Source organism: Massilia sp. KIM, assembly GCF_002007115.1.
Lineage (GTDB): Bacteria > Pseudomonadota > Gammaproteobacteria > Burkholderiales > Burkholderiaceae_D > Telluria.
Genome location: NZ_MVAD01000002.1, coordinates 455,822 through 511,820, shown reverse-complemented (window position 1 = coordinate 511,820; position 55,999 = coordinate 455,822). Strand labels below are relative to the sequence as shown.

General features: G+C 67.9%; 54 protein-coding genes (2 of these 54 cut by a window edge). 22 read left to right on the top strand and 32 right to left on the bottom strand.

The window, feature by feature from the left end:
* Positions 1-700: the 5' portion of a xanthine dehydrogenase family protein molybdopterin-binding subunit gene (locus B0920_RS17030; RefSeq protein ID WP_218669387.1), read on the bottom strand. The gene continues 1,574 nt to the left of window position 1, outside the view; only the first 700 of its 2,274 coding nucleotides appear in the window; it begins with the start codon at positions 698-700; its stop codon lies beyond the left edge, outside the window.
* A gap of 9 nt (positions 701-709) precedes the next feature.
* On the bottom strand, positions 710-1,162 hold the full coding sequence (locus B0920_RS17025) for a (2Fe-2S)-binding protein (protein WP_078033850.1): 453 nt from the start codon (positions 1,160-1,162) through the stop codon (positions 710-712).
* A gap of 152 nt (positions 1,163-1,314) precedes the next feature.
* Between B0920_RS17025 and B0920_RS17020 the strand changes: the two genes are divergently transcribed.
* The 7 genes from B0920_RS17020 (at position 1,315) to B0920_RS16990 (ending at position 9,243) form a co-directional block, all read left to right on the top strand.
* Positions 1,315-2,193, top strand: coding sequence for an HlyC/CorC family transporter (locus B0920_RS17020; RefSeq protein WP_078033849.1), 879 nt, complete (start codon positions 1,315-1,317; stop codon positions 2,191-2,193).
* Positions 2,193-3,758: an apolipoprotein N-acyltransferase gene (gene lnt / locus B0920_RS17015; protein WP_078033848.1), complete on the top strand. Its 1,566-nt coding sequence runs from the start codon at positions 2,193-2,195 to the stop codon at positions 3,756-3,758. The genes B0920_RS17020 and lnt overlap by 1 nt, the downstream gene beginning before the upstream one ends.
* Before the next feature lie 161 nt (positions 3,759-3,919).
* The gene (gene glyQ, locus B0920_RS17010; protein WP_078033847.1) at positions 3,920-4,834 is read left to right on the top strand and encodes a glycine--tRNA ligase subunit alpha; all 915 of its coding nucleotides are present in this window, start codon (positions 3,920-3,922) and stop codon (positions 4,832-4,834) included.
* 28 nt (positions 4,835-4,862) lie between these two features.
* Positions 4,863-6,950 (top strand): glycine--tRNA ligase subunit beta, encoded by a 2,088-nt coding sequence (glyS, locus tag B0920_RS17005; protein WP_078033846.1) that lies wholly within the window; start codon positions 4,863-4,865, stop codon positions 6,948-6,950.
* A 9-nt stretch (positions 6,951-6,959) separates the two neighbouring features.
* Positions 6,960-7,502: a D-glycero-beta-D-manno-heptose 1,7-bisphosphate 7-phosphatase gene (gmhB, locus tag B0920_RS17000; RefSeq protein WP_078033845.1), complete on the top strand. Its 543-nt coding sequence runs from the start codon at positions 6,960-6,962 to the stop codon at positions 7,500-7,502.
* 53 nt (positions 7,503-7,555) lie between these two features.
* Positions 7,556-8,296: a 1-acyl-sn-glycerol-3-phosphate acyltransferase gene (locus B0920_RS16995; RefSeq protein ID WP_143745815.1), complete on the top strand. Its 741-nt coding sequence runs from the start codon at positions 7,556-7,558 to the stop codon at positions 8,294-8,296.
* Between the two features lie 44 nt (positions 8,297-8,340).
* A complete protein-coding gene (locus B0920_RS16990) occupies positions 8,341-9,243 on the top strand; it encodes a M48 family metallopeptidase (protein ID WP_078033844.1) in 903 nt (300 codons plus the stop codon).
* 248 nt (positions 9,244-9,491) lie between these two features.
* Here the strand turns inward: B0920_RS16990 and B0920_RS16985 are convergent, their stop codons facing one another.
* The 10 genes from B0920_RS16985 to rfbB all read right to left on the bottom strand — a co-directional run bounded on the left by B0920_RS16985 (position 9,492) and on the right by rfbB (position 19,238).
* Positions 9,492-10,043 carry a YcxB family protein gene (locus B0920_RS16985; RefSeq protein WP_078033843.1) on the bottom strand — a complete coding sequence of 184 codons (552 nt, stop codon included), beginning with the start codon at positions 10,041-10,043 and terminating at the stop codon, positions 9,492-9,494.
* 50 nt (positions 10,044-10,093) lie between these two features.
* Positions 10,094-11,362 (bottom strand): lipid IV(A) 3-deoxy-D-manno-octulosonic acid transferase, encoded by a 1,269-nt coding sequence (waaA, locus tag B0920_RS16980; RefSeq protein WP_078033842.1) that lies wholly within the window; start codon positions 11,360-11,362, stop codon positions 10,094-10,096.
* Positions 11,363-12,340 carry a lipopolysaccharide heptosyltransferase I gene (waaC, locus tag B0920_RS16975; RefSeq protein WP_078033841.1) on the bottom strand — a complete coding sequence of 326 codons (978 nt, stop codon included), beginning with the start codon at positions 12,338-12,340 and terminating at the stop codon, positions 11,363-11,365.
* A 10-nt stretch (positions 12,341-12,350) separates the two neighbouring features.
* Positions 12,351-13,733, bottom strand: coding sequence for a phosphomannomutase/phosphoglucomutase (locus B0920_RS16970; RefSeq protein ID WP_078033840.1), 1,383 nt, complete (start codon positions 13,731-13,733; stop codon positions 12,351-12,353).
* 459 nt (positions 13,734-14,192) lie between these two features.
* The gene (locus B0920_RS16965; RefSeq protein WP_078033839.1) at positions 14,193-14,507 is read right to left on the bottom strand and encodes an H-NS family nucleoid-associated regulatory protein; all 315 of its coding nucleotides are present in this window, start codon (positions 14,505-14,507) and stop codon (positions 14,193-14,195) included.
* Between the two features lie 84 nt (positions 14,508-14,591).
* Complete coding sequence (locus B0920_RS16960; RefSeq protein ID WP_078033837.1) at positions 14,592-15,686, bottom strand: glycosyltransferase; 1,095 nt, start codon at positions 15,684-15,686, stop codon at positions 14,592-14,594.
* A gap of 186 nt (positions 15,687-15,872) precedes the next feature.
* Complete coding sequence (gene rfbD, locus B0920_RS16955; protein ID WP_078033836.1) at positions 15,873-16,730, bottom strand: dTDP-4-dehydrorhamnose reductase; 858 nt, start codon at positions 16,728-16,730, stop codon at positions 15,873-15,875.
* A complete protein-coding gene (gene rfbC, locus B0920_RS16950) occupies positions 16,727-17,272 on the bottom strand; it encodes a dTDP-4-dehydrorhamnose 3,5-epimerase (protein ID WP_078033834.1) in 546 nt (181 codons plus the stop codon). The genes rfbD and rfbC overlap by 4 nt, the downstream gene beginning before the upstream one ends.
* Positions 17,269-18,174: a glucose-1-phosphate thymidylyltransferase RfbA gene (gene rfbA, locus B0920_RS16945; RefSeq protein WP_078033833.1), complete on the bottom strand. Its 906-nt coding sequence runs from the start codon at positions 18,172-18,174 to the stop codon at positions 17,269-17,271. Before rfbA ends, rfbC begins: the two co-directional genes overlap by 4 nt.
* The gene (rfbB, locus tag B0920_RS16940) at positions 18,171-19,238 is read right to left on the bottom strand and encodes a dTDP-glucose 4,6-dehydratase (RefSeq protein ID WP_078033832.1); all 1,068 of its coding nucleotides are present in this window, start codon (positions 19,236-19,238) and stop codon (positions 18,171-18,173) included. Before rfbB ends, rfbA begins: the two co-directional genes overlap by 4 nt.
* A gap of 103 nt (positions 19,239-19,341) precedes the next feature.
* Between rfbB and B0920_RS16935 the strand changes: the two genes are divergently transcribed.
* Positions 19,342-20,187, top strand: coding sequence for a symmetrical bis(5'-nucleosyl)-tetraphosphatase (locus tag B0920_RS16935; RefSeq protein WP_078033831.1), 846 nt, complete (start codon positions 19,342-19,344; stop codon positions 20,185-20,187).
* A gap of 221 nt (positions 20,188-20,408) precedes the next feature.
* On the opposite strand, the gene B0920_RS16930 is transcribed toward B0920_RS16935, so the two are convergent.
* The 6 genes from B0920_RS16930 to B0920_RS16905 form a co-directional block, all read right to left on the bottom strand.
* Complete coding sequence (locus B0920_RS16930; protein ID WP_078033830.1) at positions 20,409-21,143, bottom strand: 1-acyl-sn-glycerol-3-phosphate acyltransferase; 735 nt, start codon at positions 21,141-21,143, stop codon at positions 20,409-20,411.
* Between the two features lie 66 nt (positions 21,144-21,209).
* Positions 21,210-22,490 (bottom strand): dihydroorotase, encoded by a 1,281-nt coding sequence (locus B0920_RS16925; RefSeq protein WP_078033829.1) that lies wholly within the window; start codon positions 22,488-22,490, stop codon positions 21,210-21,212.
* Between the two features lie 11 nt (positions 22,491-22,501).
* Positions 22,502-23,467: an aspartate carbamoyltransferase catalytic subunit gene (locus tag B0920_RS16920; protein ID WP_078033828.1), complete on the bottom strand. Its 966-nt coding sequence runs from the start codon at positions 23,465-23,467 to the stop codon at positions 22,502-22,504.
* Positions 23,460-23,987: a bifunctional pyr operon transcriptional regulator/uracil phosphoribosyltransferase PyrR gene (gene pyrR, locus B0920_RS16915; RefSeq protein WP_078033827.1), complete on the bottom strand. Its 528-nt coding sequence runs from the start codon at positions 23,985-23,987 to the stop codon at positions 23,460-23,462. The genes B0920_RS16920 and pyrR overlap by 8 nt, the downstream gene beginning before the upstream one ends.
* Complete coding sequence (gene ruvX / locus B0920_RS16910) at positions 23,974-24,366, bottom strand: Holliday junction resolvase RuvX (protein WP_078033826.1); 393 nt, start codon at positions 24,364-24,366, stop codon at positions 23,974-23,976. The genes pyrR and ruvX overlap by 14 nt, the downstream gene beginning before the upstream one ends.
* Positions 24,366-24,989, bottom strand: coding sequence for a YqgE/AlgH family protein (locus B0920_RS16905; protein WP_373887903.1), 624 nt, complete (start codon positions 24,987-24,989; stop codon positions 24,366-24,368). Before B0920_RS16905 ends, ruvX begins: the two co-directional genes overlap by 1 nt.
* Positions 24,990-25,231: 242 nt before the next feature.
* On the opposite strand from B0920_RS16905, the gene B0920_RS16900 reads away from it, so the two are divergent.
* Positions 25,232-26,686, top strand: a complete 1,455-nt coding sequence (locus tag B0920_RS16900; RefSeq protein WP_078033824.1) for a deoxyribodipyrimidine photo-lyase — start codon at positions 25,232-25,234, stop codon at positions 26,684-26,686.
* A gap of 140 nt (positions 26,687-26,826) precedes the next feature.
* Here B0920_RS16900 and B0920_RS16895 read toward each other — a convergent pair whose 3' ends face one another.
* The 6 genes from B0920_RS16895 to B0920_RS16870 form a co-directional block, all read right to left on the bottom strand.
* Positions 26,827-32,064 (bottom strand): Hpt domain-containing protein, encoded by a 5,238-nt coding sequence (locus B0920_RS16895; RefSeq protein WP_078033823.1) that lies wholly within the window; start codon positions 32,062-32,064, stop codon positions 26,827-26,829.
* A gap of 13 nt (positions 32,065-32,077) precedes the next feature.
* Entirely contained in the window at positions 32,078-34,429 is a 2,352-nt protein-coding gene (locus B0920_RS16890; RefSeq protein ID WP_078033822.1) for a methyl-accepting chemotaxis protein, read from the bottom strand.
* Between the two features lie 32 nt (positions 34,430-34,461).
* Positions 34,462-35,010 carry a chemotaxis protein CheW gene (locus B0920_RS16885; RefSeq protein ID WP_078033821.1) on the bottom strand — a complete coding sequence of 183 codons (549 nt, stop codon included), beginning with the start codon at positions 35,008-35,010 and terminating at the stop codon, positions 34,462-34,464.
* On the bottom strand, positions 35,007-35,411 hold the full coding sequence (locus B0920_RS16880) for a PleD family two-component system response regulator (protein WP_078033820.1): 405 nt from the start codon (positions 35,409-35,411) through the stop codon (positions 35,007-35,009). Before B0920_RS16880 ends, B0920_RS16885 begins: the two co-directional genes overlap by 4 nt.
* Positions 35,412-35,433: 22 nt before the next feature.
* Complete coding sequence (locus B0920_RS16875) at positions 35,434-35,817, bottom strand: PleD family two-component system response regulator (protein WP_078033819.1); 384 nt, start codon at positions 35,815-35,817, stop codon at positions 35,434-35,436.
* Positions 35,818-35,927: 110 nt separating this feature from the next.
* Positions 35,928-36,080, bottom strand: a complete 153-nt coding sequence (locus tag B0920_RS16870; protein WP_029755924.1) for a rubredoxin — start codon at positions 36,078-36,080, stop codon at positions 35,928-35,930.
* 92 nt (positions 36,081-36,172) lie between these two features.
* Here B0920_RS16870 and B0920_RS16865 point away from each other — a divergent pair, with 92 nt between their 5' ends.
* The 5 genes from B0920_RS16865 to B0920_RS16845 all read left to right on the top strand — a co-directional run bounded on the left by B0920_RS16865 (position 36,173) and on the right by B0920_RS16845 (position 40,690).
* The gene (locus B0920_RS16865) at positions 36,173-36,973 is read left to right on the top strand and encodes a hydroxymethylpyrimidine/phosphomethylpyrimidine kinase (protein ID WP_078033818.1); all 801 of its coding nucleotides are present in this window, start codon (positions 36,173-36,175) and stop codon (positions 36,971-36,973) included.
* A gap of 40 nt (positions 36,974-37,013) precedes the next feature.
* Entirely contained in the window at positions 37,014-38,312 is a 1,299-nt protein-coding gene (gene hemL, locus B0920_RS16860; protein WP_078033817.1) for a glutamate-1-semialdehyde 2,1-aminomutase, read from the top strand.
* 17 nt (positions 38,313-38,329) lie between these two features.
* A complete protein-coding gene (locus B0920_RS16855; protein ID WP_078033816.1) occupies positions 38,330-38,812 on the top strand; it encodes a hypothetical protein in 483 nt (160 codons plus the stop codon).
* Positions 38,809-40,137 carry a GAF domain-containing protein gene (locus B0920_RS16850; protein WP_078033815.1) on the top strand — a complete coding sequence of 443 codons (1,329 nt, stop codon included), beginning with the start codon at positions 38,809-38,811 and terminating at the stop codon, positions 40,135-40,137. Before B0920_RS16855 ends, B0920_RS16850 begins: the two co-directional genes overlap by 4 nt.
* A gap of 145 nt (positions 40,138-40,282) precedes the next feature.
* Entirely contained in the window at positions 40,283-40,690 is a 408-nt protein-coding gene (locus B0920_RS16845) for a cytochrome-c oxidase (protein WP_078033814.1), read from the top strand.
* A 50-nt stretch (positions 40,691-40,740) separates the two neighbouring features.
* Here the strand turns inward: B0920_RS16845 and corA are convergent, their stop codons facing one another.
* From corA to mpl, 8 genes are all read right to left on the bottom strand, one after another.
* Complete coding sequence (gene corA / locus B0920_RS16840) at positions 40,741-41,706, bottom strand: magnesium/cobalt transporter CorA (RefSeq protein ID WP_078033813.1); 966 nt, start codon at positions 41,704-41,706, stop codon at positions 40,741-40,743.
* A 108-nt stretch (positions 41,707-41,814) separates the two neighbouring features.
* Entirely contained in the window at positions 41,815-42,564 is a 750-nt protein-coding gene (gene mtgA / locus B0920_RS16835) for a monofunctional biosynthetic peptidoglycan transglycosylase (protein ID WP_078033812.1), read from the bottom strand.
* Complete coding sequence (gene aroE, locus B0920_RS16830; protein ID WP_078033811.1) at positions 42,564-43,379, bottom strand: shikimate dehydrogenase; 816 nt, start codon at positions 43,377-43,379, stop codon at positions 42,564-42,566. Before aroE ends, mtgA begins: the two co-directional genes overlap by 1 nt.
* On the bottom strand, positions 43,376-44,308 hold the full coding sequence (locus tag B0920_RS16825) for an energy transducer TonB (RefSeq protein WP_078033810.1): 933 nt from the start codon (positions 44,306-44,308) through the stop codon (positions 43,376-43,378). Before B0920_RS16825 ends, aroE begins: the two co-directional genes overlap by 4 nt.
* 275 nt (positions 44,309-44,583) lie before the next feature.
* Positions 44,584-46,632: a ribonuclease catalytic domain-containing protein gene (locus B0920_RS16820; RefSeq protein ID WP_078033809.1), complete on the bottom strand. Its 2,049-nt coding sequence runs from the start codon at positions 46,630-46,632 to the stop codon at positions 44,584-44,586.
* Between the two features lies 1 nt (position 46,633).
* Positions 46,634-47,215: a chorismate lyase gene (locus B0920_RS16815; protein ID WP_229455683.1), complete on the bottom strand. Its 582-nt coding sequence runs from the start codon at positions 47,213-47,215 to the stop codon at positions 46,634-46,636.
* Entirely contained in the window at positions 47,212-47,799 is a 588-nt protein-coding gene (locus tag B0920_RS16810; RefSeq protein WP_078033808.1) for a YqiA/YcfP family alpha/beta fold hydrolase, read from the bottom strand. Before B0920_RS16810 ends, B0920_RS16815 begins: the two co-directional genes overlap by 4 nt.
* Positions 47,796-49,214, bottom strand: coding sequence for a UDP-N-acetylmuramate:L-alanyl-gamma-D-glutamyl-meso-diaminopimelate ligase (gene mpl / locus B0920_RS16805; protein ID WP_373887902.1), 1,419 nt, complete (start codon positions 49,212-49,214; stop codon positions 47,796-47,798). The genes B0920_RS16810 and mpl overlap by 4 nt, the downstream gene beginning before the upstream one ends.
* A 29-nt stretch (positions 49,215-49,243) precedes the next feature.
* Here mpl and B0920_RS16800 point away from each other — a divergent pair, with 29 nt between their 5' ends.
* From B0920_RS16800 to B0920_RS16765, 8 genes are all read left to right on the top strand, one after another.
* Entirely contained in the window at positions 49,244-49,876 is a 633-nt protein-coding gene (locus B0920_RS16800; RefSeq protein ID WP_078034450.1) for a hypothetical protein, read from the top strand.
* On the top strand, positions 49,873-50,433 hold the full coding sequence (locus B0920_RS16795) for a TlpA disulfide reductase family protein (protein WP_078033806.1): 561 nt from the start codon (positions 49,873-49,875) through the stop codon (positions 50,431-50,433). Before B0920_RS16800 ends, B0920_RS16795 begins: the two co-directional genes overlap by 4 nt.
* Before the next feature lie 122 nt (positions 50,434-50,555).
* Positions 50,556-50,987, top strand: a complete 432-nt coding sequence (gene aroQ, locus B0920_RS16790) for a type II 3-dehydroquinate dehydratase (protein WP_078034449.1) — start codon at positions 50,556-50,558, stop codon at positions 50,985-50,987.
* A gap of 94 nt (positions 50,988-51,081) precedes the next feature.
* Entirely contained in the window at positions 51,082-51,555 is a 474-nt protein-coding gene (gene accB, locus B0920_RS16785; protein WP_078033805.1) for an acetyl-CoA carboxylase biotin carboxyl carrier protein, read from the top strand.
* A 101-nt stretch (positions 51,556-51,656) separates the two neighbouring features.
* Positions 51,657-53,057, top strand: coding sequence for an acetyl-CoA carboxylase biotin carboxylase subunit (gene accC, locus B0920_RS16780; RefSeq protein ID WP_078033804.1), 1,401 nt, complete (start codon positions 51,657-51,659; stop codon positions 53,055-53,057).
* A complete protein-coding gene (gene prmA / locus B0920_RS16775) occupies positions 53,054-54,010 on the top strand; it encodes a 50S ribosomal protein L11 methyltransferase (RefSeq protein WP_078033803.1) in 957 nt (318 codons plus the stop codon). The genes accC and prmA overlap by 4 nt, the downstream gene beginning before the upstream one ends.
* A 4-nt stretch (positions 54,011-54,014) precedes the next feature.
* Complete coding sequence (locus B0920_RS16770; RefSeq protein ID WP_078033802.1) at positions 54,015-55,592, top strand: DUF3426 domain-containing protein; 1,578 nt, start codon at positions 54,015-54,017, stop codon at positions 55,590-55,592.
* Positions 55,593-55,602: 10 nt separating this feature from the next.
* A protein-coding gene (locus B0920_RS16765) for a carbohydrate kinase family protein (RefSeq protein WP_078033801.1) crosses the window boundary here: on the top strand, positions 55,603-55,999 show its beginning. 545 nt of this gene lie beyond the right edge of the window; only the first 397 of its 942 coding nucleotides appear in the window; it begins with the start codon at positions 55,603-55,605; its stop codon lies beyond the right edge, outside the window.

Sequence of the window (55,999 nt, the reverse complement as noted above, 5' to 3'; positions counted from 1 at the left end):
TGCCGATCAGGGTGAACTGTTCGGGGTCCTTCAGCGCCACGCTCTTCGGCAGCTCGCGCTTGGCCGCGGCGTCCACCAGTTCGCCGAAGCCGGCGCTCTTGCCGGAGCCCTCGTGGCGCAGGGTGCCGCCCACCACCGTAATCTCGGCGGCCGGCACCTTCCAGCTCTCGGCGGCCGCTTCCACCAGCACCGTGCGCACCATGGCGCCGGCCTCGCGCAGCGGCTTGTAGGCGCCGCGCACCGAGGTCGAGCCGCCGGTCAGCTGGCCGCCCAGCAGCGGGTCGGCGTACAGCTTGTTGTCGGCCGGCGCCTGCTCCAGCCGCACCTTCGACAGGTCGGCCCCCAGTTCCTCGGCCAGCAGCTGGGGCATGGAGGTGAAGGTGCCCTGCCCCATCTCGACCTTGTGCACCACCAGGGTGACGATGCCGTCGCGCCCGACGCGGATGAAGGCGTCGCGCGCCAGGCCCGGATCCTGGCTGGACGCCGCATTGGTGGCCGCGCCGACCGCCGTCTCGGAGGGCTTTTCGTTGCGCCCGTCCTCGGCGCGCTTGCAACCGAACAGGGAGAAACTCAGCAGCAGGCCACCGCCGCCGGCCGCGCCCAGGCGCATGAAATCGCGCCGCGCGCGCGAGTCGAGTGTGGTTTTTTTGCCATCCATTCCTTGGGAGAGAGCCCGCGCTGCCTCTTTCAGTCCGTCCATGGCGCCTCCTTATTTCGCGGCGGCGATGTGGATCGCCTTGCGGATGCGTCCATAGGTGCCGCAGCGGCAGATATTGCCCGACATGGCATTGTCGATGTCGGCGTCGCCCGGCTTGGGGGTGGCCTTGAGCAGAGCGGTGGCCGCCATGATCTGGCCGGACTGGCAATAGCCGCACTGGACCACGTCGATCTCGCGCCAGGCCGCCTGGACCTTGGCGCCGACCGGATCCTTGCCGATGGCTTCGATGGTGACGATGTTCTTCCCGACCACCGCCGAGACCGGAGTGATGCAGGAACGGGTGGGCTGGCCGTCCACGTGCACGGTGCAGGCGCCGCACAGGGCCACGCCGCAGCCGAACTTGGTGCCGGTCAAGCCGGCAACGTCGCGCAGGGCCCACAGCAGGGGCATGTCGTCGGGAACGTTGAGAGTCGTGTTGCTGCCGTTGATATTGAGCGCAGGCATGGGCTGCTCCTTTCAGGACGCGGGTTCGACCACACAGGGAAAAACCGTGCCGCTGGGGAAGGAGGAACCGGCGCGCCACAGGTGCATCAAAATCAGGCATCCGCCCTTTTGGTGTATCCTATGCCCATCGCAACAACGGCTTCACGCCAATTATGCCCGAGTATCCCAGTGACGTCCGATCGGACGCCAAACCCCATCGGTCGCTGTTCGAACGGCTGACCGCTCTCATCTCCCCAGAGCCAGAAAACCGTGCCGAACTGCTCGAAGTCCTGCACGAAGCCCATGAACGCAACCTGATCGACGCCGACGCGCTCTCGATGATCGAAGGCGTGTTCCAGGTCTCCGACCTGTCGGTGCGCGACATCATGGTGCCGCGCTCGCAAATGGACGTCATCGACATCACCAAGCCGATCGAGGAATGGCTCCCGATCGTGCTCGAGACCGCGCACTCGCGCTTCCCCGCCATCGAAGGCGAGCGCGACAAGGTGGTCGGCATCCTGCTGGCAAAGGACCTGCTGCGCTACTACGCAGAAGAATCCTTCAACGTGCGCGACATGCTACGCCCGGCGATCTTCATCCCGGAATCGAAGCGCCTGAACGTGCTGCTGCGCGACTTCCGCGCCAACCACAACCACATGGCCATCGTGGTCGACGAGTATTCCGGCGTGGCCGGGCTGATCACCATCGAGGACGTGCTCGAGCAGATCGTCGGCGACATCGAGGACGAGTACGACTTCGACGAGGAAGAAGACAACATCCTGTCGATCAAGGAGGGCCAGCTGGGCCCGCGCTGGCGCGTCAAGGCGCTGACCGAGATCGAGCAGTTCAACGAAGAGATCGGCGCCGACCTGCCCGAGGACGACGTCGACACCATCGGCGGCCTGGTCGCCAGCCACCTCGGGCGCATGCCCCACAAGGGCGAGGTGTTCGACCTGCAGAACCTGCGTTTCGAGGTGCTGCGCGCGGACGCCCGCCAGATCCACGTGCTGCTGGTCGAAAAGCTCCCGCTCCAGGACGACGACCACGACTGATGCTGCGCCGCCGTTCGACCACTGCGGGCGCTCCCGTATCCGACGCGCGCGGCGACAAGCCCTCGCTCCTGCTGCTCGCCGGCGCCGTCCTGGCCGGCCTGAGTTCCCTGCTCTCCTTCCAGCCGGTCGGCTGGTGGCCGCTGCAGTTCCTGGCCCTGGCCTGGCTGTTCTACCAGGTCGGCAAGCAGACTTCCGTGCGGCGCGCGACCCTGATCGGCTGGGCCTTCGGCTTCGGCTGGTCGGTGGCGGGCATGCACTGGCTGTACGTGTTCATGACCCGCTTCGCCCACCTGCCCATGGCCCTGGCCACGGTCGGGGTGATCCTGCTCGGCCTGTACATGGGCCTGTACGGCGCCTTCACCGCCGGCGTCGCGGCCTGGCTGCGCAAGCGCTGGTCGCTGCCGGTGGCCGCCTTCGTGCTGCTGGTGCTGCCCGTGACCTGGGGCGTGTCGGAATGGCTGCGCGGCTGGGTATTCACCGGCTTCCCGTGGGCCGCTTCCGGCTACGCCCATGACGGCGCGCCGCTGGCCGGCTACGCGCCGCTGATCGGCGTGTACGGCATCGGCGTGCTGGTGGCCCTGTGCGCGGGCTGCATCACCATGCTCACCCAGCGCGCGCGCTGGCCGGCGATCGGCCTGCTGGCCCTGGTGCTGGGCGCGGGCGCCGGCCTGCGCACGGTCGCCTGGACCGAGGAAACCGGCCAGCCGATCACGGTGCGTCTGCTGCAGGGGAACATCCCGCAGGACCGCAAGTTCGACCTCGCCTTCCTGAACCAGATCCTGGCCAAGTACCAGGGCATGATCACGTCCGCGCCGGCCGACCTGATCGCCACGCCGGAAACCGCGATCCCGGTCTTCCCGCACCAGATGCCGGAGGGCTACCTCGAGGGCCTGCAGCGCTTTTCGAGCGCCAGCGGCAGCACCCTGGCGATCGGCATGCCGCTGCTGGATGGCCCGCGCCAGTACGCCAACAGCGTGGTGGCGCTCTCACCCCAGCCCCAGGCCTACCGCTACGACAAAGCCCACCTGGTGCCCTTCGGCGAATTCATTCCGCCGGGCTTCCGCTGGTTCACCGACATGCTGAACCTGCCGCTCAACGACGCCACCCGCGGCAAGCCGCTGCAGGCCCCGTTCGCGGTGAAGGACCAGCTGGTGCTGCCGAATATCTGCTACGAGGACGTGTTCGGCGAGGAGATCGCCTACCAGTTGCGCAGCGCCGCCAGGCCCGCGACCCTGCTGCTGAACGTGTCCAACCTGTCCTGGTACGGGCAATCGGTCGCTATTCCCCAGCACCTGCAGATCTCGCGCATGCGCACCCTGGAAACCGGCCGTCCGATGCTGAGGTCGACCAACGACGGCGCCACCGCCGTGATCGACCATCGCGGCGTGGTCCGCCAGCTGCTGCCCTTCTACCAGGAAGGCGTGCTGACCGCCACTGTGCGCGGCACGACTGGCATGACGCCCTATGTCCGTTTCGGGAATGCGCTGTTCCTGATCCTGGGCGCGGTCGCGCTCGGCGCCGCCTGGTTCGCCGGGCGCCGCTACCGCGGCAAGACTGGCGCCTGACGCGCGGGCGGGCCGTCCTGCGCGGCCGCCCGTGTTCCGACAACGGCCTCTAAATCGAATCGCCCGGCCAAATCACCCCCAGAGGCTGGGAAAAATTCAGTAGAATTGGTCATTTGGCAAACTTATCGTGTTCGCGCCCCGCTGCGCGTCGCCCATCCGAGATGCTCACATTCCAACAAATCATCCTGACCCTGCAGTCCTACTGGGACAAGCAGGGCTGCGCCCTGCTCCAGCCCTACGACATGGAAGTCGGCGCGGGCACCTTCCACACCGGCACCTTCCTGCGTGCGATCGGTCCGGAACCCTGGCGCGCCGCCTATGTGCAGCCCTCGCGCCGCCCCAAGGACGGCCGCTACGGCGAAAATCCTAACCGCCTGCAGCACTACTACCAGTACCAGGTGGTACTCAAGCCCGCCCCCGAGAACATCCTCGACCTCTACCTCGGCTCGCTCGAAGCCCTCGGCCTGGACCTGAAGAAGAACGACGTGCGCTTCGTCGAGGACGACTGGGAAAGCCCGACCCTGGGCGCCTGGGGCCTGGGCTGGGAAGTCTGGCTGAACGGCATGGAAGTCACCCAGTTCACCTACTTCCAGCAGGTCGGCGGCCTCGATTGCAAGCCGGTGCTGGGCGAAATCACCTACGGCATCGAACGCCTCGCGATGTACCTGCAGGGCGTGGAGAACGTCTACGACCTGGTGTGGACCGAGTGGGAAGAAAACGGGATGAAAAAATCGCTGTCCTACGGCGACGTCTTCCACCAGAACGAAGTCGAGCAGTCGACCTACAACTTCGAGCACTCGAACACCGAGCTGCTGTTCCAGGCCTTCGCCAACCACGAATCCGAAGCCAAGCGCCTGATCGAGCTGGAACTGACCCTGCCGGCCTACGAGCAGATCATGAAGGCTTCGCACAGCTTCAACCTGCTGGACGCACGCGGCGCCATCTCGGTGACCGAGCGCGCCGCCTACATCGGCCGCGTGCGCACCCTGTCGCGCCTGGTCGCCCAGGCCTATTACGATTCGCGCGAGAAGCTCGGCTTCCCGATGCTCCCGGCCGCCGACAAGGCCGCGGCATAACGCCGCCACGACAAGAACAGACCACACCATGAATCAGACTCTCCTCGTCGAACTGCAGACCGAAGAACTGCCGCCGAAGGCCCTCGTCAAGCTGGGCGCGGCCTTCGCCGCCGGCATCGCCAACGGCCTGAAGGCGCGCGACTTCCTCGAAGCCGACAGCGTAGCCACCACCTACGCCACCCCGCGCCGCCTGGCGGTATCGATCACCCGTGTGCGCGCCACCTCGCCGGACAAGCAGATCCGCGAAAAGGTGCTGCCGGTGAGCGTCGCCCTGGACAAGGACGGCAATCCGACCGCGCCCCTGGCCAAGAAACTGGCCGCGCTGGGCTTCCCCGACCTGAAGGTCGCCGATCTCGAGCGCGCCCAGGACGGCAAGGCGGAAAGCTTCTTCTACACCTACACTGCCGCCGGCAGCCTGCTTCCCGCCGCCCTGCAGGACGTGCTGGCCGACACCGTGGCCAAGCTGCCGATCCCCAAGGTCATGAGCTACCAGCGCCCGGACGGCGCCACCGTGCAGTTCGTGCGCCCGGTCCACCTGCTGCTCGCCCTGCATGGCGAACAGGTGCTGCCGCTGTCGCTGCTGGGCCTGGACGCCGGCCGCCACACCATGGGCCACCGCTTCCTGTCGCACGGCCAGGCGATCGCCGTGCAGCACGCCGACGACTACGCGCGCGTGCTGGAAAGCGAAGGCAAGGTGCTGGCTTCTCCGGAAGCGCGCAAGGAAGGCATCCGCCGCCAGCTGCTGGACAAGGCCGGCGCCGACCAGGTCCTGATGCCGGAAGCGCTGCTGGACGAAGTGGCGGCCCTGGTCGAATGGCCGGTGGTCTATGAATGCCACTTCGAGGAGGAATTCCTGGCGGTGCCGCAGGAATGCCTGATCCTGACCATGCAGACCAACCAGAAATACTTCGCGCTGACCGACGCCGACGGCAAGCTGCGCTCGCGCTTCCTGATCGTTTCGAACCTGGCGACCGATGACCCGAGCGCCATCATCGGCGGCAACGAGCGCGTGGTGCGTCCGCGCCTGTCGGACGCCAAGTTCTTCTTCGAGCAGGACAAGAAGAAAACCCTCGAGTCGCGCCTGCCGCAACTGGCCAGCGTGGTCTACCACAACAAGCTGGGCACCCAGGCGGAGCGCACCGAGCGCGTCACCAGGCTGGCCACCAGCATCGCCCAGCGCCTCGGCTTCGACGCCGCGCTGGCGCAGCGCGGCGCGCGCCTGGCCAAGGCCGACCTGCTGACCGACATGGTGGGCGAGTTCCCCGAGCTGCAGGGCATCATGGGCACCTATTACGCGCGCCACGACGGCGAGCCGGAGGAAGTCGCCCTGGCCGCCTCCGAGCACTACCAGCCGCGCTTCGCCGGCGACGCCCTGCCCTCGACCAATACCGGCCTGGCGGTGGCTCTGGCCGACAAGCTGGAAACCCTGGTCGGCATCTGGGCCATCGGCCTGCAGCCGACCGGCGAGAAGGATCCGTTCGCGCTGCGCCGCCACGCCCTGGGCGTGATGCGCATGCTGGTCGAGAAGCGCCTCGCGCTGCCGATCTCGGAGCTGCTGGCCGACGCCGCCGCGGTGTTCGAGGGCCAGGCTGCGTTCAAGGATCCGCGTGAAGAAGTGAAGAGCTTCATGCTCGACCGCCTGCGCGGCATGCTGCGCGAGCGCGGCTTCTCGCCCAACGAGGTCGAGGCCGTGCTGGCCCAGAACCCAGACCGCGTGGACGACGTGGTGCAGCGCCTGGAGGCCGTGCAGGCCTTCGCCGCGCTGCCGGAAGCCGAGTCCCTGGCCGCCGCCAACAAGCGCATCACCAACATCCTCAAGAAGACCGAGGCGGCGGCGGGCGAGGTGCAGGAAGGGCTGCTGCAGGAGCAGGCCGAGAAGAACCTGGCCGCCGCGATCGCGCGCGTGCGCCCGGCGGTGGACGCGGCCTTCGCCGGCGGCGACTACACCGGCACGCTCAAGACCCTGGCCCAGCTGCGCGACGACGTCGACGCCTTCTTCAACGACGTGATGGTGATGGCCGAGGACCCGGCGCTGCGCAACAACCGCCTGGCCCTGCTGTCGCAACTGCACGGCATGATGAACCGCGTGGCCGACATCTCCAAGCTGGCGGCGTAAGGAAGTCCGATGAAACTCATCATCCTCGACCGGGACGGCGTCATCAACCACGATTCGCCCGACTTCATCAAGTCGCCGGCCGAGTGGATTCCGATCCCCGGTTCGCTGGAAGCGATCGCCCGCCTGAACCAGGCGGGCTATCAGGTCGTGATCGCCTCGAACCAGTCCGGCATCGCCCGCGAACTGTTCGACATCACGACCCTGAACGCGATCCACCAGAAGATGCACGCAGCCGCCCAGCTGGTCGGCGCGGACATCGACGCCATCTTCTTCTGCCCGCACGCGGCGATCGACAACTGCGACTGCCGCAAGCCCAAGGCTGGCATGTTCGAGGAGATCTCGAAGCGCTTCAAGATCAGCCTCAAGGGCGTGCCTACCGTGGGCGACTCGCTGCGCGACCTGCAGGCCGGCTTCATCATGGGCTGCGTGCCCTACCTGGTCCTGACCGGCAAGGGCGAGAAGACCAACGCCACCGGCGGCCTGCCGCCCGGCACCCAGGTCTTCCCCGACCTGGCGGCGATGGTGAGCGCGCTGCTCAAGGCCAGTCCATAATCTCGAGCGTCATCGCAGCACTACAAGAACCAAGCAATTCGTCCGGAGCCCCTTTGCGTACTTTCAGCCTGTTCCTGCGTTCCCTGTTGTTTACGATCGTGATGGTGGTGGCCACCGTGGTGTGGGCCTGCGTCTGCTTCCTGGCCGCGCCTCTCCCCTACAACAAGCGCTTCTGGGTGACCTCGCGCTGGAACGTCTTCATCATCTGGTGCGCCAAGGTCATCTGCGGCATCCGCTACGAGTTCAAGGGCTACGAGAACCTGCCGGATGCCCCGGCCATCATCCTGTCCAAGCACCAGTCGGCTTGGGAGACCATCTTCCTGCTGCCGAACCTCACGCGGCCGCTGGTCTACGTCTTCAAGAAGGAAATCCTGTACATCCCCTTCTTCGGCTGGGGCATGGCGCTGCTGCGCATGATCCCGATCGACCGCAAGCAGGGCAAGAATGCGTTCTCGCAAGTGGTCAGGCACGGTAGGCGCCGCCTGGCGGACGGCCAATGGATTATCATGTTCCCGGAAGGGACGCGCATCCCGGTCGGAGAAAAAGGGAAGTACAAGAGCGGCGGCACGCGCCTGGCTGTGGAAACCCAAACCGTCGTGGTGCCGATCGCGCATAATTCGGGCGAGTGCTGGCCCAAGAATTCCTTCATCAAGCGCCCGGGACTGGTCACCGTCTCGATCGGCAAGCCGATATCGCCAGATAACCACACTCCTGACAGCCTGATGCAAGAGGTCGAAAATTGGATAGAATCAGAAATGCGCGTCATTTCGCCCCACGTCTACAGAGGTGGCTAAGCGATATCAGCGCCCAGATCAGGAATTCAAGACCGCAGCACACCATGACCTCTTCCAAGATCGACGGGCACCAGCTGGAACTGTTTGCACAGGAATTCTTCGCAGCGCTCAAGCCTTCCGACAGGCCGGCGCCGCCTAGTCAACCGCTGTTCAAGGCGCCGCCAGCGCCGCCCCGCATCGCCCTGCCCGCGCCTCCCGTGGGCCCGAACGACCCTCCCCTGAAGCGCATCGTGCTCGGCCACCAGACGGTGGACTACGCCTTGCGCCGCTCCTCGCGCCGCTCGATCGGCTTCATGATCGACGACGACGGCCTGCGCGTGACGGCGCCGCGGCGGGTGAGCCAGATCGACATCGACAACGCGATCCGCGCCAAGCAGCGCTGGATCATGAGCAAGCTGCTCGAACGCGGCGAGCGCCGCGCCCAGCGCCAGCAAAGGCCGCCGATCGAGTGGAAGGACGGCGCGCGCCTGCCCTACCTGGGCGGCGAGATCACGCTACGCCTGGAGGAAGCCGCGCGCAGCCACTGCCAGTTCGACGCGGCCAACAGGGAACTGTGGATCGGCGTGGTGCCGGGGCTGTCGGAGTGGCAGCTCAAGGAGCGCATCAAGCTGTGGTTCCAGGCCGAGGCCAAGAAGCTGTTCAGGGAAAGACTGGATCATTACGCGCCGATGCTGGGCGTGACCTACAGCGCGCTGGCCCTGTCGTCGGCGGGCTCGCGCTGGGGCTCGTGCACGGTGCAGGGGAATATCCGGCTGAACTGGCGCCTGATCCACTATCCGCTGTCGCTGGTGGACTACGTGGTGGCGCACGAACTGGCGCACCTGCGCGAGATGAACCACAGCCCGGCGTTCTGGGCGACGGTGGGCGAGGTGTATCCGGATTACGACGGGGCGCGGCTGGCGCTGCGCAAGCAGTCGCACGAGATGCCGGTGTTGTTTGAGGATTGAAGCGCTTGTGAAGGCCGCCGGTGGGTGTGGGGCTGTTTTGACGCTGGTGGATTGAACTTGGGTTCCCGCCTTCGCGGGAACGACGTGCCAGGGGCCGCTGGTCAAATGTGGCTTAGCGCTGGTCGAATGGCTTAGCGTAAGGATCCGGAATCCGCGCCAGTCGACTCACTCCACGACAAACCAACGTCATCCCCGCGCAGGCGGGGATCCAAGTTTTCATGCATACCCGCGAACGCCCGCAAACACCCTCAGCGCAAACTCAACTCATGCCGCGCCGCCGCCAGCCCCTGCATCACCCCAAGCTGGGCATCCGACAGGCAGCGAAACGGAATCGGCAAGGTCCCGCGCTTGAGCACCATCATGAATCCGCGCGAATAAGTCCGCACCGCGCTCACATCGTCCCAGCCGATCAGCGTCACGCCCCCGCTGGTGCGCACGATCCCGTGCTCGTCGATGGTGAATTCGTAGGTGCGCTTGCCCCGCCCCAACATCACGAAATTGAGCGCCGCGCCGAGGGTGCTGCGCAGGCGCAGGAAGACGCTCGCGGGCCAGCGGATGCGCCGCCGGCGTATCAGCCAGCCCCCGTGCTGCCACATGAAGCTGCTGTACTCGCGCAGCGAATAGCGCACGAAAAAGTGGAGTTCGCCGAGCGGAAAAGCGCCGGCAATGGGCGGTGAAACCGAGAAGTCCTTGGGCTCAGCAGTGTCGGTCGTCTCGCGCGCCTGTTCCGCCTGGGCCGTGGCGACACGGGCGGCGGGTTTTCCTGTGCTGGCCGGTCTCGGGTGATTAAACGACAACATGGCGCATCCCCTTTTTGTTTTACCGAGCTCAGTGCAGATGGTAGCAAAACCTATCCGATTAGCTGTCGCAAGAGTTCAACAGTGCGCAGGGTAGCGCCCCGGTGCCTGCCGGCGAAGGCCAGGGCCTGCGCCCCCATCGCCTCGCGCGCCTGGGCGTCGCGCAGCAGGCGCGCCGCCTGCGCCACCAGGGCGGCCGCGCCGGACACCCGCAGCGCGCCGCCACTGGCCACCGCATCCTCGGTGGCGTCGGCGAAATTGAAGGTGTGCTCGCCCACCAGCACCGGCTTGCCCAGCGCGCAGGCTTCGATCAGGTTCTGCCCGCCCAGCGGCATCAGGCTGCCGCCGATGAAGGCGCAGTCGCAGGCGGCGTAATAGGCGAACATTTCGCCCATGGAGTCGCCCAGGAGCACGTCGGCGCCGTCCAGGCCGTTCTCGAGCTGGGAGCGGCGCGCCAGCCTCAGCCCCTGGGCCTCGACCAGCTTCGCCACTTCGTCGAAGCGCTGCGGATGGCGCGGCACGATCGCCAGCAGCGCGCCTTCCGGCTTGGCGGGCTGGCGGGTCCAGGCGTCCAGGATCAGGCTTTCCTCGCCCTCGCGGGTGCTGGCGCACAGGAACACCGGTCGCGCGCCGATCTGGCCGCGCAGCCAGGCGCCCTTCTCCAGCGCGGCGGCGGGCGGCACCACGTCGAACTTGATGCTGCCGGTGACCGCCACCCTGGGCGCGCCCAGCGAGCGGATGCGTTCGGCGTCGTCCTCGGTCTGGGCCGCGACCAGGGTGATGCCGCGGGCCGCTTCGGTCATCAGGGCCCCCATCTTCTGCCCGCGGCGCAGCGAACGCTCCGACAGGCGGGCGTTGGCCAGCACCACCGGCACGCCGGCGGCGGCGCAGCCATGGATCAGGTTCGGCCACACCTCGGTTTCCATCAGGATGACGGCGCGCGGACGGTGGCGGCGCAGGAAGCGGCCGACCATGAAACCGGTGTCGTAAGGGAGATAGGCCTGCACCACGCGCTTGCCGTGCTTCTCGAACAGGGCGCGGCCGGTGGCGCGGCCGGTCGGGGTCATGTGGGTGAGCAGGATGCGGCAGGCCGGGTACTCCGCCAGCAGGGCCTCGACCAGGGGTTCGGCGGCGCGCGTCTCGCCCACCGAGACCGCGTGCACCATGATGGTCATGGCCTCGTCAGGCTCGGGTCCGGCAGCGCCCAGGCGCTCGCCCCAGTGCTGGCGGTAGCCGGGCTCCTTGCGCCCGCGCCACCACAGGCGGCCCAGCACGGCGGGCAGCGCCAGCCACCACAGCGCGGAATACAGGGGACGCTTCATTTACTTGTCCAGCAGGCGGCGCGCCGCGGCGATCACCTCGGCGCTCGAGGGCGGGTCGCCCAGGTCGCCCAGGTTGACGATGCGCTCGGACCAGTTGCCCTCGGTCTTCCACTTGGGCGAATCGCAATAGATCTCGACCGTAGGACGGACGAAGGCGGCGGCGATGTGGGTCAGGCCGGTGTCGACGCCGATCGCCAGGGATGCATGCTGGGCCAGGGCCACCGCATCCATCATCGACAGCCGGGGCAGCACGCGGGCGTTGGGCAGGGCCTGGGCCAGGGCCTCGGCTTCGCGCAGCTCTTCTTCCGAGCCCCAGGGCAGCAGCACCGGCATCGGCGCCAGCGCCTGGCCGGTGGCGATCCAGTTCTCGCGCGCCCACTTCTTGGCGGCGCGTGCGGTGCCGTGGAAGAACACGGCGTAGTCTTCCTGCGGCAGGAAGGCCGGGCGCAGGGCTGTCTGCGGGGCCGGCAGGCCGAAGTCGGGCGCGCTGTCGACCGCGTAGCCGAGGGCCGCGCCGGCCACCAGGCGGCCGCGCGCCACCGCATGGGTGCGCGGGCTCAATGGAATGCTGTCGGTGTGGAAGATGCGCGAGATGCCCTCGTAGCCAGAGCCTTCGCTGCCGTTGGCCAGGCCGACCTTCTTGCCACCCTTGCGCACGCGCGCCGCGCCCATGATCACGCCGGTCTTGAGCAGCCCCTGGGTGTCAAACACGTAGTCGTATTCCTCTTCGCGCAGAGTGCGGAAGAAGGACTTGATCTCGGCGCGGACGGCCTTGTCGCCCAGGCGCTTGCGCCAGCGGCGCAGGGCCCAGGGGATGATTTTCCGGACGTGCGGGTTGAGCCGCACCAGGCTGACGTAGCCCTCCTCGACCACCCAGTCGATGGTGGCGCCGGGATGGTGGCGCAGCAGGTCGGCCACCATCGGCAGGTTGTGCAGCACGTCGCCCAGGGACGACACGCGCACCAGCAGGATCTTCAAGCGGACTTCCTCAGAACGGCAACTGGGCGTCCGGCTTGGCGGCCAGGATCACGCGCTTGAAGTCGGCCTGGATGCGCTCCAATGCCTGCGGATTCTCGCCCTCGAAGCGCAGCACCACCACCGGGGTGGTGTTGGACGAGCGCGCCAGGCCGAAGCCGTCCGCGTATTCCACGCGCAGGCCGTCGATGTCGACCACGCGCTCGGCGTCCGGGAATTTGGCGTCGGTGCGCAGCTTGTCGATCAGGGCGAAGTTCTCGCCTTCTTGCAGGTGCAGGTGCAGTTCCGGGGTGCTGCTGGCGATCGGCAGGCCGTTCAGGAGCGCAGACGGATCCTGCTCGCGGGTCAGGATCTCGAGCATGCGCGCGCCCGAGTACAGGCCGTCGTCGAAGCCGTACCAGCGGTCCTTGAAGAAGATGTGGCCGCTCATCTCGCCGCCCAGCGGGGCGCCGGTTTCCTTGAGCTTGGCCTTGACCAGGGAGTGGCCGGTCTTCCACATCAGCGGACGGCCGCCGTGCTGCTCGATCCAGGGGCCGAGGTGGCGGGTGCACTTGACGTCGTAGAGGATCTCGCCGCCCGGGTTGCGCGACAGGACGTCGGCCGCGAACAGCATCATCTGGCGGTCCGGGAAGATGATCTGGCCGTCCTTGGTGACGATGCCCAGGCGGTCGCCGTCGCCGTCGAAGGCCAGGCCCAGCTCGGCGTCGGTCTCCTGCAGGCATTTGATCAGGTCTTGCAGGTTTTCCGGGTGGGCCGGGTCCGGGTGGTGGTTCGGGAAGTGGCCGTCGACCTCGCAGAACAGCTCGATGACCTCGGCGCCCATGCGGCGGAACAGTTCCGGGGCGAAGGCGCCGGCGACGCCGTTGCCGCAGTCGACCGCGATCTTGATCGGGCGCGCCAGCTTGACGTCGCCCACGATGCGCTCGATGTAGGCGGCGCGGATGTCGTGGGTGGCGTAGCCGCCGCGCTGTTCGGCGATTTTCCCGTCGTAGGCGGCGATGCTGTCGTGCAGGCCCAGGATGGCGTCGCCGTAGATCGCTTCGCCTGCCATGACCATCTTGAAGCCGTTGTAGTCGGGCGGGTTGTGGCTGCCGGTGACCATGATGCCCGAGCGGGTATCGAGCACGTTGGTGGCGAAATAGACCATCGGGGTGGCGACCATGCCCAGGTCGATCACGTCGACGCCGGCGTCGCGCAGGCCGTCGCTCAGCGCGGCGGCCAGTTCCGGGCCGGACAGGCGGCCGTCGCGGCCGATCACGACCTTGCGCTCTCCCTTGGCCAGGGCGGCGGCGCCGAAGGCGCGGCCGATATGGCGCGCGATGCCGGCATCGAGCGTCTTGCCGATGACGCCGCGGATGTCATAGGCCTTGAAGATCGTTTTGGAGAGAGCGAGCATTTTCTTCCTTGAGGAACGGGAGCGGAGCGGCGCCGCGCAGGCTTGCGCACGGCGGTGTGCCGTCAGACCGCGAAAAGTTGGATGAATGACAAAACGATCGCTATTGTAACGGGAAGCGGGCGGTCCATGTGTACGGAAAGGTAGTAGGACGTCTTGTTTTGTCGGCGTCGAATCGCCGGACCGGGGCTCTTCACGCTCGTCCCGCAGCCCCAAAACGTCGTCCCCGCGAAGGCGGGGACCCAAGTTTGCGCGCATCTCGACGACGCAGGCAGAACTTGGGTCCCCGCCTGCGCGGGGACGACGTATTAAAGCTAGTGGCCGACGTAGTAAAGCTAGTGGCCGACGTATTAGAGCTAGCGGCCGACGTATTAAGGCTACCGGGCCGACGTATTGAGGCTACCGGGCCGACGTTTGGATGCTACTGGGCCAAGCTTTTAAATGCCGACCGGGCAATGAAGCTCAAACGCGCAGCTTGTCCAGCGATTTACCGCCTTCGACCCATTCCTTGACCCACTTCGGCTGACGGCCGCGGCCGGTCCACTGCTGGGACGCATCATCCGGATTGCGGTAACGTACCGCCACGGTCGCGCCCTTGTTGCCGCCGCGGCCGGCACTTGCGATCAGGTCTTTCAGCGGAACGCCGACGCTTTGCGCGATGGCCAGGATCTGCTCGCGCGCCTTTTGAACTTCCTGCACTTCACGCTTCTTCATCTCCTGCTTGATTTGCTCCTGCAGGTTGCGCAAATCGCCCACGGACATATTCGACAGATCCATCATTCTTTCCTCATTCGTCAAGATTGAAATACACGCAGTGATTCTCACCAATTCTCGCAATATACTAACATCAATATCTGAGAGCTAGTCCTTCTTGCGTAAAAAAAGCCAGCGCGGGGACTTAAATCGAACAATACGTACATACAACCAGACGTAACTGATAATAAACAACAAACTGAAGAACATCAACCAGCCAGTATTTTCCCATAACACGGTTGCCGGTATCACCGCCATCAGAGAAAACAGCCATAAATATGGAGAAGTGCGCGCATTGCGTTTCATCAAAGCCCGTGCTTCGCGCGATCCTACCGTCCATTGCACAATACGGCGGAATATCAGGCTATGTAAATGTATTCCATCGGGCATCGCCGGCGACTTACCTCGCACAAACATTCTGCGATAGGCGGAAAATATGGTTTCGAAAGCAGGATAAATCAGCAGCAATGCCGCATACCAGGTCGACACTTCGGGATTGCGCATCACCAGCAGCAGGGTCAGCTCGGCCAGCAGAAAGCCGATGAAGTAGGCGCCGCCGTCGCCCAGGAATATCAGGCCCACCGGATAATTCCAGATCAGGAAGCCGGCCGTGGCGCCGGCCACCGTCAACGCCATCACCAGCACATACATGTCGCCGACCTGAAACGCGACATAAGCGAGCGAGATCAGCATGAAAATGCTGACCACACTGGCCAGTCCGTTGAAGCCGTCGATGATATTCACGGCATTGGCGATACCCGATACCGCCAGCACCGTCAGCGGCAGCACGATCCATACCGATTCCAGCGGCATCACGCCCCAGGGAAAATCGATACGGTCCAGGCGCGCATCGAGCAGCAGATAAGCCAGCAGCGCGGCGAACATCGTCAGCAGCAGGCGGCGCGATGGCGCCACCCTGCCGGTGAGATCCTCGGCAATACCGCCCGACAGCGCAATCGCGCCGCAGGCGATCAATCCCATCATCCACGGCGCCATTTCCGGCTCCCTGAACACGGTAATGCCGGCCGCCGTCAGGACCGCCAAAAAGATCGGCACGCCGCCGATGCGGGCCACCGCGTGGGTGTGGACTTTCTGGACGCCGTCGATATCGCTGTCGAGGGCCATCCCGAATCGTTTGGCGAACTTAATCACCAGCAGAGTCAGCACTGCTCCGGACAGGAAGCTGACGAAGAATGAGAACATATTATTATTTTCTTTCGGCGCTCATGCTTTACCCGCTTTCCGTCGACGGGCTTGGAACAGCACGGCACTCTTATCAAGGAGGAAATTCGGAACCCATTGTACCGGAACGGCAGAGCAAATCCGCATGCGCCGAGAATCGCGCCGCCGCGCTTGGAACTGAGTCAATCGGGCGCCGGCCCTGGCACGCTAGTGCATGCACAGCGCGAGCGACTCGCGCCAATCCGGCAGACGGCAAAAACGCTGGGTCAGCTTGCTGCAATCCAGACGCGAATTGCGGGGCCGCCGCGCGGCGGCCGGATAGGCGCTGGAGGGAATCGGCGCCACGCGGCAGGCGCTGCCGCTTTCTTCCATGATCGCTTGGGCGAATCCGGCCCAGCTGGTTTCGCCCTGGGCGGCCAAGTGGTAGGTGCCGCGCTGCTCGCGCCACCACCTGGGGCCGCCGGCCTGGGCCTGGACCAGGATGTGGGCCGTGGTCTGGGCCACGGTGCGGCTCCAGGTCGGCGCGCCGACCTGGTCGTCGACCACGCGCACTTCCTCGCGCTCGGCCGCCAGGCGCAGCATCGTGCGCAGGAAGTTATTCCCGCGCATGCCGTAGACCCAGCTGGTGCGCAGGATCAGGTAGGGTGCACCGGAGGCGATGATGGCCTGCTCGCCCAGCAGCTTGGTTTCGCCATACACATTGATCGGGCTGGCGCGGTCGCCTTCGGTGTAGGGGCCTTCCTTGTCGCCGCTGAACACGTAATCGGTCGAAAAATGGACCAGGGCCGCCCCCACCTCGCGCGCCTGCAGGGCCATCACGCCCGGCGCCTGGGCGTTGACGCGCAGCGCCAGCTCGGGCTCGCTCTCGGCGCGGTCCACCGCCGTGTAGGCGGCGGCGTTGACGATCAGGTCGGGGCGCAGGGCACGCACGGCGTCACGCACGGCATCGAGGTCGGCGAGGTCGAGGCGCGCGCGGTTGCAGGCGACGATCTCGCCCAAGCCCTGCAGGCAGCGCAGCAGCTCGTAGCCGACCTGGCCGTCCGCCCCGGTGAGCAGGATCTTCACCGGAACACCTCGGCCCGGGCCAGCGGCACGCCTTCGCGGTCCTTGGCCGACAGGATGGGCTCGCCCTGCAGCGGCCAGGCGATGGCGAGGGCGGGGTCGTTCCACAGCAGGGTGCGCTCGTGCGCGGGCGACCAGAACTCGGTGGTCTTGTACAGGCACTCGGCCTCCTCGCTGAGGGTGAGGAAGCCGTGGGCGCAGCCGGGCGGCACCCAGAGCTGGCGCCGGTTGGCGGCCGAGAGCTCGGTGCCGATCCAGCGCCCGAAGCTGGGCGAGGCGGCGCGCAGATCGACCACCACGTCGTAGACGGCGCCAGCGATCACCCGCACCAGCTTGCCCTGGGGGACGCTGACCTGGTAATGCAGGCCGCGCACCACGCCGCGCCGCGACTTCGAGTGGTTGTCCTGCACGAACACCGGCTCGAAGCCGGCCGCCTCGCGAAAGCGCCGCGCGTTGTAGCTCTCGAAGAAGAAGCCGCGCTCGTCGTCGAACACCTGCGGTTCGAGCAGCAGCACGCCCTCGAGCGCGGTCGGCGTGCAGTTCATCTGGGCACCCGGTCGCCCAGCACGCGCATCAGGTACTGGCCGTATCCGCTCTTCTTGAGCGGCTCGGCCAGGCGCTCCAGGTCGCCGGCGTCGATGTAGCCGCGCCGATAGGCGACCTCTTCCGGCACGCCGATCTTGAGGCCCTGGCGGTGCTCGATGGTCGAAATGAACTGCGAGGCGTCCAGCAGGGAATCGCAGGTGCCGGTATCGAGCCAGGCGAAGCCGCGCCCCATCAGCTCGACCTGCAGGGTGCCGGCCTCGAGATAGGTGCGGTTGACGTCGGTGATCTCCAGCTCGCCCCGGCCCGAAGGACGGATGGAGGCCGCGATGTCGCTGGCCTGGCCGTCGTAGAAATACAGGCCGGTGACGGCGTAATTGGACTTGGGCTGGGCCGGCTTTTCCTCGATTGAGAGGGCGCGGAACTTGGCGTCGAATTCCACCACGCCATAGCGCTGCGGATCGAGCACGTGGTAAGCGAACACGGTGGCGCCCTCCTCGCGGGCGGCGGCCGCCGCCAGGCTTTGTTCGAGACCGTTACCGTAATACAGGTTGTCGCCGAGGATCAGGGCCGAGGGCTCGCCGTTCACGAACTGGCGGCCGATCAGGTAGGCCTGGGCCAGGCCGTCCGGCGAGGGCTGGACCGCGTACTGGAAGTTCAGGCCCCACTGGCTGCCGTCGCCCAGCAGTTGCTGGAAGCGCGGCAAGTCCTGGGGCGTGGAGATGACCAGGATGTCGCGTATCCCTGCCAGCATCAGCGTGGTGATCGGGTAATAGATCATCGGCTTGTCATAGACCGGCAGCAGTTGCTTGGACACGGCCACCGTCATCGGATACAGCCGGGTGCCCGAGCCGCCGGCCAGGATGATGCCGCGGCGCCTGGTGCGCGCTGTGCCTGTGCTCATGCTACCTCCCCTCGCTTGCCGTAATTGCGTTCGACCCACTCCAGGTAGGCGCCGGTCTGGACATGGCTGACCCAGTCGCCATGCGCCAGGTACCAGCGCACGGTGTCCTCGAGGCCGGCGGCGAAGCTGTGCGCGGGCTCCCAGCCGAGCTCGCGGCGGATCTTGCCGGCGTCGATCGCATAGCGCCGGTCGTGGCCGGGACGATCGGCCACGAAGGCGATCTGCTCGTGCCGGCTGTGGGCCGCCGGTACGAGCCGGTCGAGGATATCGCAGAGCGTGCCCACCACCTTGAGGTTGGTCATTTCGCTCGAGCCGCCCACGTTGTACACCTCGCCGGGTTTGCCCGCCTCGAGCACGCGGCGGATGGCCGCGCAGTGGTCGCCCACATACAGCCAGTCGCGCACCTGCTGGCCGTCGCCATACACCGGCAGCGGCTTGCCGGCGAGCGCGTTGGCGATCATCAGGGGAATCAGCTTCTCGGGGAACTGGTAGGGGCCGTAGTTGTTCGAGCAGTTCGTGGTCAGGGTCGCCAGGCCATAGGTATGGTGGTAGGCGCGCACCAGGTGGTCCGAGGCGGCCTTCGAGGCGGCGTAGGGGCTGTTCGGCGCATAGGGCGTGGTTTCGGAGAAAGCCGGATCCTGCGGCCCCAGGCTGCCGTAGACTTCGTCGGTGGACACGTGCAGGAAGCGGAACGCGGCGCGTTCCTCGCCGCTCAGGCCGGCCACGTGGGCGCGCGCTGCTTCCAGCAGCGACAAGGTGCCCTGGACATTGGTCTGCACGAATTCGCCCGGCGCGAGAATCGAGCGGTCGACGTGGCTCTCGGCCGCGAAGTGCAGGATCGCGCGCGGCCGGTACTGGCGCAGCAGTTGCGCCACCAGTTCGCCGTCGCCGATGTCGCCGCGCACGAAGACGTGGCGGGGGTCGTCCTGCAGGCTTGCGAGGTTCTCCAGGTTGCCCGCATAGGTGAGCTTGTCGAGATTGACGACGGGCTCATCCGACTGGGCCAGCCAGTCCAAAATGAAATTTGCCCCGATAAAACCGGCACCGCCAGTGACCAAAATCATTTAGTATCCGCCAAAGCTATGAGTTCACCAGCCATTCTACGTGATCTCGATTCCAACCATCGACAAGGCGGCAGGGCCTGGCAGTCCTGTGCCGGACAAGAACATGAAAACCTATGCCATCGGCGACCTCCAGGGCTGCGCCCACGAAGCCCAGCTGCTGCTCGACCGCATCCACGAGGATGCGGGCGGCGAGGCGCGCATTCTCTTCGTGGGCGACCTGATCAACCGCGGCCCCGATTCCCTGACCGCGCTGCGGCGCATGAAGGCGCTGTCCGAATCCAGCAATGGCCGGGTCGAGGCCCTGCTCGGCAACCACGACCTGCACCTGATCGCGGTGGCGGTGGGGGCGCAGCGCGTCAGCCGCTCCGACACCCTGGACGAGATCCTGGCCGCGCCCGACCGCGACGAGCTGATCGCCTGGCTGCGCCGGCGCCCGCTGGCGATGTTCGTCGACGCCCACCTTTTGGTGCACGCCGGCGTGCCGCCGCAGTGGGACGCGGCCCAGACCATGGCCCTGGCCGGCGAGGTCGAGGCGGCGCTGCGCGGCGAGGGCTGGATCGATTTCCTGCGCGAGATGTACGGCAACCAGCCGGCGCGCTGGGACGACGGCTTGACCGGCATGGCGCGCCTGCGCTGCATCGTCAACGCGCTTACGCGCATGCGGCTGTGCGCGCCGGATGGGAGCATGGATTTCGAGCACAAGGAAAGCGGGACGGGGCCGGAAGGCTCGGGGCTGCTGCCCTGGTTCGTCCTGCCGCAGCGGCGCACGGCCGATGTGACCGTGGTGTTCGGGCACTGGTCGGCGCTGGGGCTGGTGCTCAGGCCGAATCTGGTGGGGCTGGACAGCGGCTGCGTGTGGGGCGGGAAGCTGACGGCGGTGTGTTTGGATGACCGGTCGCTGTTGCAGGTGGATTGCCCCGAGTATCAGGAGCATGGCGGGAAGAAGTGAAGCCGCCCGGCCTCCCAAGCATGCGATAGCGTTTGCCACGCCTGTTAGCCAAAACACGTCATTCCCGCGCAGGCGGGAATCCAAGTTTGCCAGCGTCTCGTCGGCGCACGCAGAACTTGGATTCCCGCCTGCGCGGGAATGACGGCTTTGACGCTAACAATGAAAATTTGAGCTATCGACTGCGGTTGTGACGCACAACCGCTTTAGGCCGACCCCGCCGCTCAGCGCGCCTGCAACTGACCAGCCACCGCGTCCTGCGCCTGCTGCGCCAACTCCCTCCGGTGCGCCCCTTCGCTGCCGAGCGCCGGCAGGCAGCTCAGGCGGGCGCGGATCGGTGGCCCCTGGAGCACAGTGAACAGGCTGTCCACAAAGCTCGTGTCCCCCACGTAGTCGACCGAGGGATGATAGGCCCCACGCTCGTCCACATACGCCAGCGCGTAGGGCTGCACCGGCACCCCGGCATCGATCGCCGCCTCGAACAGGTTGGCGTGGAAGGGCAGCACCTCCCCCTGCCTTCCGGTCGTCCCTTCCGGGAACAGGGCCACTCGCTGCCCCTGCTGCAGCACCTCGACCAGCCCCTTGAACACATGGCGCAGTTCGCGCCGGTTGCCGCGCGCGATGAACACCGTGCCGGCCGCCGCAGCCAGCCAGCCTAGCACCTGCCAGCCGCGGATCTCGGCCTTGGCCACGAAGCGGCACGGATGCAGGGCGTTGATGACGAAGATGTCGAGCCAGGACACGTGGTTGGCCACGATCAGCGCGTGCTCGAGCACCGGCGCCCCTGGCGCCTGCTCGACCTCGATGCGGCACAGGCGCAGCAGGCGGCGCGACCAGGAACGGGTCATGCGCTCGCGCTCGCGCAGCGGAACGATGGGGAATACCAGCCCGGCCCTGACCAGGCCTTCGATCAGGTGGACGGCGACGCGCGCGAGGCGCCAGGCGAGGCGGATCTTCAAGTCGGAATCAAGGAATGATGGCCGCGCGCGCCGCGCAATGCGGCGGCGCGCGCAGGCCGGCGCCGGTCAGCGCTGGAACGCGACCTGGCCACGCACGATGGTGGCGCGCACCTGCCCCGCCAGCTCGTAGCCGAGGAAAGGCGTGTGCTTGCCCTGGCTGGCCAGGGCCGCGCCGTTGACGGTCCAGCGCAGCGCGGGATCGAACAGCACCACGTCGGCCGCGGCGCCCACCGCCAGCGAACCCGCCGGCAGGCCGGCGACGCGCGCGGCGTCGACCGTGACCTTGGCGAGCGCGCGCGGCAGCGCGTCCTGGCCCTGCTGTTCGCCGGCCCACTTGAGCATCAGGGCCAGCAGCAATTCCAGGCCGGTGGCGCCGGGCGAGGCTTCGCCGAAGGGCAGCAGCTTCTCGTCGTCGTCGACCGGGGTGTGGTCCGAGCACACCGCGTCCACGGTGCCGTCCAGCAGCGCGGCGCGGATCGCGTCGCGGTCGCGCTGGGCGCGCAGCGGCGGAGTCAGGCGAGCGTTGGAGTCGAAGAAGCCGATGTCGGCGTCGGTCATGTGCAGGTGGTGCACGCCGACGTCGCAGGTGACCGGCAGGCCTTCCTTCTTGGCCGCCTTGACCAGCTCCAGGCCGGCCGCCGAGGACATCCGGCACAGGTGCACGCGGGCGCCGGTGGCGCGCATCAGTTCGAAGATGGTGTGCAGGGCGATGGTCTCGGACATCACCGGCACGCCCGACAGGCCCAGGCGCGAGGCCAGCGGGCCGCTGTGGGCCACGCCGCCGCGGCCGATGTGCGGGTCCTGCGGACGCAGCCAGACGGTGTAGCCGAAGGTCTTGGCGTACTGCATGGCGCGCAGCAGCACGGTGGTGTCGAGGATAGGCTCTTCGGCCTGGGCGAAGCCGATGCAGCCGGCTTCGGTGAGTTCGGCCATCTCGGTCAGGGCCTGGCCCTTCAGGCCCACGGTGAGCGCGCCCAGCGGATGCACGTGGGCCTGGTTCAGGATGCGCGCGCGGTGCTTGAGCATCTCCACCAGGCCCGGCTCGTCCAGCACCGGATCGGTGTCGGGCGGGCACACCAGGGTGGTCACGCCGCCCTGCATGGCGGCCTGCATTTCCGATTCCAGCGTGGCCTTGTATTCATAACCCGGCTCGCGCAGGCGCGCCGAGAGGTCGACCAGGCCGGGGGCGACCACCAGGCCGGCCGCGTCGATGGTCTGGTCCGCCGCGAAGCCGGCCGGAGCGCTGCCGATCGCGGCGATCTTGCCGTCGGCGATGAAAAGGTCCTGGGTTGCGTCGATGCCCTGCGCCGGGTCGATCAGTCGCCCGTTCTTGATATGAAGTTTCATCCGTGCGAAGTTCAAGTCCTGCCTCCTGCCAAAATGCTCATGACTGCCATGCGTACCGCGATGCCGAAGGTGACCTGGGGAAGAATCACCGCCTGGCTGCCGTCCGCCACCGCCGAGTCGATCTCGACGCCGCGGTTCATCGGGCCGGGGTGCATCACGATCGCGTCCGGCTTGGCCAGGGCCAGGCGTTCCGGGGTCAGGCCGTAGCTCTTGAAGTATTCCTGGGCCGAGGGCAGCAGCGCTCCGCTCATGCGTTCGTTCTGCAGGCGCAGCATGATGATGACATCGACGTCCTTCAGGCCTTCGTCGATGTTGGTGAACAGGCGCACGCCCATCTGTTCCAGGCCGCCCGGCAGCAGGGTATGCGGGCCGATGGCGCGCACTTCCGGCACGCCCAGGGTGGTCAGGGCGTGGATGTCCGAGCGCGCCACGCGGCTGTGCAGGATGTCGCCCACGATGGCCACGCGCAGGTTGGTGAAATCCTTCTTGTAGTGGCGGATCGTGTACATGTCGAGCAGGCCCTGGGTCGGGTGCGCGTGGCGCCCGTCGCCCGCGTTCACCACGTGCACGTGGGACTGTTTGGTGCGGTTCAGGTGCTGGGCGATCAGGTAGGGCGCGCCCGACTGCGCGTGGCGCACCACGAACATGTCGGCGTGCATGGCCGACAGGTTGTCGATGGTGTCCAGCAGCGATTCGCCCTTGGCGGTCGAGGAGGCCTGGATGTTCAGGTTGATCACGTCGGCCGACAGGCGCTTGGAGGCGATCTCGAAGGTGGTGCGGGTGCGGGTCGAGTTTTCGAAGAACAGGTTGAACACGCTCTTGCCGCGCATGAGCGGCACCTTCTTCACCTCGCGGTCCGAGATGCTGACGAAGCTCGACGCGGTGTCGAGGATGTGATCGATGTGCGACTTCTTCAGTCCCTCGATGGTGAGCAGGTGCTGCAGCTCGCCGTGTGTGTTCAGTTGCGGGTTATGCATGTGCGGCAGTGTCTTCTTCGATGGTGAGCGAGAGTTGGCCGGCGTCGTCGCGCTGCAGCGACAGCGACTGGTTCGGCCCCAGGGTGGCGCGGGTGCCCACGAAGTCCGCGGCCACCGGCAGTTCGCGTCCGCCGCGGTCGGCCAGGGCGGCCAGGCGGATGGCCGCCGGGCGGCCGTAGTCGAACAGCACGTTGATCGCGGCGCGCACCGTGCGGCCGGTCTGCAGCACGTCGTCGACCAGCACGATGGTGGCGCCGTCGACCGGGAAGCGGATGTGGGTCGGCTTGACGTCCGGGTGCAGGCCCTTCTTGGCGTAGTCGTCGCGGTAGAACGAGACGTCGATCGAGCCCAGGCGCGCGCCCAGGTCGAGGTCGCGCGCCAGGCGTTCGGCCAGCCAGGCGCCGCCGGAGTGGATGCCGACGATGGCGGCGTCGCGCACGCCGTCCAGGCCGGCGCGCACCTGGCCCAGCAGCTCGCGGTAGAGCGCTTCGGCGTCGTAATCGGGTTTAGATGTTGGCATGATCGTCAAAGTATTGTTGCAAAATGATGGCGGCCGCCTTGGCGTCGATGACTTCGCCGCGTTTGGCGGGAATCACGGCCGAGGAATAGCGCTCGTCGACCAGCTCGACCGGCAGATTGAAGCGGCCGTGGAGCTGGTTGGCGAAGCGGCGCGAACGCATGGTCATGTCGTGCTCGGCGCCATCGGGATGGCGCGGCTCGCCCACGACCAGGCGCGCCGGACGCCATTCGTCGATCAGGTCGCCGATGACCTTGAACCGGGTTGCATTGTCGAGCGCCTTGATGACGGTCAGAGGCTGGGCTTGCCCGGTCAGGGTGTTGCCCATGGCAATGCCGATACGCTTGACACCGAAGTCGAAGCCGAGAACGATGTCAACCATTACGCATGGCCGGCTTCGGAGGCGAGCATCAGGGGGTCGATTCCCAGCAGTTTGATGGCGGCGGTATAGCGTTCTTCGATCGGCAGGTCGAACAGCACGCGGGCGTCGGCGCCCACGGTCAGCCAGCCGTTGCGGGCGATTTCCTCTTCGAGCTGGCCCGGGCTCCAGCCGGCGTAGCCGATCGACACCAGCATGCGCTTGGGGCCGCCGCCGCTGGCCACGGCCTCGAGCACGTCGATGGAGGTGGTGAAGGCGACGTCCTCGGTGACGTTGAGCGAGGACGAATAGCGTCCGCCGGGCGAATGCAGCACGAAGCCACGGTCGTCCTGGACCGGGCCGCCGAACATGATCGGCTCGTTGACCACGCTCGAGCGCAGGCCTTCGGCCAGCTTGAGGTCGATGCGGTCGAACAGGACGTCCATGGTCATGTCGGTCGGCTTGTTGATGACCACGCCCAGCACGCCCTTCTCGTTGTGCTCGCAGACGTAGACCACGGTGCCGCCGAAGATCGGATCCTGGATGGTCGGCATGGCGATCAGGAAGTGATTCGCCAGGTTCAGGCCCGAGGGTGCGGGCCCGGGCATCGCCAGCGTATCGTCCTGTTCCGGGGGCATACCGGGCATGGGTAGAGTTTTGCCAACTTTGCTTTTTTTCATACGCGTACTCTCACAGGGCTCACTCTGGTTGAACGACCGCTCAGGCTCAAGCTTGGTATTCAGACAACCTTATTCCAGCCAACAACATTATGCTTTTCGATAGTTTACACTGATTTGACCCGCTGACCATTGAAGCATCCTCATTCCGGGGTCCTGCTGCGCCTATCCTCGCCGCTACAATCGGCGCTGCCTTGACTTCGAGCACAATGATGAAAAATAACAAGACTTTGGTCTGGTTCCGACGCGACCTTCGGGCCTTCGACCAGGCCGCCCTGTACCAGGCCCTGGCCACTTCCGGCAGCGTGTACTGCGCGTTCGTGTATGACACCGACATCCTGGCGGGGCTGCCGCGCGACGATGCGCGCCTGCGTTTCATCCATGCCAGCCTGGCCAGCCTGGATGGGGAACTGCGCCGCCTGGGCGGTTACCTGATCGTGCGCCACGGGCGCGCGGTCGACGCGATTCCGGCACTGGCCGAAGAGCTGGGCGTGGATGCCGTCTACGTTAACGAGGATTATGAGCCGGATGCCATCGAACGCGACGCACAGGTGGCTGAACAGCTCTTGTCCCGAGGATGCGGCTTTCTCAGCCACAAGGATCAGGTCATTTTCGCCAAGGATGAGGTGCTGACCCAGATGGGCCAGCCGTTTTCCGTCTTCACGCCCTACAAGAACGCCTGGCTCAAGCGCCTGGCAGCGATGCCGGACACCCTGGCGGCCTACCCGGTCGATGCCTGCGCGCATGCTTTCGCCGCGCCGCAGGGCCCAGCCCGACTGCCGGCCCTGGCCGAGATCGGCTTCGAGGATGGCGAGCCGCCCTTGCCCGCCGGCATGGAAGGCGCGGAAACGATGTTCGAGGACTTCCTCGAGCTGCTGGCCGATTACGGCCGGGCGCGCGATTTCCCGGCCGAGGACGCGACCTCGCGGCTGTCGGCCCACCTGCGCTTCGGGACCACCTCGGTGCGCCACCTGGTGCGCACGGCGCGCCAGATGATCGACGCGGGGCGCGGCGGCGAAGGCGCGGCGGTCTGGCTGTCGGAGCTGATCTGGCGCGACTTCTACGCGATGATTCTCTACCGCAATCCGCAGGTCGCCACGCGCTCCTTCAAGCCGGCCTTCGACGCCGTGCGCTGGGAGGATGGCCCCGAGGCCGAGGCGCTGTTCGCCGCCTGGTGCGAGGGCCGCACCGGCTATCCACTGGTGGACGCGGCGATGGCGCAGCTCAACCGGACGGGTTTCATGCACAACCGGCTGCGCATGGTGACCGCCAGCTTCCTGGTGAAGGATCTCGGGATCGACTGGCGGCGCGGGGAGCGCTACTTCGCGCTCAAGCTGAACGACTACGACATGGCGTCCAACAACGGCGGCTGGCAATGGGCGGCCTCGACGGGCTGCGACGCCCAGCCGTGGTTCAGGATCTTCAACCCGGTGACGCAGTCGCAGAAATTCGACGCGCGCGGCGACTTCATCCGGCGCATGCTGCCGGAACTCCGGGCGCTGGATGCGAAGGAGATCCACGCGCCCTGGCTGGCGGCGCCGGACACCCTGAAGGCCAAGGGCGTGGTGCTGGGCAAGACCTACCCGGCCCCGGTGGTCGATCACGATGCGGCGCGCAAGCGGACACTGGAGAGGTTCGGCGTGGTGAAAAAGGTGGCTGACGAGTAGGACGGTGGCGTGCCGGCAAACTTGGGTTCCCGCCTCCGCGGGAACGACGTTCGAGGGACCCGTACTAACATTGCTCATGCCGACCTGCGGCATTCAAACGTCGTTCCCGCGGAGGCGGGAACCCAAGTTTGCACCGCCGCCTACTGCTCGTCCTGTCCCAGCAAGCTCCCGATCGCCGCCAGCAGCACGTCTTCCTGGTAGGGCTTGCCGAAATAGGCGTTCACCCCCAGCCCGAGCGCATAGTTGCGGTGCTTGTCCGCCGTGCGCGAGGTGATCATGATGATCGGCAGCGCCGCGGTCTGGGCATTGCCCCGGATCTGGCGCGTCAGGTCGAAGCCATCCATCCTCGGCATCTCGATATCGACCAGCATCAGGTCGGGCACGCCCTGCTCCACCAGCTCCAGCGCCTCGACGCCATCCTTGGCCAGCACCACCTCGTAGCCTTCCCGCTCCAGCAGGCGCTGGGTCACCTTGCGCACCGTCAGCGAATCGTCCACCACCATGATGGTGGCGCGCCTGGCCTGCGCCGCCATGGGCTGGGCCTGCGCCGGCGACACCCCGCGCGCCGCCGGCTGCTGGGCCAGCGCCACCGGGTCGAGGATCAGCACGATCTCTCCCGAGCCCAGCACCGTCGCCCCGGCGATCCCCGCCACCCGCGACAGTTGCGGCCCGATGTTCTTGACCACCACTTCGCGGTTGCCCACCACCTCGCCGATGTGCAAGGCCACGCGCCGGCTGCCGCTGTTGAGGACCATGACCGGATTGGAACGCTGCAGCGGCGTGCCTCCCTCGTCCTCGCCCAGCAGGCCGGGCAGGTCGTACAGCGGCAGGGTCTCGCTTCCCAGCGCGATCCGGCCGTCGCTCTGCGCCGCGGCCAGGTCCGCCTCGCGCACCTGCTGCATCTGCTCGACCAGGGTCGCCGGAATCGCATAGGTGCGCCCGCCGTGCTCCACCAGCACCACCTGGGCCACCGCCAGGGTGAGCGGCAGGTGGATGGTGAAGCGGGTGCCCGCGCCCGGCGTCGATTCGACCGTCACGCGCCCGCCCAGGGCCTGGGCCTCGGAGCGCACCACGTCCATGCCGACGCCGCGCCCGGCCAGCTCGGTGAGCGTATCGGCGGTCGAGAAGCCGGGTGCGAAGATCAGCTCGGCCGCCTCCTGGTCCGAGACCAGGTCGGCCGCGCCCAGCAGGCGCAGGTCGCGCGCCTTGGCGCGGATGCGCTCGAGATCCAGCCCGGCGCCGTCGTCGCTGAACTGCATCACGACTTCGTTGCCGTGCTGGCTCACCTGCACCAGCAGCTCGCCGGTCTCCGGCTTGCCCGCCGCCTGGCGCCGGGCGCGCGGCTCGATGCCGTGCACGATGGCGTTGCGCAGCAGGTGTTCGAAAGGCGCGGCCATCTGTTCCAGCACGCTGCGGTCGACCTCGACCGAGCCGCCGCGGATGTCCAGGTTGACCCGCTTGTCGGTCTCCTTGGCGGCTTGGCGCGCCAGGCGGTACAGGCGCTCGGACAGGCTGGCGAAAGGCACCATGCGCACCCGCATCAGGTCACGCTGCAGGTCGCGCGTCAGGCGCGACTGCACGGCCAGCTCCTCGGAGGCGCTGTCCACCGTGCGCGCCAGGGTGTCCTGGAAGGAGGCCACGTCGTTGACGCTCTCGGCCAGCATGCGGGTCAGCTCCTGCAGGCGGGTGAAGCGGTCGAATTCCAGCGGGTCGAACTCGCGCTCGCCCGCGATCGACAGGCGCGAGGCGATCTGCGACTCGGCCTGCATCTCTATCTCGCGCAACTGGCGGCGCAGGCGCGCCACGTTGTCCGAGAACTCGCCCAGCGCGCCCTTGATGGCGCCGACCTGGGTTTCCAGCTTGGAGCGCGTGATCGACACTTCGCCGGCCTGGTTGACCACCCGGTCGAGGATGTCGGCGCGCACGCGCACCAGCGGCGAGCGCGCCCCCGGCTGCCCGGCGGCGGCAGGAAGCTCGGCCTGGTCCTGGTCCTGGGCCTGGGCCTGGACCGCGCGCGGCTGCTGCAACTGCTCGAACAGCAGCAGCGCCTGGTCGTAGCTGGCCAGCAGTTCGTCGATGGCCGCGGGATCCGGGCGGCCCGCCTGCAGCATGTCCTCGACCTCGGTTTCCAGCTCGTGGATGTGCTGGCCCAGGCGCATCGCGCCGGCCATGCGCGCGCTGCCCTTGATGGTGTGCAGGGCGCGCAGCAGGCCCTGGGCGATGCCGAGGTCCTCCGGGTGCTGCTGCCACTGGCGCAGGCCCTGGCCGATCTGCGGCAGCAGGTCGGCCGCCTCTTCCAGGAACACCGGCAGCAGATCGGGGTCGAGCTCGTCGCCGAACACCGGCGTGGCCGGCAATTCCGTCTCCTCGGCGTCGAGCGGCGCCTCGGTCACCGGCAGCGCTGGCGGCGGCGCCGCCAGTCCGGCTTCGTCCGGCGTCACCGGCACGAAGGACGGCGCGTCCTCGTCGGCGGCGGGCGCCTGCACCAGCGCCGGCGCCGCGTACGGATCGTCGAACAAGGCGTCGAAGGCATCGTCCGCCGCGCCGGCGGCGGCCGGCGCCGGCGCCGGTGGCGGCGCCTCGAACACCGGCGGCGCGGCCAGCAGGCTGTCGTAGGTGGCGGCGAACAGCGCGTCGAGCTTGTCCGCCAGCGCGGGGTCGGCCTCACCATAGACGGAAGCCGCCTGCTGGCTGGCCGCGCGCTCGCGCAGCCCCGCCAGCAGCGCCAGCAGGTCGGGCTGCTCCGGCGCCAGCTCGCCCAGGGCGAACACCTGCAGCATGGTGCGGATGCGCGCCAGCGTGGTGTCCAGCGCCTCGAGCTGGCCGTCCTCGATGGCGGCGCCCGGCGTGGACAGCTTCTCCAGGCTCAGTTCCAGCGCCTGCGCCACGTCGCGCAGCGCGGTGTAGCCGACCGTGCCCGACGTGCCGGCCAGGGTGTGCGCGGCGGTCAGGGCTTCCGGCGACACGGTACGGTGCGGCGCGCGGCGCCAGGCGTCGAATTCCGCGCCCAGGGTGTCGCACAAGGCTTGGGCCTCGGCCAGGTAGATCTCGGCCAGCGCGGGCGGGGCCTCGCGCGCGCCGGCGGGCGCCGCTTCCGGTTCGGACGCCGGCGGCGCGATGGCCGTGTCGAGCAAAGGAATCTCGTCTCCCTGCTCGAAGGGACCGCCCTCCTGCACCCGCTGGGCGGCCGCGATCAGGACGGCGCCGTCGCGCGCGGGCTTGCGCCCGGCGGCCAGCTCGGCCACCCAGGCATCCAGCTCGGCATGGGCATGGGCCAGCAGGGCCAGCAGGTCGGCGCTGGCGGAGCGGCCTTCGGCCAGCCACAGGTTCATGGTGCGCTCGATGGCCGCCGCCGTGGCGGCGAAGTCCTCGAGGTTCACCATCCGGCTGCTGCCCTTGAGCGTATGGAAGGAGCGGCGCAGAAGGGTCAGGGTGTCCTGGTTGCCCGGTTCGTCCGCCGCGCGCGGCAGGGTCTGGGCCACGAAGTCCAGCACTTCCCTGGCTTCGGACAGGAAGATCTCGAGCAGCTCGGCTTCGACGGCCGCCTCGTCCTGCGATGCCGGCGCCGCCACCGCAGGCTCGACGGCAGTCTCGACAGCAGGCTCCACGGCGGGCACCGGCGCGGCCTGCGGAGACTGGGCGACGAATTCATAAGGCAGCTCGCGCAGCAGGCGCTTGTCCTCGTCGAAGCGGAAACGCGCTTTCGCCGCCTCACTGTCCTGGGCCAGCAGGTCGGCGAGGAAGCCCAGCGCCCCGATGTTCTGGGCGATGTTGTGCAGCGAGGCGTGCTGGTCGGTCACGTCGCCCTCGAAGGAGGCGAGCGCGCGCACCTCCTCGGCCACGTGGCGCGTGGCCAGCACCGCCTGCTCGAGGTCGAGGATGGCGAAAGCGCCCTGCAGCTGGTGCAGCACCGGCGCGCTGCTCTCCAGCACCTGGCGTTTGGACGGGTCGTCGTAGTACTCGTCGAGCAGTTTTTCGATCTGGCGCAGGCCGTTCTTGATCTCGGCCGCCAGCACCGCCACGGTCTGGCCTTGCTGGATCTGGCGCGCCAGTTCGCCCTGCCAATGGGCGGCGTCGGGCGGCGTCTCGCCGGCCGCCAGCGCCAGCAGGCGCGCGCCGACGGCTTCGGCGTTCTCGGCGAAGTCCTCCGGCAGCTGACGCAACTGGTCCAGGCCGTTCTCGACGAACAGCATGGCGGCCGCCATCTCCAGGCCGAACTGGTCGCTGCGGCCCGAGGACATCGAATCGGCGGCGGCCCGCCCCAGTTCGCGCAGCAGCTGCGCCAGCGCGGGCGCGCCCAGCTTCTCGCTGGCTTCGGCCAGCTGGGCCAGTTGCTCATTGAAGTCGCGTTCCACGTCCGCGCCGGCCTGGGCATCGCGCCCGGTGGCGATGCGGTCCCAGTCCGACTTGCTGCGCGCCAGCGCTTCGCGCGCGGCCTTGAGGGCGGCCGGATCGATCTTGCCGTAGCGGCGCTGCGCATAGTCGGCCGGCACCGCGCCGTCCAGGCCCAGCTGCGCGCGCAGGCGCGCGGCCGGTCCGTCCGGGCTCGGGGCCGGCGCGGCGGCAACGAAGAACAGGGCGTCGCGCAACATGGCCTCGGGCGTGCCGCCCTGCCCCTGCGCCAGGCGGCGCACCTGCAGGTTAATCTGGCCGAACAGCTGCTTCACATAGAGGTCGCTGGCCACCTGGCCCTCGGCCACCACGGCGGCGAAGGCGTGCATCGCCTGCCAGAACAGGCGCGCGCGGCCTTCCTGCTGGCTGGCGCCGAGCGGCGCGATCGCTTCCGCCATGCCGACGGCATGCAGGCGCAGCGCCTCCGGCTCGCTGCTCTTCAGGTAAGGCAGGAGCGACTTCTCGAAGCGCGCGCGGCAGGCCGCGTAGTCGACCGGCGCGCCGGCCGCTTCGCCGAGGGCGGGCGGCGCGGACAAGTCCAGCACCAGCAGGTCGGAGGGATGGATACGCGGGGCGCCCATGCGTTCGAGCAGGTCGCGGTAGTAGGGAAACAAGCGCGCCGGCTGCTGCGGCGCGCCGGCCAGCAGCTCGTCCAGGTATTCGCCCAGGGCGCCGTAGGCCGCGTCCAGCAGCTTCGCGTTATCAAGCGTGCATGCCAGCAGGCCGTCCTTGAAGCGGTCGATCAGCGCCTCGGCGGCGCCGGTCAAGGCTTCCACGCCTTCCACGTCCACCATCTGCAGCGCGCCGTGCGCCTGGTGCAGGTGGGTCTTGGCGTGCAGCAGCAGGGTCGGCTGGGCGTCGGGGCCGCGGCCGGCGGCGTCGCGCACCGCGGCGCCGGAGCGGGCAAGCGCGTCGCGGATCTCGCCGATCACCCAGGACAGGGGTCCGGTGTCGAATCCGCCCGCGCGCGTAACAGTCGTGGTCATGTCCTTAAGTTCCTCATGGCGCGACGCGGAAGCGCGACACCGAATCCTTCAGTTCCTGGGCCAGCGCCGCCAGTTCGCGGATCGATTGCGCGGTCTGGCGCGTGCCCTGCTGGGTATGTTCGGTGACCGACAGGATGTGCTGCATGGTGTGCGCCACGCCGTTGGCGGAGGTCGCCTGCAGCTCGGTGGCGTAGGACATGCCCTGGATCAGTTCGGCCAGGCGGTTCGAGACCCGCGAGATGTCGGCCAGCGCCGCGCCGGCGGCGTCCGACAGGCGCGCGCCCTCGACCACGCCCTGGGTCGACTTCTCCATCGCCGCCACGGCGTCGTGGGTGTCGGTCTGGATGGTGCGCACCAGGGCGCCGATCTGCCGGGTCGCCTCGGCCGAGCGCTCCGCCAGGCGCTGCACTTCCTCGGCCACCACCGAGAAGCCGCGCCCGGCCTCGCCGGCGGACGCGGCCTGGATGGCGGCGTTCAGCGCCAGCACGTTGGTCTGTTCGGTGATGTCCGAGATCAGGTCGGTGATCTCGCCGATCTCCTGCGAGGATTCGCCCAGGCGCTTGATGCGCTTGGAGGTTTCCTGGATCTGCTCGCGGATCTCGTGCATGCCGGTGATCGCGTTCTGCACCGCGGTGGCGCCCTGCTCGGCCGCCGCCACAGACTGGCGCGCCACGTCGGCCGATTCCAGCGCCGAGCGCGAGACGTCGGTGATCTGGTCGGCCATGCGCAGCGCGGTGCTGGAGGCTTCCTGGATTTCCTTCGACTGGGCCTCGGCCGCTTCCAGCAGCCGGGTCGACACGGCCTGGGCGTCGCCGGAGGCGCGCGTGACCTGTTCGGTGGTGTGGATCACGCGCAGCACCAGGCCGCGCAGCTCTTCCACGGTGTAATTGACCGAATCGGCGATCGCGCCGGTGATGTCCTCGGACACGGTGGCCTGCACCGTGAGGTCGCCGTCCGCCACTTCCTGCAGCTCGTTCATCAGGCGCAGGATCGCGGCCTGGTTGGCGTCGTTGGTGGCCTTGGCTTCTTCTTCCTTGGCCTGGGCCAGCTGGCGCATCGCTTCGGCTTCGCGGCGGCGCGCTTCCAGGCCGCGGGTGCGGTTGCGCGAGTCCTGCAGCATCACGCGCGAGATGCTGCCGGCCATCGCCAGGGTGAAGATCGCCGCGCCGACCAGCAGCCAGAACCAGGGGCTGCTGGCGCTCTGCGCGGCGCGGTAGTCCTTCTGCACCTGGCCCAGCAGGCTCACCAGCGCCTCGTTGTCGCGTGCGATCACGCCCTCGGCGGCGCGCGCCGCGCCGAAGCTGGCCAGGTTGCTCTGCAACGGCGCCAGCGCTTCCTGGAAGCGCACGAAGCCCTCGCGCGCCTTCGCCAGGCGCGCGCGCAAGGCCGCGTCCTCCAGCGGCGCCAGGCCGAGCGCGGCGCTGCCGTCCAGCAGGCCGCCGAGGATGGCGTCGAGGGAGGCGGCGTCGCGCGCCAGGGTCTCGGCCGCGCCCCTGGCCTGCTCCATCCCTTTGCCCTGAGGCGCCACGCCGGGCGCAGCGCCGGGCGCGACGACGGCGCGCGCGCCGGCCGACAGGCTCTGGGTCAGGGTCATCATGCGGCCCAGGGCCGCCAGCTCGCGCGCGCTGCCGCCGCGCTGGCTGCGCTGGTCGAGCAGGCTGTCGGCGATCGCCAGCAGCTCGGGACCGAAGAGCTCGAGCTGGGCCAGGCTGGCGCCGTAACCGGCCAGGTGGCGCTTGTTCTTGACGAGGGTGGCGGCAGCCTTGTCCGAGGCGCTCCATTTGGCGCGCGCCTTCGAGACCAGGGCCGCGGTGTCGCCCTCGGCGGCGGGAATGTCGCCGCCGGCCGCGCGCCCGCCGCGCGCCAGCATGTTCAGGTTCTGGCCCAGCGCCACGCGGCTGTCCTCGAGCTGGGCGAAGGCCGGGGCCTCGCCGCGCAGCGCGACCGGGGCCGCCTTGCCCAGGCGGTGGGCGTTCATCAGGGCATCGCTCGCCACCTGGCTGGCGCCCGCGGCCTCGGCGTTGCGGGCGGCGTTCTGCCACATTGACAGCACGGTGAGCAGGATGCCGATGGCGAAGGCGGCCAGCAGCAGGCGCAGCTGGCGCGGCAGGGAGAGGTGGCCGATCAGGGGCAGGCGCAGGTCGTCGCCGTCCTCGCGCTGGCCGGGCTTGGTATGACGGATGTTGCCCAGGCGGCGCGCGGCCGCTTCGGCCGATCCGCCGGAGGCGGGTGCGGGCATGGGCGTGGCGAGGCCCGGCGTAGCGACGCCCGGCCCGAACTGGGTGTCCGGCGACGCCAGCACGGTGTCGTCGCCTCCGCCTTCCCTGGCGAAGAAATTGGTGGTCAGTTTCGAGGCGAATCCCATTCCGGCTCCTGCTGCTTCACTAGGTGTTTGCTTTAGTTGTTGGCGTCCTGGCGTCCCACGTGCAGGAAGCGTTCTTCGCGCACCAGCGCCGCCAGCGACAGCGGCCTCCACGCATGGCCTTCGGCGTCGCGCAGCAGCCCGTCCTTGCGTTGCATGGCGCCGGGCTGGCGCAGCCCGTAGACCTGGTCGACCAGCAGCGCGCAGTTGAAGCCGAGCGAGGGCGCGAAGGTGACCAGGCGCGCGGGGCCGGCCGCCGGCGCGTCCGTGCCGGCCTCCTCGCCCAGGTAGCGCACCAGGTCGATCACGCCCAGCAGCGCGCCGCGCACGTTGGCCAGCCCCAGGTACCAGGGCCGGGTCAGGGGAACCGGGGTCAGCGGGCCGGGCGCGACGATCTCGCCGGCTTCGGTCAGGTCGAGCAGCCAGCGCCGGCCGCCCATGGCCAGGCCGAGCTGGTGCACGCGCAGGCGGGCGCCGCTTTGCGCGGCCTGCATGCGCTCCTGCAGTTCTTCCTGGTAGGCGCGCAGGCGGGTGCTGCGCGTGGCGGCGTCGCCCTCTGCGCCCGCCTCGCCGGCGGCGCTCATGCGCTCACGCGGACCGGCGCAGCCGCTGGCGCGGCCTGGCCGATGGCGGCGATGCTGGCCAGCAGGCGCGCCGGGTCGACCGGCTTGACCAGGTAGTCGCGCGCACCCTGGCGCATGCCCCAGATGCGATCGGTCTCCTGGTTCTTGCTGGAACAGATGATCACCGGGATGCGCGCCAGCTCGGGGTCGCGCGCGATCGCGCGCGTGACCTGGAAGCCGTTCGCGCCCGGCATGACGACGTCCATCAGGATCAGGTCGGGGCGCTCGGCGCGGATGCGCTCCAGCCCCTCTTCGCCGTTGACGGCGGTGCTCACGGAATAGCCGTGCTTGACCAGGATGTCAGTCAGGTAGAAGCGTTCGGTCGGCGAATCGTCGACGATCAGGATCTTGTGTATGGCCACGTTCGGCTCCGGAAGCGAGAGTTCAGCCCGCGGCGGCGTGCTCGCGCACGGCGGCCAGCAGGCTGTCCTTGGAAAACGGTTTGGTCAGGTAGGCGCTGGCGCCAACCATCGCGCCACGCGCGCGGTCGAACAGGCCGTCCTTGGACGACAGCATCACCACCTGGGTGCTGGAGAAGCGCGCGCTCTTCTTGATCAGCGCGCAGGTCTGGTAGCCGTCCAGGCGCGGCATCAGGATATCGCAGAACACCAGCGCCGGGTGGTGGTCGTTGATCTTGGCCAGGGCGTCGAACCCGTCCTCGGCCAATACGACCTGGTAGCCGGCCCCGCTCAGGAAGATCTCGGCGGAGCGGCGGATCGTGTTGCTGTCGTCGACCACCATGATGGTCAGGGGCGGCGATGTCGTCATTTTCGTTTCACTTCGGCATGAAACGCCACGATAGCACAGCCCCTGCCCCTTTGTGCGTGGAGTGTTGCGCTGCGTCAACTAGACGCCGACACCAGCGCGCGCCTGCCGGATCAGATGGCGGTCATCTCGAAATCGTCCTTGCGCGCGCCGCATTCCGGACAGGTCCAGTTCATCGGCACGTCGGCCCAGCGCGTGCCCGGCGCGATGCCGTCGTCCGGGGCGCCGGCCGCCTCGTCGTACACCCAGCCGCAGATCAGGCACATCCAGGTCTGGAACGGCGCCGTCGATTCAGTACTCACAGTATTCGTCCTTCTATCTAGTAAAATGCGGAATCAGGTATCTTAATCCACCCGTCGTGCAAAACCAACCGTTACCCCTCATCCTGACTTTCGGCCTGTGTGATCCGGTCGGTGCGCTGGGCGTGCAGGCGGACGTTGCCGCCTTTGCCGCGCTGGGTTGCCACGCGCTGACGGCGGTCGCCGGCCTGCTGGTCTCGGACAGCGCGCGGGTCGAGAACCTGCACGAAATCGACAGCGACTGGATGGCCGACCAGGCCCGCACCCTGCTCGAGGACATGCCGGTGGCCGCCTTCAAGGTCGGCGCCGTGCCCAGCGCCCTGCACCTGGCCGCGATCGCCGAAATCGTGTCCGACTATCCCGACGCTCCCCTGATCCTCGACCCCTTCCTCACCTCGCTGCCCGACGGCGGCATGGGCGACGAGGAGATGATGTCGGCCCTGATCTCGATCCTGGCGCCGCAGGCTACCTGCCTGATCGCCTCGCAGGCGGAAGTCGGCCGCATGGCCGAGACCTGGCGCGAGGGCGGCGACGGCACGCTCGAACAGGACGTGGCCGAACTCACCTCCGCCGGCCTGCAATACGTGCTGGTGACCGGCACCCGCGACGAGGACGGCGCCTGCTACAACACCCTGTTCGACCGCGAGGGCGAAGTCGCGCGGGTCGGCTGGCAGCACCTGCCCGGTCCCTTCGTCGGCGCCGGCAACACCTATTCGGCGGCCTTCACCGCACTGATGGCGCGCGGCTTCGACGCGCCCACCTCCTTGCAGGTCGCCCAGGAATACACCACCGGAGCGCTCGAACATGCGCAGCGCTTCGGCATGGGCAAGTTCATCCCCAGTAAGTTCTACCGGCCCTAGTCGCCCCCCGGCGCCGCGGCCTTTTCACCCGATCGTAACCATGACCACAGAACAAGCCAGCTCCAGGAACGACCAACTCTTCGCCCGCGCCCAGCAATCCACTCCCGGCGGCGTCAACTCGCCGGTGCGCGCCTTCCGTTCGGTCGGCGGCACCCCGCGCTTCATCACCCGCGCGGAAGGTCCGTACTTCTGGGACGCCGACGGCAAGCGCTACATCGACTACATCGGGTCCTGGGGCCCGGCCATCGTCGGCCACGCCCACCCCGAGGTGGTCAAGGCAGTGCAGGAAGCGGCCGCGCGCGGCCTGTCCTTCGGCGCCCCGACCGAGGGCGAGATCGAGATCGCCGAAGAACTGTGCCGCCTGGTGCCCTCGCTGGAGCAGGTGCGCCTGGTCTCCTCGGGCACCGAGGCGACCATGAGCGCGCTGCGCCTGGCGCGCGGCGCCACCGGGCGCGACAAGATCGTCAAGTTCGAGGGCTGCTACCACGGCCACGCCGATTCCCTTCTGGTGAAGGCTGGCAGCGGCCTGCTCACCTTCGGCAACCCGACCTCGGCCGGGGTGCCGGAAGACTTCGTCAAGCACACCCTGGTCCTGGACTACAACAACATCCCGCAGCTGGAAGACGCCTTCGCCTCGATGGGTTCGACCATCGCCTGCGTGATCGTGGAGCCGGTGGCCGGCAACATGAACCTGATCCGCGCCACCCCGGAATTCCTGCAGCGCATGCGCGAACTGTGCACCGAGCACGGCGCGGTCCTGATCTTCGACGAAGTGATGTGCGGCTTCCGCGTCGGCCTGGGCGGCGCCCAGGAGATGTACGGGATCGCGCCGGACCTCACCGCGCTGGGCAAGGTGATCGGCGGCGGCATGCCGGTGGCGGCCTTCGGCGGCCGCGCGGAACTGATGCAGAAGATGGCCCCGATCGGCCCGGTCTACCAGGCCGGCACCCTGTCGGGCAACCCGGTCGCGGTGGCGGCCGGCATGACCACCCTGAAGCTGGTGCAGGCGCCGGGCTTCTACGAGCGCTTGGCCGCGCAGACCGCCAAGCTGGTGGACGGCCTGAGCGAGGCCGCCAGGGAAGCCGGCGTCACCTTCTGCGCCGATTCGGTGGGCGGCATGTTCGGCATGTACTTCTCGGCCAGCGTGCCCTCGACCTACGGCCAGATGATGGCCGGCGACAAGGAGCGCTTCAACCGCTTCTTCCACGGCATGCTGGACGAAGGCGTGTACTTCGCCCCGGCCATGTTCGAGGCCGGCTTCGTCTCGGCCCGCCACGACGACGCGGTGGTCGCCGAGACGGTCGCCGCGGCGCGCCGCGTGTTCGCGCGCATCGCCTGAACCCGGGCCGGGCCGCCATGGCGCTGTTCGATGCCGAGCAAGCCGCCTTCATGCAGGGCCCGGTCTCGCTCAACGTCGGCGCCTGCGGGGCCGACGGCCAGCCCAGCCTGGCGCGCGCCGTGGGCTGCGCCATCAGCCCGGAGCGCGGCGCGGTGCGCCTGCTGCTCTCGCGCACCCAGGCCGCCCTGCTGCTGTCGCACCTGCGCGAACGCGGGGCGGTCGCCGCCGTGTTCAGCGATCCGCTGACGCACCGTACCATCCAGCTCAAGGGGCAGGACGCCGCCACCGCGCCGGCCACGCCGCATGACCTGGAGATCGCGCGCCGCTACCGGGCCGGCTTCGCCGGCATCCTGGCGCCGCTGGGCCATCCTCCTGAACTGATCCACGCCTTGCTGGACTATCCGGACCACGACGTGGTCGCGCTCGTGTTCACCCCCTGCGCCGCCTTCAACCAGACGCCGGGGCCGGGCGCCGGCGCGCCCCTGGGGGTGCAGGCATGAAGCTCGACGCCATCCGCGCCTGTTTCGAGGGCGTCATCCCCGGCACCATGTGCACCGCCAGCCCGGACGGCACGCCCAACGTGTCCTACCTGAGCCAGGTGCAGTTCGTGGACGGCGAGCACATCGCCCTGTCCTACCAGTTCTTCAACAAGACCCGCGCCAACCTGCTGGCCAACCCGCGCGCCATGCTGGCGGTGATCGATCCCTTCACCGCCGCCCATTACCGGCTCACCCTGGAATACCTGCGCACCGAGACCGACGGCCCGCTGTTCGAGAGCATGAAGGCCAAGCTGGCCGGCGTCGCCTCGCACGTCGGGATGTGCGGCGTGTTCCGCCTGCTGGGGGCGGACGTGTTCCGGGTGCTGGCGCTCGACCCGGTGCCGGGCAGCAGAGCGCTGCCCGCGCCCGAGCCCGGGCGCAACCTGCTGGCCGCCCTGCGCCGCGGCTGCGAACAGCTTCGTCCCGAGGGCGACCTGGAGCAGCTGCTGGCGCGCGCCCTGGCGGTGCTGGACTCCGGCTTCGGCATCGGGCACGCCATGATCCTGCTGTTCGACGAGGCCGGGCAGCGCCTGTACACGGTGGCCAGCCGGGGTTACGCCGCCTCGGGGGTCGGCTCCGAGATCGCCCTGGGCCACGGGGTGATCGGGGTGGCGGCGCGGGTGCGCACGCCGATCCGCATCGGCCACATGAGTTCCGAGTACGCCTACAACCGGGCGATCCGCGCCAACGCGCTCTCCGGCGGCATGAATGCGCTGGAAACCGCGATTCCCCTGCCCGGCCTGTCGGAATCGCGCAGCCAGCTGGCCGCGCCGATGCTGGCCGGCGAACGCCTGGTGGGCGTGCTCTACGTCGAAAGTCCGCAGGACCTGCGCTTCAGCTACGACGACGAGGATGCGCTGGTGGCCCTGGCCGGCCAGCTGGGCATGGCGATCCACATCCTGCAGGCCGCCTGCGAGCACGCCGATGAGGCCCCGGCGGCGGCGGCCGCGCCAGAGGCGCCGGCCGGCGCCCCGCTGGCCGTGCGCCACTATCCGGAAAACGGCAGTATCTTCCTGGGCGAGGATTACCTGATCAAGGGCGTGGCCGGCGCGATCTTCGCCGCCCTGGTGAGCGACTACCTGCACCTGGGCCGCAGCGAATTCAGCAACAAGGAACTGCGCCTCGATCCCCGCATCCGGCTGCCACACCTGAGCGACAACCTGGAAGCGCGCCTGCTGCTGCTGGCGCGCCGGCTGGAGGAAAGGGCGGCCGGCGTGTGCATCGAAAAGAGCGGGCGCGGACGCTTCCGGCTGCGGGTCGAGCGGCCGCTGCAGCTCGTTTCCTAAAACATCCCTCAGCAAATATTAAAAAAATCTTAAGTGGACAAATGGTGACACTTCGGGGCGGAAACCGGGTCTACACTGCGCCCTTCGCTGTCCGGCGGACACCGCGCGGACGGCGAGTTTCCCTCGTTTTCCTCAGGAGTTTTCCATGCAAACCACTACCCAGGGCGCTGCTGCGCCCCTGTCCGGCGCCGGCATCGTCTGGCTCAAGCTGTCCGTCCTCTACCTGATCCTCGGCGTGGCCATCGGCATGGCCATGGGCGCCAGCCACAACTTCACCCTGCGCCCGGTGCACACCCACGTCAACCTGCTGGGCTGGACCACCCTGGCCCTGGCCGGCCTGATCTACAGCGTCTTCCCCCAGGCCGGCGCCTCGCGCCTGGCCAAGGCCCACTTCTGGCTCCTCAACCTGGCGCTGCCGGTGATGCTGATCGGGCTCACCCTCCTGGTGACGGGCAATACGGCGATGGGCCCGGTGCTGGCCGTGGCCGAGAGCGTGGCGGCGCTGGGCGTGCTGGCCTTCGCGGCCAACCTGTTCCTGAACCTGAAGCGCTGAGCGCGACCTTCAGGCTGGCGGCAACTGCAAAGTGCCGCCAGCGCAAACGCTTACTTGAGCCAGCCGCGCCGGCGGAAGTACCACAGCGGCGCGACCGCGCTGGCCGCCATCAGGGTCAGCGCGAAGGGATAGCCGAAGCGCCAGTTCAGCTCGGGCATGAGGTTGAAGTTCATGCCGTACAGGCTGGCGATCAGGGTCGGCGGCAGGAAGGCGACCGAGGCCACCGAGAAGATCTTGATGATCTTGTTCTGGTTGATGTTGATGAAGCCGACGGTGGCGTCCATCAGGAAGTTCACCTTGTCGAACAGGAAGGAAGTGTGGCCGTCCAGCGATTCGATGTCGCGCAGGATCTGGCGCGCTTCCTCGAACTGGTCGGCGTTCAGCAGCCGGCCGCGCATCAGGAAGCTGACCGCGCGCCGGGTGTCCATCATGTTGCGGCGGATCCGGCCGTTCAAGTCTTCCTCGTGGGCGATGGCATTCAGCGCGGCGGCCGCGTCCTGGTCGGTGAATTCCTTCTGCAGCACCCGGGTCGAGACTTCTTCCAGGCTTTCGTAGATGCCCTCGAGCGCGTCCGCCGAGTATTCGGCGTCGGTCGCGTACAGGTCGAGCAGCACGTCCATATAGTCTTCGATCGAGCCGGGACGCGAGCGCGCGCGCATGCGCACCAGCCGGAATACCGGCAGGTCGTCGTTATGCACCGAAAACAGCTTTTTGCCCGACAGGATGAAGGCCACCGTGACCACCCGCGACGGACCGTCCTCTTCCTCGAGCAGGAAGTCGGTGCGCAGGTGCAGGTCGCCGTTCTCGGCCTCGTAGTAGCGCGCCGAGGCCTCGATGTCCTGGACTTCGTCCTCGTCCGGCAGGGTGACGCCATAGGCCGTCTTGACCCAGGTGCGCTCCTCGTCGGTCGGATCGGTCAGGTCGACCCACACGGGAGCGACGTTCTCGAGATCCTCCCGCGAAGCGATCGTTACCTGGTTCAATCGGCCATTTTGTAGGACAAATACGTTGATCATGCGCTTTTTCTCGGCCGGATACGAAAAACTAGCGCAAGTGTACCCGACAGGCCACCGCCACGGCCACCCCGTCACGACAAAATCTGCCGCGCCGGCGGCGCGCCGGCGTCAAGGCACCTCGGTGTACCGGATGTAGCGCTGGATCAGGGAAGCGCGGCGCTGCAGGTAGTTCGTGCTGCGGTGCTTGTCATAGTAGCGCGGGTTGGGCAGCATCACCGCCAGGCGCGCGGCCTGGGCGGCCGAGAGGTTGGCGGCCGAGGTCTTGTAATAATAGCGCGCGGCCGCCTCGGCGCCGAACACGCCGCGGCCGAATTCGACCACGTTGAGGTAGACCTCGAGGATGCGCTGCTTGCTCATCACGGTTTCCAACATGAAGGCGATCACCAGCTCCTGGCCCTTGCGCAGGTAATTGCGCGAGCCCGACAGGAACAGGTTCTTGGCCAGTTGCTGGGTGATGGTCGAGCCGCCGCGCATGCCCTTGCGCTTCTTTTTCTGGTTGTCCTCGTAGGCGCGCTCCATCGCCGCCCAGTCGACCCCGCCGTGCTCGATGAAATTGCCGTCTTCCGAGGCGATCACCGCCGCCTTCAGGTTGCGCGAGATGCGTTCGTAGGGCACCCACTGGTGCTTGAGCGTGGCCTTCGGGTTCTTCTCCTGCAGCTCGGAGAGCTGCTGGCGCATGAAGCTGGTCGAGGACGGATTGAAGTAGGCGTACCAGCAGACCATGGCGAAGAAATACAGCTGGACCAGCAGGACCAGCAGCAGCGGGCCGAGGACGAGCCACTTGAGCCAGCGCCGCCGGGGGGCGGCGGCCGCCTTGCCGCTCTTCCCGGATTTGCCGGACTTGCCGCTCTTGCCCATTACGTCGAACGTCGCATCGATGTCAGCACCTCGTTGGTGTCGGGCCGCACGCCACGCCACAGGGCGAAGGCCTCGGCGGCCTGCTCCACCAGCATGCCGAGGCCGTCGCGCACGCTGGCGCCGTGGCGGGCGGCGAATTCCATGTACACGGTTGGTTTATTGCCGTACATCATATCCAAAGCCAGGCAGCCCGGGCCGAAAATCGCGGGCGGCAGCGGCGGAAGCTCGGACGACAGGCTGGCCGAGGTGGCGTTGATCGCCACGTCGAAGCCGCCTTCCAGGGCGGCGAAGCCGCTCACCGCGAGGCGCCCGGCGTACTGGCCGAACTCGCCCACCAGCGCCTCGGCCGTGGCCAGGGTGCGATTGGCCACCACCAGCTGGCGCGGGCCCTGCTCCAGCAGCGGCAGCATGGCGCCGCGCGCCGCCCCGCCCGCGCCCAGCAGCAGGATGCGCTTGCCGGCCAGCGGCACACCGGCGTTGCGCACGATGTCGGCCACCAGGCCGGGGCCGTCGGTGTTGTCGCCATAGATCCCGTCGCCGTCGAACTTCAGGGTGTTGACTGCGCCGGCCGCGCGCGCGCGTTCCGACAGGCGGGTGGCGAGACGGAAGGCTTCCAGCTTGAAGGGCACGGTGACGTTGGCGCCCCGGTAGCCCTGGGCCACCAGCTCGCGCACGGTGGCCGCGAAGCCGTCGAGCGGCGCCAGGCAGCGCTCGTAGCGCAGGTCCTGGCCGGTGGCGGCGGCGAAGGCGGCATGGATCTGGGGCGATTTGCTGTGGGCGATCGGGTTGCCGATCACGCAATAACGGTCGCTCATGCGCCGCCTCCACCGAGCTCTGCCTGCATCTTTTCCTCGCGGGTGAAACGGAAGCGCGTCACCACTTCCCACAGATCGTCCTTGCCGCGGCTGCGCATGTTGGCCGGGAAGGCGCCGAAGGGCGCGGCGCGGCGCACGATGTCCAGAGCCGCCTTGTCCAGGGCCGGGTTGCCCGAGCTGCGTTCCACGCGCGGGCCGCCGTCCTTCAGGTAGATGGTCCCGTCCTGGAACACCGGGATGTAGACCACCAGTTCGCCGTACAGCTTGCGCCCGTTGTGCTGGGGGAAGCTGAGGGTGCCGATCTCCTCGATCCGCTTCTGCATGGACTTGTAGTACAGCGCGTAGCCGACCTGGCGCGTGCTGGGGGTGATCTGGGTGCGCTTGGGGCGGCGGTTCTCTTCTTCGATGCGCTCGAAGATCTCGGCGGCGGTGCGCGAGATGGCGCGCTGCGATTCGAGGTTGTCGGCGCCGGTGCGGCTGGGGTCGGGCTTGTCCTTCTCGGTGACCGGCGGGGCGGTGAATTCCGAGCGGCGCACGCGGCTCAGGACGTCCTGCTGGCGCTGTTCGAGTTCGGCGATGCGGCGCTGCAGGGCCTTGATGCTGTCGCCATCCTCGACCTTGCGCAGGTCGGGCAGCGGGGATTTCGCGCGGCCGCTGGCGGCGGTGCCGCCGCCGTCGAGGTTGGCCTGGGCCAGGGCGTCTGCCTTGGCCGGCGCGTTGGCGTGCTTGGCATTGACCAGCACCACCTCCAGCCCCGGGTCGGCCGGCTGCTGGCGCAGGACGTCGGGCGCGGCGAAACGCACCGCGAGCAGCGCCGCGTGGGCGAGCACGGAGACGGCCAAGGCGATGATCAGGGGGCGGTTTTGTCGGGAATACTTCACGCGCTGCAGGGTGGCCGGGAGGGATGTTGAATCAGGGAATTCAGCCATTCTACCGCGCCCACCGGCGCTCAGGGAGGGGGGATGTTCGGGTGCAACAAAGCGTGGTGAGTTCGATAACGTTTATCGCTGCGGTTCAAGGCTGCCGGTGTGCAGGGGAACTTGGGTCCCCAGCCTCCGCAGGGAGTCGCAGGCGCCAGTGGCGCGTACGACGTTCATGAGCCGCGTACTGGACGATGTCTTCAACGCGACACGCGCCTCTTGCACGTCGTCCCCGCGAAGGCGGGGACCCAAGTTAAGCCCCCCTATTTCCGCGCAGCGGAAATCTATTGCGCCGACGCCGGCGACGGCTGCTGCTCCCCCCCCGTATCCACCGCCGTCACCGACCCTTCGGCCTCGGCCACTTCGGCCGCCTCCGCCGCGCCGGACTCGTTCTCTTCTTCCTCTTCCAGCGCCAGCTCGACGTCCGGCGCCGCGCTCGCCACTTCCAGCAGGCGCGCTTCGAGGCTCAGGTCGACCTCGTCCCAGCGCAGGATGTCCAGCTTGACCGCCGCCCCGCGCGCCACCTGGGGCATGCCGGCCAGGCGGGCCACCAGCGGTATCTCGACCAGGCGCACGATCTCGTCCTTCAGCACCACGGCGTCGACCTGGCGCGCATTCTGCTGGCCCAGCCAGCGCAGGCACCAGTAACGCTCCATGTTCTGCTGGAAGTCGTTGTAGGCCGAGTAGGCGGCGTCGAAGGCCGAGACGATCGAGAACAGGGTCGCGTCGCGGTGCTTGAAGGGCGCGACCAGGGGCGCGGTCACGCCATGCTCGGCGCAGGCCAGGATCTGCCACTGGTTCACCAGGTCGGTGTAGCGGCGCAGCGGCGAGGTGCTCCACGCGTACTGATCCACGCCCAGACCCTGGTGGGGCGCGGCGTGGGTCACCATGCGCACCTGCATCTTGGCGGCCCAGCCGCCGGCGCCCGGGGTCTGCGAGCGGTAGATGCCCGGCACGCCCGAGTCGTGCAGCAGCTTGCCCCAGGTGCTGTTGGCGAAGATCATCAGCTCGGCCACGATCTTGTCCAGCGGCGCGCCGCGCTTGCGGCGCACAATGGTGACCACGTCGTCTTCGACGTAGAAGTTGAAGTCGACCCGGTTGGCCTGTTCCGGCTTGAGGCCGAAGGCTTCGCGCTTCTTCATGCGGCCCGCTTCGAGCTGCAGCGCCCACTGCCACAGGAAGCCCAGCTCCTCCTTGTGCGGATAGTCGCCGGCGCCGCTGTTCAGGGTGTCCTCGTTGACCACGTCGTCGAGGTCGTTGTGGCGCAGGTTGCTCCTGATCGGCACGCGCTCGGCGCGGGTGACGGTCGACTTGACGCTCCAGTCCTGCGGATCGAGCACCGCGTACAGCGACAGCGCCGGGCAGTCCTTGCCTTCGGCCAGGGTGAAGGCGTTGACCACCTCGTCCGGCAGCATGGTGATCTTATCGCCCGGCATGTAGACGGTCGACATGCGGGCGCGCGCGATCTTGTCGATGGCGTCGTCCGGGCGGATGCCCAGGCCGGGCGCGGCGATGTGGATGCCCACGCGCACGGTCCCGTCCTCGAGCCGGACCACTGAGAAGGCGTCGTCGATCTCGGTGGTGGTCACGTCGTCGATCGAGAAGGCGGCGACCTCGGCCAGCGGCAGGTCGGCCGGCGCCTTCGGCAGCTCGACGGCCGGGAAACCGGCCCCGCGCGGGAAGTGCTCGAACAGGAAGCGCGCCATGTGCAGCTCCTTGGGCGAGGCCAGGCCGCCGTTGGCCAGCATCAGGCGCTGGGCCGTGGTCTGCATCTCGTCGGCCGCCGCTTCCAGGGCCTTGTATTCGATGGTGTTCTTGTCCGGCTTGAACAGCAGCTGGTGCACGATGGACTGCATCGCCTGCGGCAGCTTGCCGCCCTTGAGTTCCTCGACGTAGGCGGCCTGGATGATGCCCTGCTGCTTCTTCTTTTCGATGCCGGCCAGTGCCGCCTTCAGCGACTGCTCGGGCGCGGCCTTGTAGCGCCCGCGGCCCTTCTTGTAGAAGTAGATGGGCGCGCCGTGCAGGGCCAGCACCAGGCCGGCCGCTTCCGCCGGCAGCGGGGCGTGGCCGAAATATTCGGCGCCCAGCTCGGCGAAGCCGAATTCCTCCTGGCCCGCGACTTCCCACAGGAAGTCGAGGTCGACCTCGGCGGCGATGCCGCGGGCGGCTTCCATCAGGGCCTCCGGCTCGGGTTTGTCGAACTGCAGCAGCACGTCCTTGGACTTGACCTTGGTGCGCTTGCCGCTCGGGAGCTCGACCTGGTGGGCCTCGCCCGCCGTCGACAGCACGGCGCCGGCCTTGAAATCGCCCGACTCTTCAAAGAATAGATTCATGTTATTTCGTGTTCTTCAGTGTTGCGGACGGCGCCAGGTCCAGCACCTCGGGCAAGAATACCTCGGTGACCAGCAGCAGTCCTTGACGGCGGCGATAGACGCAGCGCCGCGCATAGTAAACAGTCTCTTTCGATTCCCCCGTCGCCGCGCGCACGCGCTCGACCAGCGGATGGCCCGCGCGCAGGCGCGCGAATTCCAGCTGCCCGCGCCGCACCAGCGGGTCGTAGAACAGGGTGGTGCCGAGCGAACGCTCGCCCAGCGCCGAAAACAGCGGCCAGTCGCTGGCGCTGCAGCGCATCGGCACCACCGTGTGGCCGAACACCACCGGGCGGCCGTCGCACTCGAGCAGCACCTCGCGCTCCCACACGCGCTCGGGGCGCGGCAGGCCGATCGCGCGCGCCTCGTCCGCCAGGCACAGGCCGACCTGCTGGTGCAGGCGGCGCACCCGGAAGCGCGCGCTGTGCGCGACCAGGCGCGCGGTCAGCGAGCCGGGCGTGGTCAGCCAGTCTTCCATCTTCCACGGCGCGCGCACGGCGCGGGCGTGCGGCCGCCAGGCCGCCAGGCGCAGCGAACCGGCCCTCACTGCGCCGCGCCCAGTTCGGGAATGCCGCAGAAGCCGAGCACCTCGTCCACATATTGCGGGAATTCCGAGATCGCATGGTCGCTGCCCTCGATCACGTGCTGGCGCGCGCCGGCATAGTGGGCGACCATGTCGCGGTAATCCAGCACTTCGTCGCCGGTCGCGGCCAGCAGGAAGTAGCGCTCCGGGCGCGTGATACGCGCCACGCGCAGCTCCGCCAGCTCGGCGATGTAGTCGCGCTTGAATTCGAAAGGCTCGTCGGAATGCCAGGCCGTGGTCACGCCCACGTGCTGTTCCAGGTTCTTGAGCGGATCGACCGAGGGGTTGATCACGACCGCCGGCACCCCGAGGCGCTCGGCCAGCCAGGTGGCGTAGAAGCCGCCCAGCGAGGAGCCGACGATGGCCAGGTCCCCGGGCGCATGGCGCTCGGCCAGCAGCAGGGCCAGGGCCATCGCCTCCCTGGGCGAGGCCGGCAGCTGCGGGCAGATGAGTTCCTGGGCGCGCCCCAGCTCTTCCAGGCGGCGTTGCACCACCCTCGCCTTGAAGGAACGGGGCGAGGAACGGAAACCGTGGAGATACAGGATCATGCCAGCGCGTCGAGGATTTTCTGGTGCACGCCGCCGAAGCCGCCATTGCTCATGACGAGGATGTGGTCGCCCGGCTGGGCCGACTGCACCACCGCCTGCACCAGGTAGTCGAGCTGGTCGAAGGAATGGGCGATGCCGCCCAGCGGCTTGAGGGCGTCGGCCAGCGACCAGCCCAGCGCCTGCTGGCTGCCGAAGCCGAACACCAGGTCGGCGTCCTTCAGGCTGCCCGGCAGCGCATCCTTCATCGCGCCCAGCTTCATGGTGTTCGAGCGCGGCTCCAGCACCGCCAGGATGCGCCCGCTGGTGCCGATCTTCTGGCGCAGGCCGCCCACGGTGGTGGCGATCGCGGTCGGATGGTGGGCGAAGTCGTCGTACACGGTCACGTTCTTGACCACGCCGCGCACTTCCATGCGCCGCTTGACGCTCTGGAAGCGCGACAGCGAGGCGATCGCCTGGGTGGTCGGCACGCCGACGTGGCGCGCGGCGGCGATCGCCGCCATCGCGTTCGAGCGGTTGTGCTTGCCGGTCAGGTCCCAGTGCACGGTGCCTTGCAGGTCCCCGTTGAAGAGGACGTCGAATGAGCTGCCGCCCGGATGCTCGACCAGGCTCCAGTTCACGCCTTCCGAGCCGCCGAAGCTTTCCTTCTCGCTCCAGCAGCCGCGCTTGAGCACGCGCGCCAGCGAGGCTTCGTCGCCGTTGACGATCAGGCGGCCCACGCCCGGCACGGTGCGCACCAGGTGGTGGAACTGGGTCTCGATCGCGCCGATGTCGGGGAAGATGTCGGCATGGTCGTATTCCAGGTTGTTCAGCACCGCGGTCTTGGCGTGGTAGTGCACGAACTTGCTGCGCTTGTCGAAAAAGGCGGTGTCGTATTCGTCGGCCTCGATGACGAAGAAATCGCTGGGTTTGTCGCCGTGCAGGCGGGCCGAGACGCCGAAGTTCATCGGCACGCCGCCGATCAGGAAGCCGGGCGCGTAGCCGGCGTCTTCCAGGATCCAGGCCAGCATCGAGGTGGTGGTGGTCTTGCCGTGCGTGCCGGCAACGGCCAGCACCCATTTGTCGCGCAGAATGTGTTCGCCGATCCATTGCGGGCCCGACACGTACGGCAGGCCGCGGTTCAGGATTTCCTCGATCAGCGGATTACCGCGCGTCATCACATTGCCGATCACATAGAGGTCCGGGTTGAGCGAGACCTGTTCCGGGCCGTAGCCCTGGATCAGCTCGATCCCCTGGGCTTCCAGCTGGGTACTCATCGGAGGATAGACGTTGGCGTCGCAGCCCGTCACGCGATGGCCGGCTTCCTTGGCCAGCACCGCCAGGCCGCCCATGAAAGTGCCGCAGATACCGAGAATATGAATGTGCATGGCAGTAATGTCCAAATGGCGAATACGCGATTCTACCCGAGCCGCTGTCATTTTCCGTTCGGAGTATGATTCCGACCATGATGATGCCGACCCAGAACAACGATCTCCTCCAGTTGCGCGCCGAGATCGCCGCCACGGCTGCGCGCATGATTGCCCGGGATGGGGCCGACTACGCGACGGCAAGGCGCAAGGCGGCGCGCCAGGTGCTCGGCGTCGACGAGCCCAAGCCCAACATGATGCCGGACGACATACAGCTCGAGGGCGAGGTGCGCAAGTACCTGGCGCTGTTCGGCGGCCCCGGCCACGGCCGGCGCTTGGCGGGCCTGCGCGGCACCGCCTTGCAGGTGATGGAAGCCTTGGCCGAGTTCCGCCCCTACCTCACGGGCGCGGTGCTCAACGGCACGGCGGGCGAGCACGACGCCATCCACCTCCAGCTGTTCGCCGACAGCGCCAAGGAGGTCGAAATATACTTATTGAACCGCAATGTTAATATTGAGATCTCGGAAACCCCGCATTTCAAGGGCGGGCGCCATGCGCCGGTCGAGACCGTGAGCTTCCGCTGGGGCGACGACGACGTCCACGCCGAACTCTACGAATTCCACGACCTGCGCGGGGCGCTCAAGCCCCGGTCCGACGGCCGCCTGCAGCGGGTCGACGCGGCCGGATTGCGCGCCCTCATGAGCACCGACGAGACTCTGGAACAGGACGAATGAACAAGAAACACGTGGCCGCCTATGCGGCCGTTGCCGCAGCCTTCGGCGTGATGGGCGCCCTGGTGGCGCTGAACAAGAAGGACCCTCCCCCGATCACCACCGCGATCGCCCCGACTGGCGGCAAGGTGCACACGGCGGTGAACAACCTGTTCGCCCAGTCGCTCAACGACCTCGAGGGCAAGCCCCAGTCGCTGGCCAAGTGGCAGGGCAAGCCCTTGCTGGTGAACTTCTGGGCCACCTGGTGCGCCCCCTGCGTGCAGGAGATGCCGGAGCTGTCGGCCCTGGCCGGCGAGGATGGCGGCAAGCGCTTCAACGTGATCGGGATCGGCATCGATTCGCCCTCGAACATGGCCGAATTCGCCGCGAAACTGAAGATCGCGTATCCGCTTTACGTGGCCGGCATGGGCGGCACGGAATTGTCGCGCGAGTTCGGCAATAGCGCCGGCGGCCTGCCGTATACGGTGCTGATCGGCGCGGATGGCCAGGTGCGCAAGACCTACCTGGGCAAGCTCAAGTTCGACGAATTGCGCGCCGACCTCGCCAAACTGGACGGCTAAACGAACGACCGTACGATTCTAACTGCTGCCAACATGCCTTCATCAAACGGCAATTTTACTGCTTGCCAATAGCCGAGCTTGGCGGCACAATGCCTGACTTTCGGGCATCTAGACTCCTCACCATGGCGAAAAAGCTACTGCTGCTCAACGGCCCCAACCTCAATTTATTGGGGACCCGGGAGCCGGCGGTGTACGGCGCGACCACGCTGGCCGACATCGAGAGCGCGGCGGTACGGCAAGCCCAGGCGGCAGGCGCCGAACTGGCCTGCTTCCAGAGTAACCATGAAGGAGCGCTGATCGACAGGATCCACGCCGCCCGCGAGGAAGGCGTGGACGCCATCGTCATCAATCCTGGCGGCCTGACCCATACCAGTGTAGCTCTGCGCGACGCGTTGGCTGCGGTGGCAATCCCCTTCGTGGAGGTGCATATCTCGAATATCCATCAACGCGAAGCCTTCCGGCACCATTCCTATCTGTCCGCGATCGCACGCGGCGTGATCTGCGGATTGGGGCCTGACGGATATCGGTTTGCCATCGACTTCGTACTTAAATAGCGTTAATCTACGTCAACTTCATGTAACAGCGGCGTCGCGGCTCCCACCACCGCCGGCCTGCTCTCTCAAAACGAATAATTCCAAGGGGTTTCACATGGATCTACGAAAACTCAAGACTTTGATCGACCTGGTCGCTGAATCGGACATCGCTGAACTGGAAGTGACCGAAGGCGAAAGCAAGGTTCGCATCGTCAAGTCGTCCGCCATTCCCCAGAACCAAATGGTGGTGATGCCGCCCCAGGGCGTGCAGCAATACTCGGCTCCGGCCGTCCAGGCCGCCGCACCGGCGCCGGCCCCGGCAGCCGCCGCACCGGCCCCCGCCGCCGAGCCGACCGGCCACGTGGTCAAGTCGCCGATGGTCGGCACCTTCTACCGTTCGTCCGCCCCGGGCGCCCCGGCCTTCGTCGAAGTCGGCCAGAGCATCAAGGAAGGCGACACCCTGTGCATCATCGAAGCGATGAAGCTCCTGAATGAAATCGACGCCGATGTCTCCGGCGTTGTCACCAAGATCCTCGTGGAAAACGGCCAGCCGGTCGAATTCGGCCAGCCTCTGTTCGTGATCGGCTAAGCCATCCGGCCTGGCGGCGACTCCTGCCGCCGCTCATCCATGTCGTGTCCGGCGCTGCATATCCTGTGAGCGCCGGTTTTCACTGAAACACCGAACCTACCATGTTTGAAAAAATCCTCATCGCCAATCGTGGTGAAATCGCGCTGCGTATCCAGCGCGCCTGCCGCGAGCTGGGCATCAAGACGGTTGTCGTTCACTCGGAAGCGGACAAGGACGCCAAGTATGTCAAGCTGGCCGACGAATCGGTCTGCATCGGTCCGGCCCAGTCGGCGCTCAGCTACCTGAACATGCCGGCGATCATCAGCGCGGCCGAAGTCACCGACGCCGAAGCGATCCACCCGGGCTACGGCTTCCTGTCGGAGAACGCCGACTTCGCCGAGCGCGTGGAAAAGTCCGGCTTCGTGTTCATCGGCCCGCGTTCGGACTCGATCCGCCTGATGGGCGACAAGGTCTCGGCCAAGCAGGCCATGATCAAGGCCGGCGTTCCCTGTGTCCCGGGTTCGGACGGCGCCCTGCCGGACGATCCGAAGGAAATCATCCAGACCGCGCGCCGCATCGGCTACCCGGTCATCATCAAGGCGGCCGGCGGCGGCGGCGGGCGCGGCATGCGCGTGGTCCACACCGAGGCCGCCCTGCTGAACGCCGTGCAGACCACCAAGACCGAAGCCGGCACCGCCTTCGGCAACCCGGAAGTCTATATGGAGAAGTTCCTGGAGAATCCGCGCCACGTGGAGATCCAGGTGCTGGCCGACGAGCACAAGAATGCCGTCTGGCTGGGTGAACGTGACTGCTCGATGCAGCGCCGCCACCAGAAGGTGATCGAGGAAGCGCCGGCGCCGGGCATCCCGCGCAAGCTGATCGAGAAGATCGGCGACCGCTGCGCCGAAGCCTGCCGCAAGATCGGCTACCGCGGCGCGGGCACCTTCGAATTCCTGTACGAGAACGGCGAGTTCTACTTCATCGAGATGAACACCCGCGTCCAGGTCGAGCACCCGGTCACCGAGATGATCACCGGCGTCGACATCGTCCAGGAGCAGATCCGCATCGCCTGCGGCGAGAAGCTGCGCTTCCGCCAGCGCGACATCATGCTGTCGGGCCACGCGATCGAGTGCCGCATCAACGCGGAAGACCCGTTCAAGTTCACCCCCTCGCCAGGCCGCATCACCGCCTGGCACCCGCCGGGCGGCCCCGGCATCCGTGTCGATTCGCACTCGTATGCGGGATACTATGTGCCACCTCATTACGACTCGATGATTGGCAAGGTAATCTCCTATGGTGCCACCCGCGAGCAGGCGATCCGCCGCATGCAGATCGCGCTCTCCGAAATGGTGGTCGAAGGTATCATGACCAACATCCCGCTGCACCGTGAGCTGATGGTCGACGCCCGCTTCATCGAGGGCGGCACCAACATCCACTACCTGGAGCACAAGCTGGCCGCCAAGCCGGACCTGCCGAAGGAAAACGCGCTCGGCGCCAAATCGGAAACCAAGGCAGAAGCATGAGCTGGACTGAAGTCGTCATCGAGATCGCCCGCGAGCACGCGGAAGCGCTGTCCGACGCCCTGATGGAGGCGGGCGCGCTGTCGGTCTCGGTGGAAGACGCGGACGAAGGCACGGAGGCCGAAAAGCCCCTGTTCGGCGAGCCGGGCATGGAGCCCACCGAGGCAGCCTGGGACCACAGCCGCGTGGTCGCCCTCACCGATACCGACGCCGACCAGCTGGCGATCGTCCAGGAAGCCGCCAACGCCATCAAGCTGCCGGTCGTACCCTCCTTCACCACCCGCGCGGTGGCGGACGCCGACTGGGTGCGCCTGACCCAGTCGCAGTTCGAGCCCATCCACATCGGCAAGAACATCTGGGTGGTGCCGAGCTGGCACGAGGCGCCGGACCCGGACGGGCTCATTCTCGAGCTCGACCCCGGCCTGGCCTTTGGCACCGGCAGCCACCCGACCACCCGCCTGTGCATGGAGTGGCTGGAAGCCCATCCGGCGCCGGGCAAGTCGGTGCTGGACTACGGCTGCGGCTCCGGCATCCTGGCCATGGTGGCCAAGAAGCTGGGCGCCCAAGACGTCGCCGGGGTCGACATCGACCCGCAGGCGATCGAATCGGCGCGCGCCAACGCCGAGCGCAACGGCGTCGCCATCGACTACTACCTGCCGGACGCCTTCGCGGCCTCCGGCAATGCGCGCCATGCCAGCGGCAAGTTCGACATCGTGGTGGCCAACATCCTGTCGAGCCCGCTCAAGCTGATGGCGCCGATGCTGTCCGGCCGCGTGGCGCCGGGCGGTTCGCTGATCCTCTCGGGCGTGCTGGCGCGCCAGGCCGAGGAAGTGGCCGCCGCCTACGCACCTTTCATCAAGCTGGGCGTCTGGGCCGAGCAGGACGGCTGGGTCGCCCTTCACGGGACGCTCGGCCAGGACACCGCGCCGCCGCCGCGTTCCGCCACCGGCGGATAAGCGCATGGCGCTGGCCACCCAATGCCCCCACTGCGGCACGATGTTCCGTGTCGCCGCAGACCAGCTGAAGCTGCGCGGGGGCATCGTGCGCTGCGGGGCCTGCCAGCAGGTCTTCGACGGCAACAAGGGGCTGGTCGATCTTTCGGCCGCCCCGCCCTCCCCTGCCGACGGCGCATCCGCCGCGCCCGCCTCCCAGCCTGAACCTGCCGCCACTGCGGACACCACCCTCGTCATCGACGCCGTGGACGTTCCCGCGTCCGCGCCGACCTTTGCCGCGCCCGACGCCGGCGACGACGCCGCCATCGTTCCCGAGCAGGAAGAGGACGGGGTTCCGATCTACACCCTCGAATTCGACCGCACCTTCTCGCCCTACGGCATCCTGCCCAAGGTGGCGGAGGATGGCGCCGGCACGCCTGAGGAGGCGGCCGAGCCGGACGCGGAACCGGAACCGGTAGCGGAACTGGAACCGGCGCCGGTAGCGGACCCGGAACCGGTAGCGGAACCGGAGCCGGAGCTGGAGCTGGAGCCGGAGCCGGAACCGGAAGTGGAGCCGAAACCGGAGCCGGAACCGGAAGCGGAGTCGGAATCAGAACCAGAGCCGCTGACCGCGCCTGAACCGAGGTCCGAAGCCGCCCCGGGACCAGAACCGGAACCGAAACCTTTGGAGGAACCGCTGCCCGAGCCCCCGGCGCCTGAGACGCCTGCCGCCGCGGAGCCCTCCACCACCGCCCAGTCGGCCGTGCTCGACCTGCCGGTCGACGAGGAACTGGTCGCCGCGCCGCTGCCGGGCGGCGAGCATGACGAACACGAGGAACACGACCGACCAGCGCCCGCAGCGGCGACCAGGCCGCCGGCCGGCCGTGGTCCGGCGGCCCCGGTGGGCGACGTTCCCTCGATGCTGCGGCGCGAATCGTCCGGCGGCCAGGCCACGATCCAGCCGCCGCCCCAGCTCAAGCAGCCGCCCGTCAGTCCGCGCGCCCGCGCCGCCGAGTCGCGCGCGCGCCGCTCCAAGCTCACGCCGACCCGGATCGAGCCGCCCAAGCTGCGCGTGCCGGAGAGCGACGAGCCGGAGTTCGTGCGCCGCGGCCGCCAGCGCGAGCAGTCGGGCAAGGCGCTGCGCATCGGCCTGGCCGTGGGCAGCGTCCTTCTGCTGCTGGCGCTCGCCTTCCAGGTCGCGATCAGCTTCCGCGACACCCTGGCCGCGCGCTATCCGGGCCTGAAACCCGCGCTGGTGTCGGCCTGTGGCCTGGTGGGCTGCAGCGTCGAGCTGCCGGCAAACATCGACCAACTGGTGATCGAAACGGGTGAGCTGACCACCCTGGGCGGCAACGCCTACACCCTCAGCACCCTGCTGCGCAATGAGGCGACGCTGGTGCAGGCCTGGCCGAGCATCGAGCTGACCCTGACCGACGCCGACGACAAGCCGCTGGTGCGGCGCGTGTTCGGCCCGCGCGACTACCTGCGCGACGGCGCGCGGCAGGCGGCCGGCTTCAAGGCGCGCGCCGAGCAGCCGGTCAAGCTCCATTTCCGACTGGAGGGCCTGGAGCCCTCCGGCTACCACATCGCCGTTTTTTATCCCTGAAAGCTTTTCCATGACCAAAACCGCCCTGATCTGCGGCTCGATCGCGTTCGACAAGATCATGCAGTACCAAGGCCGCTTCGCCGAGACCCTGCTGGCCGACCAGCTGCACCGTGTCAACGTCTCCTTCCTGGTGCCGACCCTGCGCACCGAATACGGCGGCTGCGCAGTCAACATCGCCTACAACCTCAAGCTGCTGGGCGGCGAGCCGCGCATCATGGGCACCATCGGCCAGGACGGCGGCGACTACCTCGAGCGCCTGGGCAAGCAGGGCATGGAGACCGCCGGCATCCGCACCATCGCCGACGCCTACACTGCCCAGTGCTTCGTCACGGCCGACCAGGACAACAACCAGATCAACGCCTTCCACCCGGGCGCGATGCAGTTCTCGCACGAGAACAAGGTCGCCG

Coding starts and splice junctions, on each gene's coding strand:
- rfbB (WP_078033832.1), bottom strand. CDS start 19,238: ATGATTTTGGTCACTGGCGGTGCCGGTTTTATCGGGGCAAATTTCATT.
- B0920_RS16820 (WP_078033809.1), bottom strand. CDS start 46,632: ATGAATCTATTCTTTGAAGAGTCGGGCGATTTCAAGGCCGGCGCCGTG.
- aroE (WP_078033811.1), bottom strand. CDS start 43,379: ATGAGCGACCGTTATTGCGTGATCGGCAACCCGATCGCCCACAGCAAA.
- B0920_RS16825 (WP_078033810.1), bottom strand. CDS start 44,308: ATGGCTGAATTCCCTGATTCAACATCCCTCCCGGCCACCCTGCAGCGC.
- hemL (WP_078033817.1), top strand. CDS start 37,014: ATGACCACAGAACAAGCCAGCTCCAGGAACGACCAACTCTTCGCCCGC.
- B0920_RS16800 (WP_078034450.1), top strand. CDS start 49,244: ATGATGCCGACCCAGAACAACGATCTCCTCCAGTTGCGCGCCGAGATC.
- B0920_RS16850 (WP_078033815.1), top strand. CDS start 38,809: ATGAAGCTCGACGCCATCCGCGCCTGTTTCGAGGGCGTCATCCCCGGC.
- B0920_RS16925 (WP_078033829.1), bottom strand. CDS start 22,490: ATGAAACTTCATATCAAGAACGGGCGACTGATCGACCCGGCGCAGGGC.
- rfbC (WP_078033834.1), bottom strand. CDS start 17,272: ATGAACTGCACGCCGACCGCGCTCGAGGGCGTGCTGCTGCTCGAACCG.
- prmA (WP_078033803.1), top strand. CDS start 53,054: ATGAGCTGGACTGAAGTCGTCATCGAGATCGCCCGCGAGCACGCGGAA.
- corA (WP_078033813.1), bottom strand. CDS start 41,706: ATGATCAACGTATTTGTCCTACAAAATGGCCGATTGAACCAGGTAACG.
- mpl (WP_373887902.1), bottom strand. CDS start 49,214: ATGACAGCGGCTCGGGTAGAATCGCGTATTCGCCATTTGGACATTACT.
- lnt (WP_078033848.1), top strand. CDS start 2,193: ATGCTGCGCCGCCGTTCGACCACTGCGGGCGCTCCCGTATCCGACGCG.
- B0920_RS16845 (WP_078033814.1), top strand. CDS start 40,283: ATGCAAACCACTACCCAGGGCGCTGCTGCGCCCCTGTCCGGCGCCGGC.
- aroQ (WP_078034449.1), top strand. CDS start 50,556: ATGGCGAAAAAGCTACTGCTGCTCAACGGCCCCAACCTCAATTTATTG.
- glyQ (WP_078033847.1), top strand. CDS start 3,920: ATGCTCACATTCCAACAAATCATCCTGACCCTGCAGTCCTACTGGGAC.
- rfbA (WP_078033833.1), bottom strand. CDS start 18,174: ATGAGCACAGGCACAGCGCGCACCAGGCGCCGCGGCATCATCCTGGCC.
- B0920_RS16795 (WP_078033806.1), top strand. CDS start 49,873: ATGAACAAGAAACACGTGGCCGCCTATGCGGCCGTTGCCGCAGCCTTC.
- gmhB (WP_078033845.1), top strand. CDS start 6,960: ATGAAACTCATCATCCTCGACCGGGACGGCGTCATCAACCACGATTCG.
- B0920_RS16855 (WP_078033816.1), top strand. CDS start 38,330: ATGGCGCTGTTCGATGCCGAGCAAGCCGCCTTCATGCAGGGCCCGGTC.
- B0920_RS16935 (WP_078033831.1), top strand. CDS start 19,342: ATGAAAACCTATGCCATCGGCGACCTCCAGGGCTGCGCCCACGAAGCC.
- B0920_RS16875 (WP_078033819.1), bottom strand. CDS start 35,817: ATGACGACATCGCCGCCCCTGACCATCATGGTGGTCGACGACAGCAAC.
- B0920_RS16960 (WP_078033837.1), bottom strand. CDS start 15,686: ATGTTCTCATTCTTCGTCAGCTTCCTGTCCGGAGCAGTGCTGACTCTG.
- B0920_RS16905 (WP_373887903.1), bottom strand. CDS start 24,989: ATGCCCGGTATGCCCCCGGAACAGGACGATACGCTGGCGATGCCCGGG.
- B0920_RS16810 (WP_078033808.1), bottom strand. CDS start 47,799: ATGATCCTGTATCTCCACGGTTTCCGTTCCTCGCCCCGTTCCTTCAAG.
- accC (WP_078033804.1), top strand. CDS start 51,657: ATGTTTGAAAAAATCCTCATCGCCAATCGTGGTGAAATCGCGCTGCGT.
- B0920_RS16965 (WP_078033839.1), bottom strand. CDS start 14,507: ATGGATCTGTCGAATATGTCCGTGGGCGATTTGCGCAACCTGCAGGAG.
- B0920_RS16970 (WP_078033840.1), bottom strand. CDS start 13,733: ATGCTCGCTCTCTCCAAAACGATCTTCAAGGCCTATGACATCCGCGGC.
- B0920_RS16895 (WP_078033823.1), bottom strand. CDS start 32,064: ATGACCACGACTGTTACGCGCGCGGGCGGATTCGACACCGGACCCCTG.
- ruvX (WP_078033826.1), bottom strand. CDS start 24,366: ATGGTTGACATCGTTCTCGGCTTCGACTTCGGTGTCAAGCGTATCGGC.
- accB (WP_078033805.1), top strand. CDS start 51,082: ATGGATCTACGAAAACTCAAGACTTTGATCGACCTGGTCGCTGAATCG.
- B0920_RS16920 (WP_078033828.1), bottom strand. CDS start 23,467: ATGCATAACCCGCAACTGAACACACACGGCGAGCTGCAGCACCTGCTC.
- B0920_RS17020 (WP_078033849.1), top strand. CDS start 1,315: ATGCCCGAGTATCCCAGTGACGTCCGATCGGACGCCAAACCCCATCGG.
- B0920_RS16890 (WP_078033822.1), bottom strand. CDS start 34,429: ATGGGATTCGCCTCGAAACTGACCACCAATTTCTTCGCCAGGGAAGGC.
- B0920_RS16985 (WP_078033843.1), bottom strand. CDS start 10,043: ATGTTGTCGTTTAATCACCCGAGACCGGCCAGCACAGGAAAACCCGCC.
- B0920_RS16870 (WP_029755924.1), bottom strand. CDS start 36,080: ATGTGCCTGATCTGCGGCTGGGTGTACGACGAGGCGGCCGGCGCCCCG.
- B0920_RS16885 (WP_078033821.1), bottom strand. CDS start 35,010: ATGAGCGCCGCCGGCGAGGCGGGCGCAGAGGGCGACGCCGCCACGCGC.
- pyrR (WP_078033827.1), bottom strand. CDS start 23,987: ATGCCAACATCTAAACCCGATTACGACGCCGAAGCGCTCTACCGCGAG.
- B0920_RS16990 (WP_078033844.1), top strand. CDS start 8,341: ATGACCTCTTCCAAGATCGACGGGCACCAGCTGGAACTGTTTGCACAG.
- mtgA (WP_078033812.1), bottom strand. CDS start 42,564: ATGGGCAAGAGCGGCAAGTCCGGCAAATCCGGGAAGAGCGGCAAGGCG.
- glyS (WP_078033846.1), top strand. CDS start 4,863: ATGAATCAGACTCTCCTCGTCGAACTGCAGACCGAAGAACTGCCGCCG.
- B0920_RS16900 (WP_078033824.1), top strand. CDS start 25,232: ATGAAAAATAACAAGACTTTGGTCTGGTTCCGACGCGACCTTCGGGCC.
- B0920_RS16770 (WP_078033802.1), top strand. CDS start 54,015: ATGGCGCTGGCCACCCAATGCCCCCACTGCGGCACGATGTTCCGTGTC.
- B0920_RS17025 (WP_078033850.1), bottom strand. CDS start 1,162: ATGCCTGCGCTCAATATCAACGGCAGCAACACGACTCTCAACGTTCCC.
- waaA (WP_078033842.1), bottom strand. CDS start 11,362: ATGAAGCGTCCCCTGTATTCCGCGCTGTGGTGGCTGGCGCTGCCCGCC.